Consider the following 57,064-nt stretch of genomic DNA (forward strand, 5'->3'; position numbering starts at 1 on the left):
GTCACGGTCGGGAAGCTGGTCGAGCGCACTCGGCTGCGTGCGTACGAGATCGGTCATGAGGCGACTGTAAGTCTGATCGATGATCGATCAAAGCTCTCCTGGGGAAAAAGTGCTCCGTAAGCCGAAATTGGCATTCCGTGCCGCGAAACTAGGCACGCGGTGCACAGCCCAGGACATGCTCCTTGACCAGTTCGCCCACCCTCGGATCCCGCCGCCTGAAGGCGTCCACCACCGCCTGGTGCTCCTCGGCGTACGACTCCTGGACGGTGCCCAGCCAGCGGATCGACAGCGTCGTCCAGATCTCGATGCCCAGCGACTCCCAGGTGTGCAGCAGCACGCTGTTGCCCGACGCCCGCACCAGCTCCCGGTGGAACGCCACGGTGTGCCGGACCTGCGCCTCCCCGTCGGCCTTGCGGTCCGCCTCGTACAGCGCCCGCACCTCGGGCTCCAGCCGGGAGGTGTCCTCGGCCAGCACGGGCGCCGCCAGCTCCGCCGCGATCTGCTCGAGCCCGGCCCGTACCGGATAGATCTCCTCGAGGTCGGCGGCGGTCAGATTGCGCACCCGGACGCCCTTGTTGGGCGCCGATTCGATCAGCCGCAGCGACTCCAGCTCCCGCAGCGCCTCCCGTACGGGCGTCTGGCTGACCTCAAGCTCCGTGGCGATCCTGCGCTCCACGATCCGCTCGCCCGGCTTCCAGCGGCCGCTGACGATGCCCTCCACGATGTGTTCGCGGATCTGCTCGCGCAACGAGTGGACGACGGGCGGGGCCATGGGGAGCTCCTTAGAACCAGCGGTGAACAGCTGCCATTATCCCGGTACCGGGTAAAGAAAACCGCGCCCCGCACGGACTTCCCGTGCGGGGCGCGGCAGTGCCTCGTAAGGCTCAGAGACCGAGGTCCACCTCGAACTCGCCGGCCTCCAGGATCTCCTTGACGGCCGTCAGGTAGCGGGCCGCGTCGGCACCGTCCACCAGGCGGTGGTCGTAGGAGAGCGCCACGTACGTCATGTCGCGCACCGCGATGGTCTCGCCCAGCTCCGGGTGGTTGATGACCACCGGGCGCTTGACGGTCGCGCCGATGCCCAGGATGGCGACCTGGTTCGGCGGCACGATGATCGTGTCGAACAGCGCACCGCGCGAACCGGTGTTGCTGATCGTGAAGGTGGCGCCGGACACCTCATCCGGGGTGATCTTGTTGGAGCGGACCTTGCCCGCCAGCTCCGCCGTCTTCTTGGCCAGACCGGCGATGTTGAGGTCGCCCGCGTTCTTGATGACCGGGGTCATCAGGCCCTTCTCGGCGTCCACCGCGATACCGACGTTCTCCACGTCGAAGTACGTGATGGTGTTGTCGTCCTCGTTGATCCGGGCGTTGATGGCCGGGTGGGCCTTCAGCGCCTGGACGGCGGCCTTCACGAAGAACGGCATCGGCGAGAGCTTGACGCCCTCACGCTGCGCGAACGACTCCTTGGCCTGGGCGCGCAGCCGCATGACCCGGGTGACGTCCACCTCGATCACGCTGGTCAGCTGGGCCTGGCTGTGCAGGGCCTTCATCATGTTGTCGCCGATGACCTTGCGCATCCGCGGCATCTTGATGGTCTGGCCGCGCAGCGGGGACACCGCCTGCGGGGCGGCCGCCTTCGGCGCGGCGGCGGCCGGGGCCTGGGCCTGGGCGGCGGCCTTGGCGGCCTCCGCCGCGGCGATGACGTCCTGCTTGCGGATGCGGCCGCCGACGCCGGTGCCCTTGACGGTGGACAGGTCCACGTTGTTCTCGGCGGCCAGCTTGCGCACCAGCGGGGTGACGTAGGCGCCCTCGGCCTCGGGGGCCGTGGGTGCCGGGATCGTGGGTGCCGCGGCCGGAGCCGGGGCGGGCGCCGGAACGGCCGGGGCCGGCTCGGGGGCGACCGGCGCCGGGGTGACGGCCTGCGGCGCGGGGGCGCTCGGGGCCTGCGGGGCCGGGGCGGGCGCCGGGGCCTCCTGGACCGGCTCGGGAGCCGGAGCCGGGGCTGCCGGGGCGGGCGCGGCGGCCGGAGCGGCACCGGCCACGCCGATCACGGCCAGCTTGGCGCCGACCTCGGCGGTCTCGTCCTCGCCGACCAGGATCTCCAGCAGGGTGCCCGCGGCCGGGGCCGGGATCTCGGTGTCGACCTTGTCGGTGGAGACCTCGAGCAGCGGCTCATCGGCCTCGACGGACTCGCCGACCTCCTTGAGCCAGCGGGTCACGGTGCCCTCGGTCACCGACTCGCCCAGCGCGGGCAGGACCACATCGGTGCCCTCGGCGCCACCGGCCGGACCGGCGGCGGCAGGGGCGGGGGCGGGAGCCTCGGCGACGGGCGCCGGGGCGGGCTCGGGCTGGGCCGCCGGAGCGGGCTCGGCCGCGGGGGCGGGGGCAGCGGCCGGGGCCGCGCCGCCGTCGTCGATGACGGCCAGCTCGGCGCCGACCTCGACCGTCTCGTCCTCGGCCACCTTGATGGACGTCAGCACACCGGCCGAGGGGGCCGGGATCTCGGTGTCGACCTTGTCGGTCGACACCTCGAGCAGGGGCTCATCGGCCTCGACGCGTTCACCTTCGGCCTTGAGCCAGCGGGTGACGGTGCCCTCGGTCACGCTCTCGCCGAGCGCCGGCAGGGTTACGGAAACCGCCATGGTGTTCGGTTGCTCCTTAACGATCTTTGCGGATGGTTCGCGCTCGGGATGATCAGTCGTGGGAGTGCAGCGGCTTGCCGGCCAGGGCCAGGTGGGCCTCGCCGAGCGCCTCGTTCTGGGTCGGGTGGGCGTGGACAAGCTGCGCGACCTCGGCGGGCAGCGCCTCCCAGTTGTAGATCAGCTGAGCTTCGCCGACCTGCTCGCCCATCCGGTCACCGACCATGTGGACGCCGACGACGGCACCGTCCCGTACCTGCACGAGCTTGATCTCGCCCGCGGTCTTGAGGATCTTGCTCTTGCCGTTGCCCGCGAGGTTGTACTTCAGGGCGACGACCTTGTCCGCGCCGTACAGCTCCTTGGCCTTGGCCTCGGTGATGCCCACGGAGGCGACCTCGGGGTGGCAGTAGGTCACCCGCGGCACACCGTCGTAGTCGATCGGCACCGGGTTCTGACCGGCCAGCCGCTCCGCCACCAGCATGCCCTCGGCGAAGCCGACGTGGGCCAGCTGGAGGGTGGGGACCAGGTCGCCCACGGCGGAGATGGTCTCAACGTTGGTTCGCATGTACTCGTCGACGAGGACATAGCCGCGGTCCATGGCGACCCCGGCCTCCTCGTAGCCCAGGCCCTGCGAGACCGGGCCCCGGCCGACGGCCACCAGCAGCAGCTCGGCCTCGAAGGTCTTGCCGTTCTCCAGCGAGACCTTGACGCCGTCGGCGGTGTACTCGACACCGGAGAAGCGGGAGCCGAGGGAGAAGTTGATGCCGCGCTTGCGGAAGGCGCGCTCCAGCAGCTTGGAGCTGTTCTCGTCCTCGACCGGGACGAGGTGGGGAAGCGCCTCGACGATGGTGATGTCGGCCCCGAAGGACTTCCACGCGGAGGCGAACTCGACGCCGATGACGCCGCCGCCCAGCACGACCGCGGACTTCGGCACGCGGTCCAGCACCAGGGCGTGGTCGGAGGAGATGACGCGGTTGCCGTCGATCTCCAGGCCGGGGAGGGACTTGGGCACCGAACCGGTGGCCAGCAGGATGTGGCGGCCGGTGTAGCGCTCGCCGTTCACATCGACCGAGGTCGGGGAGGACAGCCGGCCCTCGCCCGTCACATAGGTGACCTTACGGGAGGCGATCAGCCCCTGGAGACCCTTGTACAGGCCCGAGACCACGCCGTCCTTGTACTTGTGCACACCCTCGATGTCGATGCCCTCGAAGGTGGTCTTCACGCCGAATTCCGAGCCCTCACGGGCCTGGTCGGCGAGCTCACCCGCGTGCAGCAGCGCCTTGGTGGGGATGCAGCCGCGGTGCAGACAGGTGCCGCCCAGCTTGTCCTTCTCGATCAGGGCGACGTCCAGACCCAGCTGCGCCGCGCGCAGGGCAGCGGCGTAACCGCCGCTACCGCCTCCGAGGATCACTAGGTCGAAAACGGTGCTGGCGTCGTTCGCCACGTCACGTCCTCCATGCATGGTGCGCCGGGACCGGCCTTCGGTTGCCGGGCGGCGGCGTGTGTTCGGCCGCTTCTTGCGTCGGCCCTGGTGTCGGGGGCCCTGTCCTGCCGGGACAACATCTTCGCACTTGTTGGGAGGAGGCGGGACGCGGGGCCGCTGTGTGAGAAATCTCCACGGCCCAGTTCAGGGGTTACTCCTGCGTATCCGGAACGCGAAGCCCCGTCGATTTCGTTGAGGGCGAAATCGACGGGACTTTCGGCCTATGGCCCACCGGGTCGGCGGCGGGTACGTGGCGGGGCCGGGCGGTCGCGATGCGTTGCCGCACCGCGCCGCCGTGTTCCGGCCCCGGCTCAGCCGAGACCGCCGTCGGCGGCGCGCTCGGCCAGCCGCACCAGGGTGCGGACCGCGGCGCCAGTGCCGCCCTTGGGGGTGTAGCCGAACGGGCCGGACTCGTTGAAGGCCGGGCCCGCGATGTCCAGGTGGCCCCAGGTGATCCCGTCCGCAACGAACTCCTTCAGGAAGATGCCGGCCACCAGACCGCCACCCATGCGCTCACCCATGTTCGCCAGATCGGCGACCGGGGAGTCGATGCCCTTGCGAAGGTGCGAAGGCAGCGGCATCGGCCAGGACTGCTCACCGGCCTCCTCCGCGATCTCGTGGAGCGTGCCGCGGAACGCCTCGTCGTTCGTCATGATCCCGAACGTGCGGTTGCCCAGCGCGAGGACCATCGCACCGGTCAGCGTCGCCACGTCCACGATCGCGTCCGGCTTCTCCTCACCGGCGCGGGTGATCGCGTCGGCGAGCACCAGCCGGCCCTCGGCGTCGGTGTTCAGCACCTCGACGGTCTTGCCGCCGTACATCGACAGCACATCGCCGGGGCGGGTGGCCGAACCCGAGGGCATGTTCTCGGCCAGCGCCAGCCAGCCCGTCAGATTGACCCGCAGGCCCAGCTTGGCGGCGGCGACCACCGTGGCGAACACGGCGGCGGCACCGCTCATGTCGCACTTCATCGTCTCGTTGTGACCGGCCGGCTTGAGGGAGATACCGCCCGAGTCGTAGGTGATGCCCTTGCCGACCAGGGCGAGCGTCTTCTCGGCCTTGGGGTGGGTGTACGCGATCCGGACCAGCCGCGGCGGGGCGTCCGAGCCCTGGCCCACGCCGAGGATGCCGCCGTAACCGCCCTTCGTGAGCGCCTTCTCGTCCAGCACCTCGGTCTTGAGGCCGTGCTCCTTGGCGGCCGCGACCGCCTCGGCGGCGAAGGCGGCCGGGGTGAGGAGGTTGGACGGGGTGTTGATCAGGTCGCGGGCGCGGTTGATCTCCGCGACGAGAGCGGTGGCGCGCTCGGTGGCCGCCTTGTACGCCTTGTCGCGCGGTTTGCCGCCGACGAGGGCGACCTCGGCGAGCGGGCCGTTGTCCTTCTTGTCGCCCTTGCCGCCGTTCTTGTCCTTGGACTTGGCGTCCTTGGCGTTGCCGTTGGTCTTGTCGTACGTGTACGCCCCGAGCAGCGCGCCCTCGGCCACGGCGGCGGCGCCCGCCGCGTCCTCGACCGGCAGCGCGAAGGCGCCCTTCTTCGAACCGGACAGCGCGCGGGCGGCCACCCCCGCGGCCCGGCGCAGCGTCTCGGCGTCATAGCCGCCGCCCTTGGCCGGGACCTCGCCCAGCCCGACCGCCAGCACGACCGGGGCCTTGAGGCCGGACGCGGCGGGCAGCTTGGTCACCTCGCCGTCGGCGCCGGTCGCGCCGAGCGTCTCCAGAACGGCGGCCAGCTTCCCGCCGAACGCCTTGTCCACGGCCTCGGCGCCGACGGCGACAACGGGGCCCTTGGCCCCCTTCGCCACGCCGACGACGACGGCGTCCGCGCGCAGTGCCGCGGCGGACGAGGTGCTGAGAGTCAGAGCAGTCACAGTGGTCGGGTCCCTCTTCCGATAGTTCGTCGGCCGATATGGGTTGTAGGCCGCGCCCCTCCGCATCGTATGCCTAGGCCCCTTTTGAGGCTCCGAGCGCCTCCGGGACGCCTTTGCCCCGCGCCCCGGCCACCGCTGGGAGGTACGGGGTGCTTTTGACCGTGGTCACTCATGAATGGGGCCCACGGGGTAGCCTTCCGCGCGATGGACACCACGCCGGAGTCGCCGCAGCCGCAGTCGCAGTCGTCCGCACGGCCGCCGGGGGCCGGGCCGGAGGCCCCGGAAAACTCGGGACCCGCTGAGCCCGCCGCGCCCGCCGAGGCCGTCGAGTCCGCTGGGCCTGCCGCGCTCGTCGAGTCCGCCGAGTCCGGCGAGCCTGCCGCGCCTGCCGTGTCCGGCGAGTCCGCTGGGCCTGCCGGGCCTGCCGGGCCCGCTGCGCCCGCTGGGCCTGCCGCGCCCGCCGAGGCCGTCGAGCCCGCTGGCCCTGCCGCGCCCGCCGGGCCTGCCGCGCCTGCCGCGCCCGCCGAGTCCGGCGAGCCTGCCGAGCCCGCGGAGCCCGCGGAGTCCGCCGCGCCCGCCGAGTCCGGCGAGCCTGCCGCGCCTGCCGTGCCCGGCGAGTCCGCCACGCCCTCCGAACGCGCTGAGCCCGCCGCGCCCTCCGAGCCCTCGAAGGATTCGGAGGGCTCAGCGGGCTCGGAGGACTCAACGGGCCCCGGCCGCCCGGAGCCTCCGCCCCGCCCTGCCTACGATCCGCCGCCCGCGCATGCTCCGCGTGCCCCCTGGGCCGACGGGATCCGCTTCGCCTTCGGCACGCTCACGGTGCTGCCCATACGCGGCACACGCTGGGACCGGGAGGCGGCGCACGCGGGGATGCTGTGCGCTCCGCTGGCCGGGCTGACCGTGGGGCTGTGCGCGGCGGCGGTGGGCGGGGTGTTGCTGTTCCTCGGCGGTGGGGCGCTGCTGGCGGCCGTCGCCACCGCCGCGATACCCGCCGTACTGACCCGCGGCCTCCACCTCGACGGGCTCGCCGACACCGCGGACGGGCTCGGCAGCGGCAAACCCGCCGAGGACGCGCTGCGCATCATGAAGCGGTCGGACATCGGGCCGTTCGGCGTGATCGCGCTGCTGTTCGTCCTGCTCGGCCAAGTGGCGGCCCTGGCCCAGCTCTACGGACAGGGCTGGGCGCACGGCGCGGCCGGGGCGGCCGTGGCCGGTGTCACCGCGCGCTGCGCCCTGACGCTCGCCGCCCGCGTGGGCGTTCCGGCGGCGCGGCCGGAGGGGCTGGGCGCGGCGGTCGCGGGCGCCGTGCCGTGGCGTTCCGCGGGTGTCGTGGCGGCGGTGACGGTGGTGGGCTGTGCGGTGGTGGCCGTCCCCTTCGGCCCGTACGCCGTCGTCCTGCACGCCTTCGCCGCCCTGGCCGCGCTGGCGGCCGCCGAACTCCTCCTGCACCACTGCCGCCGCCGTCTCGGCGGGGTGACCGGCGACGTCTTCGGCGCGCTCGCGGAGACGGCCGCCACGGCCGCCTTGGTGGTCCTGACCTTCGGCTAGGGCCCTGGGCCCTTAGCCGCCGCTCTCGTTGCCCCCGTTGTCCTCGTCGCGCTCCGGGAGCTCGGCGTGCAGGGCCGCGGCCGCCTGTACCAGTGGCAGGGCGAGCAGCGCGCCCGTGCCCTCGCCGACCGTGACGCCCTGGTCGAGCAGCGGGGTGAGGGCGATGCGGTCCAGCGCCTTCTCCTGCCCCGGTTCGCCGCTGGCCTGACCGGCCAGCCACCAGTCCGGGGCCCGGAACGCCACCCGCTGGGCGACCAGCGCACAGGCCGCCGAGACCACGCCGTCCAGGATCACGGGGGTGCGGCGCACCGCGCTCTGCAACAGGAAGCCGGTGATCGCGGCGAGATCAGCACCGCCGACGGTGGCCAGCAGTTGGAGCTGATCGCCCAGCACCGGGCGGGCCCGGCGCAGCCCGTCACGGATCGCGGCGCATTTACGCATCCAGGCGAGGTCGTCGATGGCGGCCCCGCCACGGCCGGTGACCACGGAGGCGTCCGTACCGCACAGCGCGGCGATCAGCGTCGCGGCCGCGGTGGTGCCGCCGACGCTGAGGTCACCGAGGACGAGGAGGTCCGTACCGGAGTCCGCCTCCTCGTCGGCGATGGCCATCCCGGTACGGAAGGCCCGCTCGGCCTCGTCCAGGGTGAGCGCGTCCTCGACGTCCAGCCGGCCGGACGCTCGGCGTACGCGGTGGCGGGTGACGTCCTCCGGGAACTCCTCGGGGTCGCAGTCCAGCGCCATGTCGATGACGCGGACGGGCGTGCCGAGACGGGCGGCGAGGATGGCGGCCGGGCTTTCACCGTCGAGCACGGCGCGGACCAGACGGTGGGTGCTCCTGGCGGGGCGGGCGGAGACGCCGAGGTCGGAGACGCCGTGGTCGCCCGCGAAGAGGATGGCCCGGGGCTGCTCGATGGGCTTGACCGGCACCCGCTGCTGCGCGGCGGCCAGCCACTCACCCAGCTCGTCCAGCCGCCCGAGCGCACCAGGCGGCAACGCGAGCCGCTCACGGCGCTCCTCGGCGTCACGCCGGATGCCCCCGTCGGGGCGCTCGATCAGGTCGACGAAGTCATCGAGATTGAGAGCACTCACCTGCCGAACCCTACCGGTGGTCCCCGACGCGCTGCGCGGCTCGGTCGAGCACGGCTTCCGTCCAGCGCCTCCGGCGCGATTGAGCAGCGGGGCAGGGGGCGACGGGCGCGGAGGCGTTGCCGCCCGCCGGGCCGGTGGGGCGGGTCCCGCTGACGGCTCCGGCGCGCGGGGCGGGGCCAGTTGCCGGGCTGCCAGCGGGATGGGGCGGGGCGGTCGGCCGTGTGCGGCTCGGGTCCGCCGAACCGGGCCACTGGCCGCGATGGGCTGCGCGGGGCCGTGACGGGTTGCGCGGCTTGGTCGAGCGCGGCTTTCGTCTCGCGCCTTCGGCGCATTTGAGCAGCGGGGCAGGGGGCGGTGGGCGCGGGACTACCGCCGGCCACCGGGCTGGCGGGGTACGCGTCGGTGGCGGCATCCCCCATGGGCGGCCGAGGTCTCACCCGGACTGCGGGTCCGTTGGCCTTGGGTGGCCCGAGCCCGAGTCCCGGGTCTTGTGGGGGTTGTTCGGTTCGGTTGTCTGCGTCGCCGTCTCGCGCCTTCGGCGCAATTGAGCAGCGGGGCAGGGGGTGGCGGGCGAGGCCAGGTTGCCGGGTGCCGGGTTGGTGGGGGCTTGCGGCCGTGGCGGCTTCTCGCATCGGTGGCCGAGGGCCATCCGGACTGCGGGTCGGTGGGGCCCAAGTCGGCCTCTCCGGGTACCCCTGCAAAAAACGTTTGATCTGAAGCAACTAATTTGTCAAAGGTTTTCGCGGGGGGTACCCAAACCCCTGCGATTCGGCGGTCCGGCGGCCCAGGACCCATGGCCCGCAGTCCGGTTGGGCCTTGGCCACCGATGAGGGATGCCGCCACCGGCGCAAACCCGCGCCGCCCCGGTACCCGGCGGTGGTGCCGCGCCCGCCACCTCCCTGCTCCGCTGCTCAATTGCGCCGAAGGCGCGAGACGAAGGCCGCACCTGACCGAGCCGAGTAGCCCCGCGCGGCAAGGGACCCACAGGCCCGCAGTCCGGGTGGGGCCTTGGCTGTCGATGGGGGTTGCCGTCACCGGCGTAAGCCACCGTCAGCCCGGCGCTCGGCGGCGGTGCCGCGCCCACCACCCCCGCCCCCCATGCTCAATTGCGCCGAAGGCGCGAGATGGCGATGCACCCGACCGAGCTGAGTAGTCCCGCGCGGCGGGGGACCGACGGGCCCGCAGTCCGGTTGGGCCTTGGCCGCCGATGAGGGATGCCGCCACCGGCGCAAACCCCCGCCGCCCCGGCGCTCGGCGGCGGTGCCGCGCCCGTCACCTCCCTGCTCCGCTGCTCAATTGCGCCGAAGGCGCGAGACGAAAGCCGCACTCAGCCGAGCCGAGCAGCCCCGCGCGGCCCCGCCCCGGCCCCGGGCCAGCCCGGTTCGGGGCCAGCCCGGTTCGGGGCCGGGGCCCGGCTGGGCCGAACCGGGCCCAGCTCAGCCCCAACCCAGATCAGCCGCGTAGCGGCATCGGCTGACCCGCCACCACCAACAACACTTGCTCACACTCATCCGCGAACCCCGCGTTCAACCGCCCCAGTTCATCGCGGAAGCGACGACCGGCGGCGGTCGCGGGAACGACACCCGCGCCGACCTCGTTGCTCACCGCCACCACCGTGCGGCTCGTGGCGCGGACCGCCGCGACGAGGGCGGACACCCGCTCGTGGAGGGCGTGTTCGCCGCTGTGTGCCCACTTCTCGTCGTCCCAGGCGCTCACGGAGTCCATCGCGTCGGTGAGCCACAGCGCCAGGCAGTCGATGAGCAGCGGTGGGCCGTCCTCGGCGAGCAGCGGTGCCAGATCGCAGGTCTCGGTGGTGCGCCAGGAGCCGGGGCGGCGTTCGCGGTGGGCGGCGACGCGGGCGGCCCACTCGGGGTCGCCCGCGCGCGTGCCGCCCGTTGCGACGTACAGGACGTCGGGGAACGCGGCCAGCCGCCGTTCCGCCTCGAGGGACTTACCGGACCTGGCCCCGCCCAGCACCAGCGTGCGGCGCGGCAGATCCGGCACCGCGTGATATTCGCCGACGATCAGCGTCCGGCCGTCCGGCACCGCCCGCGCCCCCGCCGTGGCCAGCCGCCGGTGCAGCTCCCGGCCGGGCGGGACGGTGTGGTCGAGATGGACGGCCAGGACATCGGTGGTGGCGCCCACGGCGCCCGACGCGCGCAGGGCGGCCAGGGCGTCGGGGCGGCCCAGTACGTCGAGCAGCACCATGTCGTACGGCTCGGCCGGATCGGGGAGTCCGGCCGCGCCGCCGCCCGGCGGGAGGTACAGCAGCCGGGTGCCGTCGGGGCCGGTGACCTCGTAGCCGGTACCGGGGGAGTCCAGCGCGACCGCCCGCACCCGATGGCCGCTGATCAGGGACAGCGTGCGGCCGTCCGGCACCCGCCCCGGCGCCGGCAGCCCGGCCGGGAACTCGACGGCCGGACCGGCGTGCGGATGGGAGAGCAGCACCTGCCGGACGCCGACCAGCGAATACCCGGCCCGCGCGGCGGCGAACGCGGCCCCCGGGGTGAGATCGATCAGCAGCGCCCCATCGATCAGCAGCGAGGTGGCGGCCCGCGCCTCCTCACCGACGGCGGCGGCACAGGAGGCGCAGGGGCAGCCATGGCGCGGCAGCCCGTCGGGGGCCCCGGTGCCCAGAAGAGTGAGTTCCACGCCCCGATCGTCTCGCGTCCGTTCCCACGGGTCGCGCGGGGCCACCCCGTACGGAGTGATCAGTCACCTAGGCTGCGGGCAGACATCACCTGTGGACCGGCGGGTATCACCTGTGGGCCGGCGGGATGGAGGAGGCTGGAATGGCGTGGACATGGCGGTTCGAGAAGTCCGACGGGACGGAGACGAAGCCCGCGGTGCAGCCGGAGGAGTTCCCGACCCAGGGGGACGCGGAGTCGTGGATCGGTGAGGAGTGGCGGGAGCTCCTCGAAGGAGGCGCGGAACAGGTGACGCTGTTCGAGGACGGTACGAAGATCTACGGTCCGATGAGTCTGCAAGCCGAATAGACAAAGCGCCCAAGAGACACGCACGCCGCGTAGCACATACGCGGTGAGCGGGGCACCCGCCCGGTGGGGCCTACGAACGAGATGAGTCGGCATGCGCCCGGGGGGCGCCCGCTCAGCCGAACACGCCGGGCACTGCCGCACAGGGCGCGCGCCGAGCCGGGCGCGTGCCCCGTGCGGCGATATGGGCCGGGCGCGTGCCCCCATACGGCGCCATGGGCCGGGCGCGCGCCCGGCTCGACGCGATGGGTCGGTGGGCGGGTGGGCCGGTGGGCCTCCCACCTCAGATCTGCGCTGCTCGCGCATGCCGGGCCGTACGGGGCGGCCCGTCACGGGGCGGCGGTCCGCACCAGCCAGTACGGGCGGCGGTCCGCACCGGCCAGTACGGGCGGCGCTCCCCACCGGTCCGTCGAGGGCGGCGGTCCCACCGCCACCCCGCCACCGGATCAGCCACGCACCCCCGCGTCAGCCACGCACCCCACACATATGCAGCAGCGCCGCCACCGCGCGATACGGATCCGTGCGCCCCGCCCGCTCCTCGGCCGCCAGCAGCCGCTCCCACTCCGGGGAGCCGGGCGGCTCGGCGTCGTTCGGGGCGAGATCGGTGAAGACCCGCACGCCGTACCAGGCGCGCAGCGGCGCGCCGATCGCGGTCAGGGTCTCGGTCAACTGCTCGCGCCGGTCGGCGCGCACCGGCAGCCCGATCCGGTTGATGTACGAGGGGGAGTCGAAGGCGGTCAGCGCCGTGTCCCAGTCCCCGGCCAGCCCCGCCCGCATCGCCAGCGCGTCACCGTTGCGCACCAGCAGCGACAGCAGTCCCCCGGGGGCCAGCACCCGGGCCAGCCCGGCGAGCAGCGGATCCGGTTCGGGCATGTACATCAGCACCCCGTGGCACAGCACCACATCGAAGGTGCCCGGCAGGAAGTGCGCCCCGGTCTCCCGGCCGTCGCCCTCGAGCAGCCGTACGCGTCGCCGGATGCCCTCGGGCTCGTCGGCGAGCGCGGTGCGTGCCGCCTCCAGCATGGTGGGGTCGGACTCCAGTCCGGTCACCTCATGGCCCGCGCGGGCCAGCCGCAGGGACTGGGTGCCCTGGCCGACGCCCACGTCGAGCACCCGCAGCCGCCGCCCCACGGGGAAGCGTGCGGTGATCTGCTCAGCGAGCTGGTGGGCGACCAGCGCCTGCCGGACGGTGTTCCGCAGCCCCCCGAGGCCGCTCAGCCAGTTACCCGCCCCGCCGGCGAACCGGGACGAGCCGGCAGAGCCGGAGACTCCGGAAGGATCAGAAGAACCGGAGGATTCGCCGCTCAGGGCCGCTCTCCGCGCTTGACCTGCGGCTTGGGCAGCCGCAGCCGGCGCATCTGGAGGGTGCGCATCAGCGCGTACGGCATGGCGCCGCGCAGATTCTCGTCGGGGAACCGCTTCCGCAGCTGCCGCTTGAGCTGGAAGCCGAGAACGATGGAGTTGATCACGATCAGGACGATGACCACCATCCACAGCAGCAGCACATAGCTCTGCATGGCGCCGGCCCGGATCATGCTCAGCACGAGGATGACCACCGCGAGCGGCAGGAAGTACTCGGCGACGGAGAACCGCGAGTCCACGAAGTCACGGGCGAAGCGCCGCACGGGACCCTTGTCGCGGGCAGGCAGATACCGCTCGTCACCGCCGGCCAGCGCCTCGCGCTGACGGGCCAGATCGGCGCGGCGGGCCTCGCGCGCACGCTTCGTGGCGTCCTTACGGTTGGCCGGCGTCTTCGCCAGGCTGCGGCGCTGGGACTGGGCCTCACTCCGCTTGGGAGTGGGGCGGCCCTTGGGCGCCTGCGGGTCACGGGTCTGCTGCGGCTGGTCCGCGGTCACCTTGGCGGTAGCGGCCTGCTCATCCTTGGAACGGCTTCGGAACACAAGGCCCAAGGGTACGGGGTGCGGGGTGTGCGCCCCAGCCTCAGGGGGAACGATCGGGCAACGGAGTCCCGCCCTAATCGGGACACAGGGGGCGCACTCCTCCTTGCGCCGGAGGCTCCTACCCCCCTGATCGTCCTGGAGGAGGAGCGCGAGCGGGCTCGAACAGTGCGGTAATGGAAGCAGGCCCCGTAGGCTGGGTCTGTTGGAGTGCCGGAGTCATACGTCCGTCAGAAGGGGGCGCGCGAGGCCCATGAGCGGTGTCATGAAGCGTATGGGGATGATCTTCCGCGCGAAGGCCAACAAGGCCCTGGACCGGGCCGAGGACCCGCGCGAGACCCTTGACTACTCGTACCAGAAGCAGCTCGAGCTGCTCCAGAAGGTGCGCCGCGGCGTCGCCGACGTGGCGACTTCGCGTAAGCGCCTGGAGCTCCAGCTCAACCAGTTGCAGGGCCAGTCCACCAAGCTGGAGGACCAGGGCCGCAAGGCGCTCGCGCTCGGCCGGGAGGACCTGGCCCGCGAGGCGCTGTCCCGCCGCGCCGCGCTACAGCAGCAGGTCACCGACCTGGAGACGCAGCACCAGACGCTCCAGGGCGAGGAGGAGAAGCTGACCCTGGCCGCCCAGCGGCTCCAGGCGAAGGTCGACGCCTTCCGCACGCGCAAGGAGACCATCAAGGCCACCTACACCGCGGCCCAGGCGCAGACCCGGATCGGCGAGGCGTTCTCCGGCATCTCCGAGGAGATGGGCGATGTCGGCATGGCGATCCAGCGTGCCGAGGACAAGACGGCGCAGCTCCAGGCCCGCGCGGGTGCGATCGACGAGCTGCTGGCCTCCGGCGCCCTGGACGACCAGTCCGGGATGGCCACCAAGGACGACATCGCGGCCGAGCTCGACCGGATCTCCGGCGGCACGGACGTGGAGCTGGAGCTTCAGCGGATGAAGGCCGAGCTGGCCGGCGGCAGCCCGCAGCAGGCGATCGAGGGCGGCAAGGCGGACGAGGGCCAGCAGTCCCAGACCCAGCACAAGTTCGACAAGCAGTAGTTTCCCGCGCCCCCGCCTGGGCGAGGTCTCCAAGGAGGTCGTCATGATCGTACGGATCATGGGGGAGGGCCAGGTGCGGGTGGCCGAGAGCCATCTGCCCGGACTGAACAGGCTGGACGACGAGCTGCTCGCCGAGATCGAGGGCGGCGATCACGAGGGCTTCCGGAAGACCTTGGGCGCGCTGCTGGACGCGGTGCGCTCGGCCGGTGAGCCCTTGCCCGACGACGTGCTCCAGCCGTCCGGTCTGATCCTCCCCGCCGCCGACGCGACCCTCGAGGAAGTCAAGGCGATGCTCAAGGACGACGGCCTCATTCCGGGCTAGTGCGGCGCGCCCCCGGACCACACTTCAGCACAGGCCGTGCCTCCCTTCACCGGCCGGGTCCGGGCCGCCCAGGAAGTCGGGCGGCCCGCCGCGGCCCTTACCGTTGGATCCCGTGACTCCCCTCGCCGTCGGGCCGGGTCTGGCCCGTCCGCACCGCTGGCTGTGCGCTCACCCCCGTGCCCTGGACATCCTGGTGGCGATGGGGGTCCTGGCGCTGATCCTGATCGGCGCGGTGGCCGGCCCGCGCATGCGCAACCAGCCGCTGGGCCCCTTCTTCGTACTGCTGGCCGTGCTCGTCGCCGCCTCGCTGGTGTTCCGCCGCGATCGGCCGCGCTGGGTGCTGGCCTTCAACGTCGTCCTCACCCTCGTCGAGATCGTCACCAATGACGTGGGTCCGCCGCGCACCTCGATCGTGTTCGGGGTCGTGGTGGCGCTCTACACCGTGGCGGCCCGCACCGACCGCCCCACCACCTGGCGGCTCGGCGCCGCCACGGCCGTGCTGCTCACCGGGGCCGGGATGCTCTTTGCGCTCAACCCCTGGTATTCGCAGGAGAATTGGGGCCTCTTCGCCTGGACCGGGCTGGCTGCTTGCGCGGGCGACGCGGTGCGCAGCCGGCGCGCCTATATCGCCGCCATCGAGGAGCGGGCGGTCCGCGCCGAGCGGACCCGTGAGGAGGAGGCGCGCCGCCGGGTCGCCGAGGAGCGGCTGCGGATCGCCCGTGAGCTGCACGATGTCGTGGCGCATCACATCGCGCTGGTCAACGTTCAGGCCGGGGTCGCCTCCCATGTCATGGACAACCGCCCGGACCAGGCCAAGGAGGCGCTCGCGCACGTACGGCAGGCGAGCCGCTCGGCGCTGGACGAGCTGCGCGCCACGGTCGGCCTGCTGCGGCAGTACGGCGATCCCGCGGCCCCCACCGAACCGGCCCCCGGCCTCGCCGTCCTGGACCAGCTCGTGGACGGCTTCGTACGGGCCGGGATGCGGGTCAAGGTCCGGGCGGAGGCACGGGAGGCGCTGGACCCGCTGCCGGGCTCGGTGGACCTCACGGCCTACCGGGTCGTCCAGGAGGCGCTGACCAATGCGCACAAGCACGCCGGGCCTGGGGCCACGGCCGAGGTCCGCATCGCACGCGTCTGGGGCGCCTTGGAGGTCACGGTCGAGGACGACGGAGCGGGGACACGGACCGAGGGGCCGGAGAAGGCGCCGGACGGCAGGGGCGCGTCCGGGGAGCCCCGGGCGGGCGGCGCGGAGCCCGGGGAGGAGACCGGCGGCGGACACGGACTGCTGGGGATGCGCGAGCGGGTGACCGCGCTGCGCGGCAGCTGCGAGGCGGGACCCCTGCCCGAGGGCGGATTCCGGGTGCGGGTGAGACTTCCTCTACAGCCAGGCAGGGGAAGGGACTCATGACGATCAAGGTGCTGCTGGCGGACGATCAGGCGTTGCTGCGCAGCGCGTTCCGCGTCCTGGTGGACTCCGAGCCGGACATGGAGGTGGTGGGGGAGGCGTCCGACGGCGCGCAGGCGGTGGAGATCGCCCGGGCGAAGGGCGCCGACGTGGTCCTGATGGACATCCGGATGCCCGGTACGGACGGGCTGGCCGCCACTCGCATGATCACCGAGGATCCGCGGCTCCAGGATGTCCGGGTGGTCATGCTGACGACCTTCGAGGTCGACGAGTACGTGGTGGACTCGCTGCGGGCGGGGGCCAGCGGCTTCCTCGGCAAGGGCGCGGAGCCCGAAGAGCTGCTCGCGGCGATCCGTATCGCGGCGGCGGGCGAGGCGCTGCTGTCCCCGGCCGCGACCAAGGGGCTGATCGCCCGCTTCCTGGCCCAGGGCGACGGGGGCGACGACGACAGCGCCTATGACTCCGCACGGCTGGAGGCACTCACGGTGCGCGAGCGCGAGGTCCTGGTCCAGGTGGGGGGCGGGCTGTCCAACGATGAGATCGCCACCCGGCTGGAGGTCAGCCCGCTCACGGTCAAGACGCATGTCAACCGCGCGATGGCCAAGCTGAACGCCCGCGACCGCGCCCAGCTGGTGGTGATCGCCTACGAGACGGGGCTGGTCCGCGCGGGCCACTGATCGCCGCGCGGGCGGAGCCGCGACGGCCGTCGGCAAGGCGTCGGACGCGGGCAAGCACTGATCGCCGCGCGGGTGGAGCCGCGGGCGCGCGTCCGCCGTCGCGGCGGCAGGGATCCTGCCGCCGCGACGGCGGGACGTGGCATGGCACTGACCGGCCGTGGCGACCGCGCCGCGGCCCGATGACCGCCCCATCGCCAGACGCTGCCTACGGCAGCATGAGCATCCGCTCCAGGGCCAGCTTGGCGAAGTGCTCCGTCTCCTCGTCGACCTGGATGCGGTTGACCACCTTGCCGTCCACCAGCGACTCCAGCGCCCAGACCAGATGCGGCAGATCGATCCGGTTCATGGTCGAGCAGAAGCAGACCGTCTTGTCGAGGAAGACGATCTCCTTGCCCTGGTCGGCGAAACGATTGGCCAGGCGCCGTACGAGGTTCAGCTCCGTGCCGACGGCCCACTTCGAACCGGCGGGCGCGGCCTCCAGCGCCTTGATGATGTACTCGGTCGAGCCCACGTAGTCCGCCGCCGCCACGACCTCGTGCTTGCACTCGGGGTGCACCAGCACCTTCACATCCGGTATCCGCTCGCGCACATCGTTGACCGAGTCCAGCGAGAAGCGGCCGTGCACCGAGCAGTGGCCGCGCCACAGGATCATCGTCGCGGCGCGCAGCTGCTCGGGGGTGAGCCCGCCGTTCGGCTTGTGCGGGTTGTAGACGACGCAGTCCTCCAGGGACATCCCCAGGTCGCGGACGGCCGTATTGCGCCCCAGATGCTGATCGGGCAGGAACAGCACCTTCCGGCCCTGCTGGAACGCCCACTCCAGTGCCCGCTGGGCATTGGAGGAGGTGCAGATCGTGCCGCCGTGCTTACCGGTGAACGCCTTGATGTCGGCGGAGGAGTTCATGTACGAGACCGGCACCGTCACATCGGCCACGCCCGCCTCGGTCAGCACCTCCCAGCACTCGGCGACCTGCTCGGCCGTGGCCATGTCGGCCATCGAGCAGCCGGCCGCCAGATCGGGGAGGACGACCTGCTGGGCGTCGCCGGTGAGGATGTCGGCGGACTCGGCCATGAAGTGCACACCGCAGAAGACGATGTACTCGGCGTCCGGCCGGGCGGCCGCGTCACGGGCCAGCTTGAAGCTGTCCCCGGTGACATCAGCGAACTCGATGACCTCGTCGCGCTGGTAGTGGTGGCCGAGGACGAAGACCTTGTCCCCGAGCTTCTCCTTGGCCGCGCGGGCACGCGCCACCAGATCCGGGTCGGAGGGCGCCGGCAGGTCTCCCGGGCACTCCACGCCGCGCTCGCTCCGGGGGTCGGCCTCCCGGCCGAGAAGCAGCAGAGCGAGCGGGGTCGGCTGCACGTCGAGGGGCTGGGCGGTGGTCACGTCACGCACCCTTCTTTCTTCGCTGGGAACCCTAATCGTCAGAATGACGCTATCTATCATAGCGGCTTCACGTCACTTTGACGATGGGCATTGTGTCGATGTGACGCATTCCGGTGTGTGGCCCCGTATGCGAGCATGAAGGGCAACAGGGATAAGTGCTGGGGCCCGGAATGAATCCGGGACGCCGTTGGTTTGTGCCGAGGGCAAGCAGTCCGTACGACCCGGGAGAGAAGCAGATGACCGTTCAGGACGAGACCACCGCGAGCGAGGGCATCATCCTGTCCGACGCCGCCGCGTCGAAGGTCAAGAGCCTGCTGGAGCAGGAGGGCCGCGACGACCTCGCGCTGCGTGTCGCCGTCCAGCCCGGCGGCTGCTCCGGCCTGCGCTACCAGCTCTTCTTCGACGAGCGCTCGCTCGACGGCGACGTCGTCAAGGACTTCGGCGGTGTGAAGGTCGTGACCGACCGGATGAGCGCCCCGTACCTGGGCGGTGCCTCGATCGACTTCGTCGACACCATCGAGAAGCAGGGCTTCACCATCGACAACCCGAACGCCACGGGCTCCTGCGCCTGCGGTGACTCCTTCAGCTGAGCCCCGGCGCCGTCGCGGCGGGAAACAGCGAAACGTGAAGGGGGCGGGCCCACCGGGCCCGCCCCCTTCCGCATGCCCCGGACGGCTGTCCCGGGCGTTGTTCCGAGCGGTCCGCTCACTTCCGCAGCGGCACCGTCTCACCGGTGGAACCGTCCACGACCTTCCGGCCGTCCAGCGGCTCCTTCAGCGTCACCTTCCGGTCCAGCTGCTTGGCGATAAGGATGCAGGCCCGCCCCGGATGGGTCGGCTTGCTCTTCAGCTCCAGCGTCACCCGCTCGGAGGTCTCCTTCGCGGAGACCGAGTAGGTGTTGCAGACACCGCCCCAGAAGCGCACCGTCAGGGTTTTGCCGTCCACGGTGTACGAGGTGATGTCATCCGGCTTGGAGGTCCCCTTGCCCGGCGGGGCCGACGGGGAGTGGCCCGGCTGCTCGGCCTTCTTGATGTACTCCGGCTTCACCGCGGGGTAGGGGAGGGTGACCGCCACGCGGTTGGTCCCGGTCGGCCTGGTCTCGAAGATCCACGATGGCACCAGCGCCCGCCGGCCGTCCACCATGTGCGAGGCGAGGCCGAACGTCACCTTCCGCACCGTCACCTTGTCCGGGGTGCCGTCGCCCTTGGCCGTCCTCGCGTTGAGCCGTTGCAGCGCCTGCTCCGCGCCGATCAGCGGATAGGTGTCGTCCTCCTTGGGCTTGGACAGCGTGCCGCTGCCGCCCACCAGCTGGCCGTCCGAGCCGACCTGGAGATTGGTCCCCCAGCCGTAGGTGGGCAGATCGCCCACCTTCGGGTCCGCGTTCACCATCCGCACGGCGCCGTACAGGCCGCTCGCGTCCAGCTTCGCGTCCGACAGCCCGAGCGCCTTCAGCACCGGCTCGGCGGCGCGCTCGGCCTTCGCCTCGGACACCGCCTTGTCGCGGCCCTCGGCGGCGCCGTTGTCGCCGCGCCGGTCGCCCTCGCGGTAGGACGGGCAGCTCTTGTCGGCCTCGTCCGTACCGTCGCCCTTGTCGGTGCGGGCGGCCCGGGCCGCGCGGTCGGAGTGTTTTCCGTCCGGCTTCTTCCCGTCCGGGTGGACGCAGGACGTGTCGCCCGGCGCCCCATAGCGCGAGTACGACCAGCTGCCCGGTCCGGTCCGGCTGACCCGCAGCGTGGGGCCGCCCGCGTCCGGGGCGCCCCCGACCTTCCAGTACCCGTGGTCGGCGCGGGGGCTGCCGGAGACGTCCAGGGCCTTCGCCAGCCGCGCCACATCGGCCTCGGTGACCTTCGGGTCGGTCAGATACACCGGCGCCTCATCGGGCCCGTCCGGCAGTTCGCCGGTCACCACATAGCGCCCGCCATGCGGATCGGGCTCACCGGGCGCGATGCCGTTGTCCCCTCCTCGCTCTCCGCCTCCGCTCGGGGAGGCGTAGGCGTCCAGTGCGAGGGACTTCGGCGATCCGTCCTTGCCGGGCGCGCCCGTGCCCCGGGTGCCGCCGTCCGCCGCGGTGGACGCCCAGTAGGCGCCGCCACTACCGGCGACCAGCACCGCGGCCGCCACCGAAACGACGGCCAGCGGCGAGCGCCGGCGCGATCGGGGAGTGTCGTCGTCGGGGGTCTGCGGGGTGTCGGTGTCCTCGGTGCTCACCGTTTCGCTCCTTCGGCTCCGCTCACGTTCTACGGTCCCATCCCTCGCGAGGAGATGCCGATGAGACGGAGCCGGGGCGCGGCCGGTTCCTTCAGTTGCCGTAGTCCGACATCCCGGCCAGCAGATCGGCCGATGCCGCGGGCACGCTGATCCCCCGGATGCGGGAGGCGGCGACCGGGGAAACGGGGCTGGTGGGAGGCGATACGGTGGCCGACGTCCAGTGCGGCGCCATCCGCGCACCGTCGCCGCGCAGCCCCTCCAGATACTCGGGCTCGATGGCCCCGGTGGCGGGAAGGGCGGGGGTGAGGTGCTGCTGGGGCATGGGGGGCCTCCTGGTCCATGGGGTCGCCGACGCGTACCCCGTGCCCACGCACCGTATTCAGCGGGTGTCGGCGAAAAAAGCCCTACTATCGGGTAGTTTCTTCCGTTCCTATGGGCAGGGCCGAACAGATAGCGTGAAGCGTCCGACTCTCTCCGCCCCGCAGGAGCGACTCTCGTGCGTATTGCCGTAACCGGCTCCATCGCCACCGACCATCTGATGTCCTTCCCCGGCCGCTTCGCCGATCAGCTGGTCGCCGATCAGCTCCATACGGTCTCCCTCTCCTTCCTGGTCGACACCCTCGACGTCCGCCGTGGCGGCGTCGGCCCCAACATCTGTTTCGGCATGGGTGTGTTGGGCCTGACCCCGATCCTGGTCGGCGCGGCCGGCGAGGACTTCGCCGACTACCGCGCCTGGCTGGACCGGCACGGTGTGGACACCGCGTCCGTGCGGATCTCCGAGGTCCAGCACACCGCGCGCTTCGTCTGCACCACCGACGCCGACCACAACCAGATCGCGTCCTTCTACACGGGCGCCATGAGCGAGGCCCGGCAGATCGAAATCCAGCCGGTCGCCGAGCGCGTCGGCGGTCTCGACCTCGTGCTGATCAGCGCCGACGACCCGGAGGCCATGGTCCGCCACACCGAGGAGTGCCGCTCGCGCGGCATCCCCTTCGCCGCCGACCCCTCCCAGCAGCTCGCCCGCATGGACGGCGAGGACATCCGGATGCTGATCGGCGGTGCGGAGTACCTCTTCACCAATGAGTACGAGGCCGCGCTGATCGAGACCAAGACCGGCTGGACCGCGGACCAGATCCTCGCCAAGGTCGGCACCCGCGTCACCACGCTGGGCGCGCAGGGCGTGCGGATCGACCGCGAGGGCGAGGAGCCCATCGTCGTCGGATGCCCGGAGGAGGAGCAGAAGGCCGACCCGACCGGCGTCGGCGACGCCTTCCGCGCGGGCTTCCTGACCGGACTGTCCTGGAAGCTCCCGCTCGAGCGGGCCGCCCAGGTGGGCTGCATGCTGGCGACGCTGGTCATCGAGACCGTCGGCACCCAGGAGTACGAGCTGCGCCGCGGCCACTTCATGGAGCGCTTCGCCAAGGCGTACGGCCATGAGGCGGCGGGCGAGATCGCGGCCCACCTGCCCTGAGCCGTAGGGCGCCCAGGGGGCCGTCGCCCCCTGGGCCCCGCCGGTCTCCCAGCGCATCGGCCAAAGCCGGCCGCGGTTTGGCGGCGCCCCGAAGGGGCGCGCCTGTGTCGATCTGCGGCTCCGCCGCGTGGCCCGCCGCAGGCGTCACGCCCCGCCGGACACCCCTAGGCGCGGCGGCGCACCCGATAGGCCACGCCGCGGTCGGCCGGCCGCTCGCCCTCGTAGGTCTGGCCCCGCATCTCGCACCAGGCCGGGATGTCCAGCCGGGCGGCCTCGTCGTCGGACAGCACCGTCACCACACCGCCCACCGGGACCTCGCCGATCACCTTGGCCAGCTCGATCACCGGGATCGGGCACCGCTTGCCGAGCGAGTCGACCACCAGCTCCGGCTCCGGCTCCGGCTCCGGTTCGGGGTCCGGATCCGGTCCGAGCGCGGCTTCGGCCGGTTTCGGCGCGCCCAGGTGCTCCCGTACGTCGGCCACCACCCCCGGCAGCACCTCCAGGAACCGGTCCACCTCCGCCTCGGCCGTACCGCGCGGCAGCGAGACCCGGACATTGCCCTCGGACAGCACCCCCATGGCCCGCAGCACATGGCTCGGGGTCAGCGTGGACGAGGTGCAGGAGGAGCCGGACGAGACCGAGAACTCGGCGCGGTCCAGCTCATGGAGGAGCGCCTCTCCGTCGACATAGAGACAGGAGAAGGTGACCAGATGCGGCAGCCGCCGTTCCGGATCGCCGACCACCTCGACCTCCGGCACCAGCTCCGGCACCCGCGCCCGGATCCGGTCCACCAGCCCCCGCAGCCGCTCCGCCTCGGCGGCGGCCTCCGCCCGGACGGCCCGCAGCGAAGCCGCCGCGGCGACGATGGCGGGGAGGTTCTCGAACCCGGGGGAGCGGCCCGACTCCCGCTCATCGGCGGGCTGGACCGTACGGAAGCGCACCCCCTTGCGCACCGCGAGCAGCCCCACCCCCGCAGGGCCGCCCCATTTATGGGCACTTGCGGTGAGAAGTGACCAATTGCCCTCCGTGGGGCCCCAGCCGAGCGACTGCGCCGCGTCCACCAGCAGCGGTACGCCCGCCGCCGCGCACTCCTCGGCCGCCTCGGCCACCGGCTGGAGGGTGCCGACCTCATGGTTGGCGGATTGCAGACAGGCCAGCGCCACCCCGTCCGGGGCCTCCCGCAGGGCCGCCGCGTACGCACCGGGCGCGATCCGTCCCGTACGGTCCACCGGGACCTCGGTGACCGTGCCGCCGTCCGCCTCGTGCGCGCCCGCCGTGTGCAGCACCGAGGAGTGCTCAACGGCGGAGACGATCAGACGGCGACCGGCGCGCCGCCGTCCCGCGAGCGCCCCCGCGATGCCCTCGTGCACGGCGCGCGTCCCCGAAGGGGTGAAGACGAGCTCGTCCGGGCGGCATCCGACGGCCTCGGCGGCCGCCTCCCGCGCGGCGTCCAGCAGCAGCCGGGCGCGCCGCCCCTCCCGGTAGAGGCGTGCGGGGTCGGCCCACCCCTCGTCGAGTGCGGCGAGGAGTGCCTGCCGGGCGACGGGGTGCAGAGGAGCGGACGAGGCCGCGTCGAAGTAGGGCACATAGGGAACGCTAGTCGCCGCGACTGACGAACGGACGGGCACGACCGCGCGGGGTCCGCGCGAGGTCCGCGCGGGGCCGCATCAGGCCCGGCGCCGAGGTCGCGCCGGGACCGGGATCGGGTCCGCGCCGGGACCGGGAGCCGGGTCACGCTCGGCCGGAGCCGGAGCCGGAGCCGGAGCCGGAGCCGGAGCCGGAGCCGCGCCGGGATCGGAAGCGGGGCCGCACCAGAGCCGGGACCGCAGCCGGGTCGCAGGGCCTGAACCAGGCCCGGAGCCGAGGTCATGGCGGGGCCCGAACCAGGGCCCGAACCAGGGCCCGAACCAGGGCCGGAGCCGGGGTGGCGGCGGCCCGGAAAAGCCTGCCGGATCCCGGTATTCCACCCCTTCGTGGAGGGCCCCGGCGCGTTGGGCACCCTCCCCGCGCGACGCCAAATGGCGTCCAGTAGGGTTTGGTCCGCATAAACATCCAAACCCCTGCCCGCACCGGGCCGGCGACCGACCAGACAGACGGCCGCGGCCGACCGCGCGGGCGAGACTCTCGGGAAGGCGCTACGTGAGTCCCAACGGCTCCGACCGCTCGTCGCGGCGCCCGGTGCGGCGGAAGCTGCTGCAGGCGCTGGCCGCGGGCTTGGTCCTGGCGACCGCCACCGGTTGCACATCAAAGGACTTCCCCCGCCTCGGAATGCCTACCCCCGTCACGGAGGAGGCGCCGCGGATCCTCTCCCTGTGGCAGGGCTCGTGGGCGGCGGCGCTCGCCACGGGCGTCCTGGTCTGGGGCCTGATCATCTGGGCGGTCATCTTCCACCGTCGCAGCAGGACCAAGATCGAGGTTCCCGCGCAGACCCGGTACAACATGCCGATCGAGGCGCTGTACACCGTGGTCCCGATCATCATCGTCTCGGTGCTGTTCTACTTCACCGCACGCGATGAGAACGCGCTCCTCAAGACCTCCAAGAAGCCCGACCACGTGATCAACGTGGTGGGCTACCAATGGAGCTGGGGCTTCAACTACATGGAGAACGTGGACGGGTCCACGGCCTCTCCGAAGCAGGAAGCCAAGGAGATCTCCGCGATCCCCAAGCGGATGCTGAGCGCGGTCCCCAAGGGCGCCGAGGGCGTCTACGAGGCCGGCACCCCCGGTGAGCGGAACCCGCAGACCGGCAACCCGGGCCCGACCCTGTGGCTGCCGAAGGGCGAGTCGGTCCAGTTCATCCTGACGTCCCGCGATGTCATCCACTCGTTCTGGGTGGTCCCCTTCCTGATGAAGATGGACGTCATCCCGGGTCACACCAACCGCTTCGAGGTCACCCCGAACCGCGAGGGCACCTTCATGGGCAAGTGCGCCGAGCTGTGCGGCGTCGACCACTCCCGGATGCTCTTCAACGTCAAGGTCGTGTCGCCGGAGCGCTACCAGCAGCACCTCAAGGACCTGGCGAAGAAGGGCCAGACCGGCTACATCCCGGCGGGCATTGAGCAGACGGACGCCGCCAAGAACGCGGAGACCAAGATCCAGTGAGCATCCTCAACGAACCCCAGGGTGCCGGCACCACGGCCCCGCAAGAGCCGGAAGCGCCGGTACGGCGGAAGCAGCCGGGCAATGTCGTCGTCAAGTGGCTGACCACCACGGACCACAAGACGATCGGCACGCTCTACCTCGTCACGTCGTTCGCGTTCTTCTGCATCGGCGGTCTGATGGCGCTCTTGATGCGCGCCGAGCTGGCCCGTCCGGGTACGCAGATCATGTCGAACGAGCAGTTCAACCAGGCGTTCACCATGCATGGCACGATCATGCTGCTGATGTTCGCCACCCCGCTGTTCGCGGGCTTCACGAACTGGATCATGCCGCTTCAGATCGGTGCGCCCGATGTGGCGTTCCCGCGGCTGAACATGTTCGCGTACTGGCTGTACCTCTTCGGCTCGCTGATCGCGGTGGGCGGGTTCCTGACCCCGCAGGGCGCGGCCGACTTCGGCTGGTTCGCCTACTCCCCGCTGTCGGACGCGGTGCGTTCGCCGGGTGTGGGCGCGGATATGTGGATCATGGGTCTGGCCCTCTCCGGCTTCGGCACGATCCTCGGTGCGGTCAACTTCATCACCACGATCATCTGCATGCGCGCTCCCGGCATGACGATGTTCCGCATGCCGATCTTCACCTGGAACGTGCTGCTGACCGCGGTGCTGGTCCTGCTCGCCTTCCCGGTGCTGGCCGCCGCGCTGTTCGCCCTGGAGGCGGACCGTAAATTCGGGGCGCATGTCTTCGACGCGGCCAATGGCGGAGCGCTGCTCTGGCAACACCTCTTCTGGTTCTTCGGCCATCCAGAGGTGTACATCATCGCGCTGCCGTTCTTCGGCATCATTTCCGAGGTCATTCCGGTCTTCTCCCGGAAGCCGATGTTCGGTTACATCTCCCTGATCGCCGCGACCATTTCGATCGCCGGTCTCTCGGTGACGGTGTGGGCCCACCACATGTATGTCACCGGCGGAGTGCTGTTGCCGTTCTTCTCGTTCATGACGTTCCTCATCGCGGTGCCGACCGGTATCAAGTTCTTCAACTGGATCGGCACGATGTGGAAGGGGTCGCTCAGCTTCGAGACCCCGATGCTCTGGGCGATCGGCTTCCTGATCACCTTCACCTTCGGTGGTCTGACCGGTGTGATCCTGGCGTCGCCGCCGATGGACTTCCACGTCTCCGACTCGTACTTCGTGGTGGCCCACTTCCACTACGTGGTCTTCGGCACCGTGGTCTTCGCGATGTTCGCCGGATTCCACTTCTGGTGGCCGAAGATGACCGGCAAGATGCTGGACGAGCGGCTCGGAAAGATCACCTTCTGGACGCTGTTCGTGGGCTTCCACGGCACGTTCCTGGTGCAGCACTGGCTGGGCGCCGAGGGCATGCCCCGCCGGTACGCCGACTATCTGGCGGCCGACGGCATCACCACGCTGAACACCATCTCGACCATCAGCTCCTTCCTGCTGGGCCTGTCGATCCTGCCGTTCCTCTACAACGTCTGGAAGACCGCCAAGTACGGCAAGAAGGTCGAGGTCGACGACCCCTGGGGCTACGGCCGTTCGCTGGAGTGGGCGACCTCCTGCCCGCCCCCGCGGCACAACTTCCTCACCATGCCGCGGATCCGCTCCGAATCCCCGGCCTTCGATCTGCACCACCCGGAGATCGCGGCGCTCGACCAGCTCCAGAACTACGGTGCGCCCGAAGATGACAAGGCCCTCGCGGGTGGTAAGGAGGCCGGCAAGTGAAGGTCCAAGGCCGGATGTTCATCTGGCTGGCCGTCTTCATCCTCGCCATGGCGATCGTCTATGGCGTGTGGTCGAAGGAGCCGGCCGGTACCACCGCGCTCTTCCTGGCCTTCGGGCTGAGCATCATGATCGGCTACTACCTGGCCTTCACGGCCCGCCGGGTGGATGTCGGTGCGCAGGACAACAAGGAGGCGGATGTCGCGGACGACGCCGGCGAGCTGGGATTCTTCTCCCCGCACAGCTGGCAGCCGCTCTCCCTGGCCGTCGGTGGCGCCATGGCCTTCCTGGGCGTGGTCTTCGGCTGGTGGCTGCTCTTCTTCTCGGCCCCGATCATCATGATCGGTCTCTTCGGCTGGGTCTTCGAGTACTACCGCGGCGAGAACGCCAACCAGTAGCCGGCCCGCGACCGGCCGACCCCAGCGGGGTCCGGACACCTCCCCAGGTGTTCCGGGCCCCGCTCGGCGTTGTGCCGCGCTGGTGGGCCCGCCGGTTCACTCCGCTGCCTCACTCCGCGCGCCGTTCCCGGACACCGTTCTTACGTTGGGTTCATGAGCCACACATTTCGATCACCGCGAAGCCGGGCGGCGCTGACCTGCGCCCTGCTGGTGGCGCCGCTGATAGCGGGTCTGAGCGGATGCGGGGGATCCCCCGACCCCCTGTCCGCCAAGCCGTACGACGCCGCCGACCAGATCTCGTTCAGCGGCGACGGCGACGGCCGCAAGGCCGACCCGGACAAGCCGCTCGAAGTGACGGCTAAGGGCGACGACAGCCGGATCACGGATGTCACGGCCACCGACGCCGCGGGCCGCTACGTCCGGGGTGAGCTGGCCGACGACGGCAAGCACTGGCGCAGCACCGTGCCACTGGCCGCGGGAGCCCACTACACGCTGAAGGTGTCCACGGAGGACTCCAACGGCGCTCCGGGCCGCCGCACCGTCGACTTCACCACCAGCTCCGCCCGTCGGCTGCTGAAGGTCGCCTTCGGCCCCAAGGCGGGGGAGTACGGGGTGGGGCAGCCCGTCACGGCCAAGCTGAGCCGGCCCGTCAAGGACCCCAAGGCCCGCGCCGTGATCGAGCGCGCCCTGAAGGTGGACTCACGGCCCGCGGTGGAGGGTGTCTGGCACTGGGTGGACAGCCGCACCCTGCACTACCGCCCGCAGGAGTACTGGCCCGCCCACGCCACCATCACGGTGCACTCCAACCTCAAGGGCATCAGGATCGGCGGTGGGCTCTACGGCGGCGAGGCCAAGTCGCTGCGGCTGACCACCGGCGACCGACTGGAGGCCCTCACCGACTCCGGCACCCACCAGATGACGGTGAAACGCAACGGAGTGCCGATCCGGACCATCCCGATCACTACCGGTATGCCCGGATTCGACACCCGGAACGGCATCAAGGTGGTCCTGGCCAAGGAGTCCGCCGTACGGATGACAGGCGCCAGCATCGGGCTCGGCGCGGGCTCCTACGACCTGATGGTCTACTGGGCCGCCCGGGTCACCAAGAGCGGTGAATACGTCCATGCCGCGCCCTGGTCCACCGGTTCACAGGGCGCCGCCAACGTCAGCCACGGCTGCACGGGTATGAGCACGGCGAACGCCGAGTGGTTCTTCAACACCGTGCGCCTGGGTGACATCGTCCAGGTGGTGAACAGCAACGGAGAGGACATGGCGCCGTTCGGCAACGGCTACGGCGACTGGAACATGGCCTGGGCGGACTGGCGCAAGGGCAGCGCCGTCGCGGCCGGCCAGCCCGACGCCACCCCCGCCGACTCCGCCCGGCTGCGTCCTCAGGTCTGAGCAGTGGAGAGGAAGGACGGTGAGGTCAGGCGTCCACCGAGAGCCGCTTGCGGAGCAACCCGGCCAGCGCGTCCGCCAGGGCCAGCGGGTCCACCGGATGCGTGACCGCGGCCTCCGCACGGCTCCAGGTGGCCAGCCAGGCGTCCTGCGGGCGGCCGATGAGCAGCAGCACCGGCGGACACCGGAAGATCTCGTCCTTGATCTGCCGGCAGACGCCCATCCCGCCCGCGGGCGCCGACTCACCGTCCAGCACACAGGCGTCGATACCGCCGTCCTCCAGCGCCGAGAGAACGGCCGGGAGGGTGGCGCACTCCACGAACTCCACCGGCGGCACATCGGCGGCGGGCCGCCGCCCGGCCGCCAGGCGCACCTGTTCGCGGGTGCTCGCGTCATCGCTGTAGACCAGCACCGTTGCGATCGGGCGCATCATGACCTCCGGACGAAGTAAGTGATCTGCCGGGCTCCTGGGGCGGATGCTACTCCCGTACAGCCGTCCGGAGGAGGGGGCGTACGGATCTCTCCCTCCTTCGAGGGACTGTCCGCAAGAGCCCCGACGAGCAGGGTCGATGTCCTTGACGCGGCCCTTGACACTCCGAACGGGACCCCCGGGAGTGAGGGCTGGATAAGCGACCGACATAATGTCGGTCGTGGCGACAGCAACAGCAGTAGAAACCGGGCACGCGCACCCGTCGGTCAACCGGCCGAACCTCACCAGCGTCGGAACCATCATCTGGCTGAGTTCCGAGCTGATGTTCTTCGCGGCCCTCTTCGCGATGTACTTCACCCTGCGATCGGTGACCGGAGCCGAGCACTGGAAGGAAATGGCGTCCTCGCTGAACTTCCCGTTCTCGGCGACGAACACGACGATCCTGGTGCTCTCCTCCCTCACCTGCCAGCTCGGCGTCTTCGCCGCCGAGCGTGGCGATGTGAAGAAGCTGCGCTCCTGGTTCGTGATCACCTTCATCATGGGCGCGATCTTCATCGGCGGTCAGATCTTCGAATACACCGAGCTGGTCAAGAAGGACGGGCTTTCGCTCTCCTCCGACCCGTACGGATCGGTGTTCTACCTGACCACCGGCTTCCACGGACTGCATGTGACGGGCGGCCTGATCGCCTTCCTGCTGGTCCTGGGCAGGACGTACGCGGCCAAGAGGTTCACCCACCAGCAGGCGACGGCGGCCATCGTCGTGTCCTACTACTGGCACTTCGTCGATGTCGTCTGGATCGGCCTCTTCGCCACGATCTACATGATCAAGTAAGCCGGTCACCGCACCGGAACCACGTCCTTAACAGCATCGACGCAGAAGATCCTGACACCGGGGTAATCCGTGAAAAAGCTCTCCGCACGACGGCGCCATCCGCTGGCTGCGCTCGTCGTCCTACTCTTCGCGCTGGCGGTCACTGGGGGGCTGTACGCCGCGTTTTCGCCGAGCGAGGCGAAGGCCGACGACAGCTCCGCCCAGTCCCTCGCCATCGAGGAGGGCAAGAAGCTCTACGCCGTCGGCTGCGCCACCTGCCATGGCACGGGCGGTCAGGGGACCTCTGACGGCCCGAGCCTGGTCGGCGTCGGCTCCGCCGCCGTGGACTTCCAGGTCGGCACCGGTCGTATGCCCGCGCAGCAGCCGGGCGCCCAGGTGCCGAAGAAGAAGAAGATCTACTCAGACGCCGAGATCGAGCAGCTCGCCGCCTACATCGCCTCGCTCGGTGCGGGTCCGGTGACGCCCACCAAGAGCCAGTACAGCCCGGACGGCGCGGATGTGGCGAAGGGCGGGGAGCTCTTCCGTACGAACTGCGCGCAGTGCCACAACTTCGGCGGCAAGGGCGGTGCCCTGACCAACGGCAAGTACGCACCGGCCCTCGACGGAGTCAGCCCCAAGCATCTCTACGAGGCCATGCAGACCGGCCCGCAGAACATGCCCTCCTTCCCCGACACCGTGATGCCGGAGAAGAACAAGCAGGACATCATCGCGTACCTCGACACGGTCAACAGCGACAAGAGCAAGAGCCCCGGCGGTCTCGAGCTCGGCGGGCTCGGCCCGGTGAGTGAGGGTCTGTTCGGCTGGATCTTCGGTATGGGCGCGATGATCGTCCTCACCATCTGGGTCGCAGCCCGGACCGCAAAGGCCAAGAAGTCATGAGTAGCCACGAGATTTCAGAAGCAGAAGAGAAGCTGCCGGAGGCACGGGGGGCCGAGAGCGCCGTCAGGCCGGTCGACGACCCGTTCGCCGACCCGGGGCTGCCCCCGCACGAGCACCGCAAGCAGGACATCGACGAGCGCGCCGCGAAGCGCTCCGAGCGCACCGTCGCCCTGCTCTTCACGGTCTCGATGGTGGCCACGATCGCCTTCATCGCCGCGTATGTGGCGATCCCGGTCGACAGGTACATCTACGTCTTCCCGATCGGGCACATCAGCGCGCTCAACTTCGCGCTCGGAGTGACGCTCGGCATCGCGCTGTTCACCATCGGCGCGGGCGCGGTCCACTGGGCCCGCACCCTGATGTCCGATGAGGAGATCGCCGACGAGCGGCACCCCATCGAGGCCGACCCCGAGGTGAAGTCGAAGGTCCTCGAGGAGTTCAGCACCGGCGCCAAGGAGTCGGGCTTCGGGCGGCGCAAGCTGGCCCGCAACACCCTCTTCGGCGCGCTCGCGCTGGTGCCGCTCTCCGGCATCGTGCTGCTGCGGGACCTCGGTCCGCTGCCCGGCACCAAGCTGCGGCACACCAAGTGGGCCAAGGGCAAGCGGCTGATGAACTACAACACCATGCAGCCGCTGCGCCCCGAGGACATCTCCGTCGGCTCGCTCACCTTCGCCATGCCCGAGGGCATGAGCGAGGACCAGCACGACTTCCAGACGGAGATCGCCAAGGCGGCCCTGATGCTGGTCCGGCTCCAGCCGGAGAACATCAAGGACAAGCGCGAACTGGACTGGTCGCACGAGGGCATCGTCGCGTTCTCCAAGATCTGCACCCACGTCGGCTGCCCGATCAACCTCTATGAGCAGCAGACGCACCACGTCCTGTGCCCCTGCCACCAGTCGACCTTCGATCTCTCCGACGGTGGCCGAGTGATCTTCGGTCCGGCCGGTCACGCACTGCCGCAGCTGCGGATCAGGGCCAATGACCAGGGGTACCTCGAAGCCATGGGCGACTTCCCGGAGCCCGTCGGTCCTGCTTACTGGGAGCGCGGATGAGTACTGCAAGCGACAGCGGCGCGCAGCGCCGCGGCAAAGCGCCCGCGGGGGAGCGTGTCGCGGACTGGGCCGACGGCCGGCTGGGGGTCTACAGCCTGGCCAAGGCCAATATGCGCAAGATCTTTCCGGACCACTGGTCCTTCATGCTGGGCGAGGTCTGCCTCTACAGCTTCATCGTCATCATCCTCACGGGTGTGTATCTGACGCTGTTCTTCCACCCCAGCATGGAAGAGGTCACGTACCACGGGCCGTACGTCCCGATGCAGGGCGTCAAGATGTCCGAGGCGTTCGCCTCGACGCTGGACATCAGCTTCGAGGTGCGTGGCGGTCTGCTGATCCGGCAGATCCACCACTGGGCCGCGCTGGTCTTCCTCTGCGGCATGTTCACGCACATGATGCGCGTGTTCTTCACCGGCGCCTTCCGCAAGCCGCGTGAGATCAACTGGCTGTTCGGCTTCCTGCTGTTCTTCCTCGGCATGATGACCGGCTTCACCGGCTACTCGCTCCCGGACGACCTGCTCTCCGGTACCGGTCTGCGGTTCATCGAGGGTGTGTTCCTGTCGATCCCGGTGGTCGGCACCTACATCTCGATGTTCGTCTTCGGCGGCGAGTTCCCCGGAATGGACCTCATCCCGAGGCTCTACCCGGTCCATGTCCTGCTGCTGCCGGGCATCATGCTCGGCCTGCTGGTGGCGCACCTGATCCTGGTCTTCTACCACAAGCACACGCAGTACCCCGGCGCCGGAAAGACCGAGAAGAACGTCGTGGGCATGCCCCTGCTGCCGGTCTACATGGCCAAGGCGGGCGGCTTCTTCTTCCTGGTCTTCGGTGTGATCGCGGTCCTCTCCGCGGTGGCGACCATCAACCCCGTCTGGACCATCGGTCCCTACCGTCCTGACCAGGTGTCCACCGGCGCCCAGCCCGACTGGTACATGGGCTTCGCCGAGGGTCTGGTCCGGGTGATGCCGGGCTGGGAGATCACCGCCTGGGGTCATACGCTCGTCCTGGGCGTGTTCATCCCGATCGTGCTCTTCCCGCTGGTCCTCTTCGCGATCGGGCTCTACCCGTTCATCGAGTCCTGGATCACCGGCGACAAGCGTGAGCACCACATCCTGGACCGCCCGCGCAACGCCCCGACCCGTACGGCCTTCGGCGTCGCCTGGCTGACGGCGTACTTCATCATGCTGGTCGGTGGCGGTAACGACCTGTGGGCCACCCACTTCCAGCTGTCGATCAACGCGATCACCTGGTTCGTGCGGATCGGCTTCTTCGTCGGCCCGGTGGTGGCGTTCATCGCCACCAAGCGGATCTGCCTCGGCCTCCAGCGGCGCGACAAGGACAAGGTGCTGCACGGCCGGGAGACCGGCATCATCAAGCGGCTGCCGCACGGTGAGTTCATCGAGGTCCACGAGCCGCTCTCGCAGGAGCAGCTGCACACGCTCACCCAGCACGACCAGCCCGAGCCCTACGAGATCGGCCCCGCGGTCGACGAGAACGGGGTCAAGCAGAAGATAAAGCCTTCTCAGAAGCTCCGTTCGAAGCTCTCCAAGGGCTACTACGGCGAGGACAACGTCATTCCGAAGCCGACCCGCGAGGAGTACCACGAGATCACCAGCGGCCACGGCCACCACTGATCTCCCGGAGCCCCTCCAGCGACCGGTTTCTTCATACAGCTACGCCACAGACCAGGGCCCCGGCCCGGACCGCACGGTCCGGCCGGGGCCCCGGCCGTGCTGCCGATAGGCTTGCCGACGGGCCGCTGAAGTGCGCGGACCCCTTCCCTGCCCACCCCACGGATCCAGGAGCGGACCATGGACGTTGTGACCACCGCCGGAGGCGACAGCACCGCGACGGCCCGCACCTGGCCGGACGTACTGAGCACGCTGATCGCCGGCCGTGACCTCGACGTGGACGACACCGCCTGGGCCATGGACCGGATCATGCGGGGCGAGGCCACCGACGCCCAGATCGCCGGATTCGCGATCGCGCTGCGCGCCAAGGGCGAGACGGTCTCCGAGGTGGCCGGTCTGGTGCGGGCCATGTACGAGCACGCCAGGGTGATCGAGGTGCCCGGGGCGACCGTGGACATCGTCGGCACCGGCGGCGACCGCGCCAGGACCGTCAATATCTCCACCATGTCCGCGCTGGTCGTGGCCGGTACCGGCGCGCGGGTCGTCAAGCACGGCAACCGCGCCGCGTCCTCCGCCAGCGGCGCCTCCGATGTGCTGGAGAAGCTGGGCGTCAATCTGGACATCGGCCCAGAGCGGGTGGTCGAGGTCGCGGAGGAGGCGGGGATCACCTTCTGCTTCGCGGTGAAGTTCCATCCGTCGCTGCGGCATGTCGCCTCGGCCCGCCGTGAGCTGGGCGTCGCCACCCCGTTCAACCTGCTCGGCCCGCTGACCAACCCGGCGCGGGTGAAGTGCCAGGCCACCGGGGTCGCCGACGCCCGGATGGCGCCCATCATCGCCGGTGTGCTGGCCGAGCGGGGCTCCTCCGCGCTGGTCGTCCGCGGCGACGACGGGCTGGACGAGCTCACCGTGACCACGACCTCCCAGGTGTGGGAGGTCCGGGGCGGCGCCGTGCGCCAGGAGACCTTCGACCCCCGGGACGCGGGCGTCGCACTGGCCCCCATCGAGGCCCTGCGCGGTGCTGACGCCTCGTACAACGCCGATGTGGCCCGCAGGCTGCTGGCGGGCGAGAAGGGCCCGGTCCGGGACGCGGTGCTGCTGAACTCGGCGGCGGCGCTGGTGGCGCTCGAGCCGGAGCCGGGCGACAAGCCTCTGGCGGACCGGATCGCGGCGGGCGCCGCGCGGGCCGCCGAGTCGATCGACTCGGGCGCGGCGCGCGACGTCCTGGAGCGGTGGGTACGGGCCACCCACGCCTGAGCGCTCCGCCGTCGGTCACGGTGCCCATGTTCTGTCCGGGATACGGACAGGGCATGGGCACCGCCGTAGGACATGGCATACTCCTGCCCAGGTCACGAGCGACAGCGACTACGGCCCCGGCCCGCTGTCCGGCAACCCTCCGTCCGTGGCGGGGTGCCCCGGGTGATGACCAGGCCGCCAGGCAGCGAGGCCGGCGGCAAGCGCGGACCCCTCGCACTAGGGGTCCTGGTGGTCGAGGGAGCTCTTCCGTGATGCAGCGAATGCGCTAGGGCCGGACGGCCCGTTTCTCTCCTGCTCCGCGCGGTGTCCGCCGTGCGTCGAGCGTCCTCTCCGCGCCCCGACGGCCGGCTCGTCGCCGTCCCCGTGCGCGGCACGCATTCCTTCGACCCTTACGGGAGACTTCGCCATGTCCGTGCGCCCTTCTGCCCTCGCCTCCGCCTCCGCCTCCGCCGATTCCTCCGTCGCCGCCTGTGAGCCGCTGCCCGTGCTGGGCAGCGACGTTCTGGTGCCCCTGGTCACCGGGGGCGAGGTGACCTACGCGGCGCTCGACTACGCCGCCAGCGCCCCCGCGCTGCGCCGGGTCTGGGACGACATCGCCGCCTACGCGCCCTACTACGGCAGCGTGCACCGCGGGGCGGGCTATCTCTCGCAGCTGTCCACCGACCTCTTCGAGAACAGCCGTAAGGACGTCGCCGCCTTCCTCGGCTGCCGCGAGGACGACCAGGTCGTCTTCACCCGCTCCACCACCGACTCGCTCAACCTCCTGGCCGCCGTGGCGCCGCGGGGCACCGAGGTCTACGTCTTCGAGACCGAGCACCATGCCTCGCTGCTGCCGTGGGAGCAGCGGGCGGACCTCACCGTCCGCTACCTCAGCGCCCCGCGCTCCCCGCGGCAGGCGGTGGAGACGCTGGAGCGGGCGCTCGCGGGGCGCTCCGGGGGCCCGGCGCTGGTCTGTGTGACCGGCGCGTCCAATGTGACCGGTGAGCTGTGGCCGGTGCGGGAGCTGGCCGCGGCCGCGCACGCGCATGGCGCCCGTATCGTCCTGGACGCCGCGCAGCTGGCCCCGCACCACCCCGTGGACATCGCGGAGGCGGACGTCGACTGGGTGGCCTTCTCCGGGCACAAGCTGTACGCGCCCTTCGGGGCCGGTGTGCTGGCCGGGCGGGCGGACTGGCTGCGGGAGGCCCGGCCGTATCTGGCGGGCGGCGGCGCCAGCCGTAAGGTGGCCCGCAGGGACGACGGCGGTGTCGACGTCGAGTGGCACACCACCGCCGCCCGGCACGAGGCGGGCTCGCCGAACGTGATCGGGGTCTACGCGATCGCCTCGGCGTGCAAGGCGCTGACCGAGGCCGGTTTCGAGGGGCTGGTCGCCCGTGAGCGGCAGCTGATCGAGAAGGTGCGGGCGGGGCTGGCCGAGGTGCCCGAGGTGCGGGTGCTCTCGCTGTTCGGCGACGACGCGCCCCGGGTCGGGGTGCTGTCGTTCGTGGTGGAGGGCTGGAACAGCTCCCACTTCGCGGCGGCGCTCTCCGCGGAGTACGGCATCGGCGTACGCGACGGGCTCTTCTGCGCGCATCCGCTGGTCCGCACCCTGCTGGACAGCGAGCCCGACGAGCCGGGCGAGTGCGGTGCGCCCGAGGCCGCGCCGGGGGAGCGGGCGCTGAACGCGATCCGGGTCAGCTTCGGGGCGGGCACCCCGGACGAGCATGTGGAGCGGTTCGTCGGCGCCGTGAAGGAGCTGGTGCGCGACGGGGCCCGGTGGAGCTACCGCACCGAGGACGGCCGCTGCGTCCCGGACCGCGGCTGAGGATTCCGGACCTGTGGCCCGAGCGTTCGGGCGCGGCCGGGCCCTACGGGGTCTACGGCGCGGCTCCGCCGCGTGGCAGGGGCTTCGCCCTCAGCCCCCGGGGTCCGGGGCGGAGCCCCGGTTCCCCTAGCCGTCCAGACCGATCGCGAACGCGGCCTCCAGGTCGTGCTGCGAGTACGTACGGAAGGCGATGTGGGTCTCGGTCGAGGCCACCCCCGGCACCTTGCTGATCTCGCCCGTGATGATGTCCGCGAGGTCGTCGTGCCGGGCCACCCGCACCATCGCGATCAGATCGTGCGCGCCGGTGACCGAGTAGACCTCGCTCACACCGCCGATCGCGGCGATCTTCTCGGCGGTCTCCGGAATCTGGTCCACGTTGGTCTTGATGAGCACGATCGAAGTGATCACGGCTGACTTTCTCCCTCACTGGCCCGGGCTGCGCCGCCCACTCTAGCCGTCCGCCCGAATCGGGCCCACGCGAAGAGAAACCCGAGGGTGAAGCCCACGAGATGGGCGAGATAGGCCACGCCCGGGCGGTCGTCGGCCTGCCGGGCGGCCAGCCACTGGAGGGCCACCCAGAAGATCAGCACCGCCCAGGCGGGGAAGCGCAGCGGGAGGAAGAGCAGAAACGGGAAGAGGCTGGTCACCCGGGCCCGGGGAAACAGCCACAGAAACGCGCCGAGCACCCCGGAGATGGCCCCGGAGGCGCCCACCAGGCTCTGGGCCGAGTCGGCGTGCGCGGCGGCGTAGCCGAGCAGCGCCAGATAGCCGGTGGCGAGGTAGAAGGCGGCGAACTGGAGGCGTCCCATCCGCTCCTCGGTCATCGCCCCGAAGACGTAGAGAAACAGCATGTTGCCGAGCAGATGCAGCCAGTTGCCGTGCACGAACAGCGCGGTCAGCGGGGCGAGCGGCTGGTCCGGGGCGCCGCTCCACAGCGCGCTCGGCACCACGCCCCAGCGCTCGAAGTACGTGGACTGGGCCTCCACCAGCCGCCCGCCCGAGCCATAGCCGGGGTTGAGCCCCGAGGCCGGTCCGAGGACGAAGATCAGGCAGCAGCTGACGATCAGGCCGTACGTCATCCACGGGCGGCCGGGCCCCGCCATCCAGGGGCGGCCGGGCCCCGACGACGTCTCGATCATGGTCAGATCATTCCGTACCGGACGCAACCTCCACAGAGCGCCTCGCCGCGCTCCCCGTGGCCGCGGGCGGGAGACGGGCCCCGGCGCGGGCCAGGGCTCAGGCCGTAGGGTTACAGGACGCCGCCGACGAGCCGAGAAGCGAGGACCGCACCATGGCCGTGCCCCTGCCGACCGCCCAGACCCGCTGGCGTTGCACGCTCTGCGGCAATCTCACCCGGTTCGATGTGACCCGCGCGACCAGAGCCGTGGAGTATGTGCATCTCGACCTGGCCGGGGAACCCAGAGTCGAGGAACGCGAGGTGCTCGGTGAGAGCATTGAGTCAGTGCGCTGCCGCTGGTGCAACGCGGTCGATCAGATCGAGCTCGTGGATCGCCCGAGCGCCGGCCAGAGCGCCTGAGAACGGAGCGGTGACAGGTGGTGGAGCGGACCGGTGACCCCGGGGCGGCCGGTGACGCCGAGGGCGTCACCGAGGCGCTGGACCGCCCCCTGCCGGAAGGGGTGCGACGGCGTGTGGTGGCGCTGGTCGCGGACGCCTTCGGCGGTCTGACGGTCACCGAGCTGCCCACCCAGCTGCGGCAGTACGCCCGTTTCACCCCGACCCGGCGCGCCAAGTTCGCGGGCAACGCGATGGCCGCCGCGGTGGAGAGCGACCCCGTCTTCCGGCAGCGGATCGCGGGACGGCTGCGGGAGGCCCAGCGGGAGCTGGCCGAGGCGATCGAGGGCGGGTCGCCGCCCGCGGCGGCCGATCCGGTGGATGTCGCGGCGGTGGCGTATGTGCTGCGCCCGGCGGGCTGGGTCAAGCTGGTCGAGGCGGCGGGCGAGGAGGCCCAGCGGGCCTCCGCCGAGCGGGCCGGCGAGGAGGCGGCGCGCGAGCTCCAGCGGCTGCGCGACGAACTCGCCGAGGCCAAGGCGGCCATCCGGCACGAGACGGAGCGGACGCGCGCCGAGCTGGAGACGGCCCGCAAGGAGAACGACGTGCTCCAGCGCAAGCTGCGCAGCGCGCAGAGCGATGTGAAGCGTGGCGCGGCCGCGCTGCGCAAGCTCGAGGCCGAGCTGGAGTCCGTACGGTCGGAGGCGGCCGCGAGCCAGGCCACCGCGGACACCGAGGCGCGGCGGCTGCGAGCCCGGCTCGGGGAGGCGGAGTCGGCGCTGGAGGCCAGCCGGCGGGCGGTGCGCGAGGGGCGCAGCGTGGAGGACATGCGGCTGCGACTGCTGCTGGACACGGTGCTGGACGCGGCGCAGGGGCTGCGGCGCGAACTGGCCCTGCCGCCCGCGTCGATGCGCCCGGCGGACACGGTGGACGCCGTGGAGCCGGGGAAGATGACGCCGAAGGACATAGCGACCAGGGCGCTGTCGGAGATGGACCCGGCGCTGCTGGACCAGCTGCTCGCGCTGCCGCAGGCCCATCTGGTGGTGGACGGCTACAACGTCACCAAGACCGGCTACCCCACGATGCCGTTGGAGAAGCAGCGGCTGCGGCTGCTGGGCGGTCTCGCGGTGCTCGCGGCCCAGACGGGCGCGGAGATGACATGTGTCTTCGACGGGGCGGAGCTGGCCGCGCCGGTGCTGCTCGCGCCGCCGCGCGGGGTGCGGGTGCTGTTCAGCAAGCCGGGGGTGACGGCGGACGAGTTGATCCGGCAGCTGGTGCGGGCCGAGCCGCCGGGCCGGCCGGTGGTGGTGGTGTCCACCGACCGAGAGGTGGCCGACGGGGTGGCACGCGCCGGAGCGCGTCCCGTGGCATCCGCGTTGCTGCTGAAGCGACTTGCCCGCACCTGAACCACGGGTGGCGCCGTATCCGGGTTGTGCGTGCATCCCGCGTATCCCGCTATCCCGCTATCCCGCTATCCCGCGTATCCCGTGTATCCCCTGTATCCCGGTTCCGGGCTTCCGTGCCCGAATGACTTCAGAAGTCTGACCCGAACCACTTCCGGCATCAGCGGAGCGTCGATCGGTCATCACTGCCCGTGTGATGTTTGTAAAAGATGCGCTTGCGGAGCGACTTTTTTGCCGTCGGGATTTGAACGGATCACGGCGGGGTCACTATGGTCAGCTCGAACCTTCGCGCGGTTGATCACCCATCCGGGGTGACAGCGGAGGTACCGCCGAGTCCGCGCCCTGTCGCGGAGCCGGGGTTTCGCAACCCCACAACTCCCGGTAGGCGGCTGGAGGAAGAAGGAGCTCGCCTTCGTGGCGTCCCACCGTCGACCCAAGCAGCCGAGCCGCACTCGGGTAACCGTTCTCACCGCGACCGCGGCCGCCGCCGTCGCGCTCACCTCCCAGGCCGCCCAGGCCGCTCCGAAGCAGGACAAGAAGGACGTCAAGGAGCAGGTCGACAAGCTCTACGAAGAGGCGGAGCAGGCGACCGAGAAGTACAACGGCGCCAAGGAGAAGCAGGAGAAGCTGGAGAAGCAGGTCGGCGACCTCCAGGACAAGGTGGCGCGCGGTCAGGAGGACCTGAACAAGCTGCGCGACGGCCTGGGTGCGATGGCCACCGCCCAGTACCGCTCCGGTGGGATCGACCCCTCGGTACAGCTGCTCCTCTCCTCCGACCCGGACACCTACCTCGAGAAGGCGTCCACCCTCAACCAGTTGAGCGGCAAGCAGGCCGAGTCCCTGCGGAAGATCGCCGACAAGCAGCGCACCCTCAAGCAGCAGCGCGAAGAGGCGTCCACCAAGCTCCAGGACCTCGCCGACACCCGTAAGGCGCTCGGCAAGAAGAAGGACGAGATCCAGGGCAAGCTGTCCAAGGCCCGGAACCTCCTCAACACCCTGACCGCCAAGGAGCGCGCCAAGCTGGCGGCCCAGGACGCGGAGCGCGCCAACCGCTCCAACCAGCGCGTCGACCTGGGCAACGAGGTGCCCGAGTCGGGCCGTGCCGCCGCCGCGCTCGCGGCCGCCAAGACGAAGATCGGCCTCCCCTACGTCTGGGGCGCGACCGGTCCGTCCTCCTTCGACTGCTCCGGACTCACCGGCTGGGCCTACCAGCAGGCCGGGGTGCAGCTGCCGCGCATCTCCCAGGACCAGGCGAACGCCGGCAGCCGCATAGGCCGCGGTGAGCTCAAGCCGGGCGACCTGGTGCTCTTCTACGGCGACCTGCACCACATAGGTCTCTACGCGGGCAACGGCCAGGTGCTGCACGCGCCCAAGCCGGGTGCCGGTGTGCGCTACGAGTCGATGGACAACATGCCGTTCCAGTTCGGCGTCCGGGTCTGATCCGGAGCCGGAAAACGGGTCTCAAACCGCCCCAAGGGCCATCCTTTCGGGCGAATCTCCAGCGCACTCGCTGATCCCCCGCCCCGCCGGTGACCTGCGTCAGTCGGCGGGGCGTCAGTCATGTCCGCACCCTCGGCCGTTGGATCGCGGGTAGCCCCACGGCTACTGTCTGCCCGCAGTTCTCGCCCGACACTGCGGAAGGGAGTGCGGCTTCCCATGGCGTCCTGTCGCCGCGTCGCGAAACCCGGGTCCGGCCGGGTCACCGTATGGACCGCCGCCTCGGCGGCCGCGGTGGCCTCCGTCGCCGCGCTGTCCGCCGTGCCCGCCGGTGCCGAACCGCATGACCCGGCGGGCCATCCGTCCGCCCGGTCCGTCGGCGACCGCATCACCACGCTCTACACCCAGGCGGAGCGGGCCACCGAGCGCTACAACGCGGCCGAGACGCGCTCCCGGGCCCTGCGCCGCCAGGTCGACCGGGTCCAGGACCGGGTCGCCCGCGGCCAGGGGCGGGTCAACCGGATGCGGGCGGCGCTCGGCGCGCTCGCGGGCGGGCAGTACCGCACCGGCGGGATCGACCCGGCGCTCGCCCTGCTGCTCTCCGGGGACCCGGACCACTACCTCGACCGGGCCGCCACGCTGGAGCGGATCAGCAACCGCCAGGCGGCCCAGCTGCGAGTGCTCCAGAGCGCACAGCGCACCCTGCGGCAGGAGCGCGCGGAGGCCGCGGCCAAGCTGGTGAGGCTGGAGCACAGCCGTCGGGCCGTGGCCCGCCACAAGCGGGCGGTCCAGCGCCGGTTGGCCACGGCGCGGCGGCTGGTGAACGCGCTGCCGCCGGGGGAGTGGGAGACCTATGCGCGGCGCGCCTCGCGGGCGGGCGGACGGGAGGCCGATGCCCTCGCGGGGCTGCCGCCCGGCGCCCTCCCCGGCCGCGGTTCCGGGACCGGCCCCGGTACCGGCCCCGGTTTCGGCTCAGACGAGCTCTCAGGCGGCCTGAACGGCGGGCCGGACGCCGCGCCCTCCTCGGGGTGGGCCTCCGCGGCGTTCGGCGCGGCACGGGCGGCCGTGGGGCAGCCGTACGCATGGGGCCAGGCCGGTCCCACCGCCTTCGACTGCTCCGGGCTGATGCAATGGGCCTACGCCCGCGCCGGGGTGGCCATTCCGCGCACCTCACAGGCCCAGGCGCACGCCGGGCAGCCGGTGCCGCTGTCCCAGGCCCGCCCCGGCGATCTGGTGGTCTACCGCTCCGACGCCAGCCATGTGGCCATGTACGCGGGCAACGGACAGGTGATCCACGCCCCCTACCCCGGGGCGCGGGTCCGCTACGACCCCGTCGGCATGTTGCCGATCTCTTCCATCACACGCGTCTGAAGCCGGCGCGCGGACTCGTACGATCTAAGACGTGGCGGGTCGTTGGAGGTCGGGCGGATGGCGGGCGTTGTTGTGCCTGCCGCTGGTGGGCGCGTTCTCGCTGACCGCGCTGAGCGGCTGCGGCCCGGCTCCCGCCCCCGACGACCCCGAGGGGCGCGACGGCCGGGCCGTGCAGCGCATGCTGGACCAGCGGGCCGCGGCGGTCCGGGAGCGGGACACGGACGCCTTCCTGGCCACCGTGGACCGCGGCGCCACCCGCTACCTGGCCGAGCAGCGCCGGGTGTTCCGGCAGATGGCCGCCGTACCGCTGCGCTCCTGGAGCTACCGCCTGGTGCGCACCGGCGGCTTCCGGACCGCGCCGGTCGGCGGCCGCAGCCTCGCCGCGCAGGTCGAACTCCGGTACCGGCTCAGGGGATACGACACCGCGCTGGTCGTCTCCGCCCAGTACCTGACCCTCGCCCGGCGCGACGGGCGGTGGTACGTCGCCTCCGACGACGGGGTGGTGAACGGCAAGCGCGGTATGGAGCAGCTCTGGGACCAGGGCACGGTCGACGTCGTCCGCGGCGCCCACAGCCTCGTCCTCGGCGTCGGCCAGGACCGGCGGGTGCTGCGCGCGCTCGCCGGCATCGCGGACCGGGCGGTGCCCGTCCTGGGCCAGGTCTGGCCCCATGAGTGGGCCGGACGCGTCGTGGTCGAGGTGCCCGCCTCCCTGGGCCGGATGGCGGCCCTGCTCGGCGCCTCGGCGGACGGCTACCGCGGGATCGCCGCCGTCACCACGGGCGAGGTCGGCGGCGCCGGTGACGAGGCGCCCGCCGACCGTGTGATCGTCAACCCCGAGGCGTACCAGGTCCTCGGCGACTTCGGCCGACGCGTCGTGATCACCCATGAGACGGCCCATGTCGCCACCCGCACCGCCACCAGCGCCTCCACCCCGCTCTGGCTCTCCGAGGGCTTCGCCGACTGGGTGGGCTATCGCACCCCCGGCCGAACCCCCCGCCATATCGCCCCCGAACTCACCGACACCGTCGCCGCGGGGCGGCTGCCCGCCGCGCTCCCGCGCGACGACGACTTCCGCTTCGGCAGCGACCCCGACCGGCTCTCCCGCGCCTATGAGCAGGGCTGGCTCGCCTGCCGTCTGATCGCGGACCGGTGGGGCGAGCGGAAGCTGGTCGACTTCTACCGCGCGGTGGGCCGGGCGCCCGAGCGCTCGGGGGCGGTGGAGTCCGCGCTGCGGAAGGTGCTGGGCGTGAGCCTGGCGGAGTTCACGGCGCTGTGGCGGAAGTACGTGGCGGCCGAGCTGGCCTGAGCGCCGCCCGGGGCGCGGGGCCGGGCGCGAGCGGGTGCGCCACCGCACCCGGTACTGTCGGCCACGATGGACAAGACGCTGCTCGTGACCAACGACTTTCCGCCCCGCCCCGGCGGCATCCAGGCGTTTTTGCACAACATCGCGCTGCGCCTGGACCCGGACCGGATCGTCGTCTACGCCTCCACCTGGAAGCGCGGCCGGGAGGGCGCCGAGGCCACCGCCCGCTTCGACGCCGAGCAGCCGTATCCGGTCGTCCGGGACCGGACGACGATGCTTCTGCCCACCCCGCGCGTCACCCGTCGCGCGGCCGCGCTGCTGCGCGAGCACGGCTGCACCGCGGTGTGGTTCGGAGCCGCCGCGCCGCTCGGGCTGATGGCCCCCGCGCTGCGCGCCGCGGGGGCGCGGCGGCTGGTGGCCACGACGCATGGCCACGAGGCCGCCTGGGCGCAGCTGCCCGCCTCCAGGGGGCTGCTGCGGCGGATCGGCGGGGCCACGGACACCCTCACCTATCTCGGTGAGTACACCCGCTCCCGGATCGCCGCCGCGCTCGACCCCGAGGACGCCGCCCGGATGGTCCAACTCCCGCCCGGTGTGGACGAGAAGACCTTCCACCCCGGCTCCGGCGGCGACGAGATCCGGGCCCGGCTGGGCCTCGCCGGGCGGCCCGTCGTGGTCTGCGTCTCCCGGCTGGTGCCGCGCAAGGGGCAGGACACGCTGATCCAGGCCATGCCACGGATCCTGAAGCGGGTCCCGGACGCGGTGCTGCTGATCGTCGGCGGCGGGCCGTACGCGAAGGATCTGCGGCGGCTCGCGGAGACCACGGGCGTGGCCGAGTCGGTGCGGTTCACCGGCCCCGTCCCCTGGGAGGAGCTGCCCGCCCACTACGGCGCGGGTGACGTCTTCGCCATGCCCTGCCGCACCCGCCGCGGCGGGCTGGACGTCGAGGGCCTCGGCATCGTCTATCTGGAGGCGTCCGCCACCGGTCTGCCGGTCGTCGCCGGGGACTCGGGCGGGGCGCCGGACGCGGTGCTGGACGGGGAGACCGGCTGGGTCGTACGGGGCGGCTCCGCCGAGCAGAGCGCCGAGCGCGTCGTGACCCTGCTGGAGGACGCCGAGCTGCGCCACCGCATGGGCGAGCGGGGGCGCGCCTGGGTGGAGGAGCGCTGGCGCTGGGATCTGCTGGCCGACCGGCTGAAGTCGCTGCTGTGACGACGGCCCGGGGCGTGCCCCGGGCCGTCGTGAGCCTTGATGGACGGTCGTCCCGCCGCCGTCAGCCGCGGTAGAGGGCCTCGATCTCCGCCGCGAAGTCCTTCGCCACCACGTTCCGCTTCAGCTTCAGCGAGGGCGTCACATGCCCGGAGTCCTCGGTGAACTGCGCCGCCAGCACCCGGAACTTGCGCACCGACTCCGCCTTGGACACCGCCGCGTTGCCGTCGTCCACCGCCCGCTGGATCTCGGCCAGCAGCTCCGGGTCCTCCAGCAGCTCGTCCACCGTCACACCCTCGGGCTTGCCGTGCTCGGCCGCCCAGCGCGGCAGGAACTCCTCGTCCACGGTGACCAGCGCGCCCACGAAGGGACGGCCGTCGCCGACGACCATGCACTCGGCGACCAGGGCATGGGCGCGGATCCGGTCCTCGATCACCGCCGGGGCGACGTTCTTGCCGCCCGCGGTGATGATGATCTCCTTCTTCCGGCCGGTGATGGTGAGATAGCCGTCCTCGTCGAGCGTGCCAACGTCCCCGGTGTGGAACCAGCCGTCCGACAGCGCCTCTGCCGTGGCCGCCTCGTTGTTCCAGTACTCGGTGAAGAGGTGCTCACCGTGGAGCAGCACCTCGCCGTCGTCGGCGATGCGCACCACCGTGCCCGGCATCGGCTGCCCGACCGAGCCGATCTTCTGCCGGTCCCAGGGGTTGAAGGTGGTCGCCGCGCAGGACTCGGTCAGGCCGTACCCCTCGAGCACCGTGAAGCCGATGCCCCGGTAGAAGTGGCCCAGCCGCTCGCCCAGCGGCGCCCCGCCGGAGATGGCGTGGGTGGCCCGGCCGCCCAGCACGGCCCGCAGCTTGCTGTAGACCAGCCGGTCGAAGACCTTGTGCTTGAACCGGAGCCCGAGGGACGGCCCGCCGGGGGCGTCCAGCGCCTTGCTGTACTCGATGGCGGTCTCGGCCGCCTTGTCGAAGATCTTGCCCTTGCCCTCGGAGCGGGCCTTCGCCCGCGCCGAGTTGTAGACCTTCTCGAAGACGCGCGGCACGCCCAGCACCAAGGTGGGCCGGAAGGCGGCGAGTTCGTCGGTCAGGGACTTCACATCCGGCACATGGCCGAGCTTGATGGGCGCCAGCACCGCCGCGATCTCCACCAGGCGGCCGAAGACATGCGCCTCGGGGAGGAAGAGCAGCACCGACGACTCACCGGTGTTGAAGATCGGTTTGAGCCGCGCCACCGCGTTGCCGCATTCGGCGAAGAAGCTGCGGTGCGAGAGCACACAGCCCTTGGGACGGCCGGTGGTGCCCGAGGTGTAGACGATGGTGGCGGGGGAGTCGGCGGTGGCGATCGAGGAGCGCTCGTCCACCTTCTCGTCGGCCACGTCCGCGCCCAGCTTGCGCAGCGTGCCGATGGCGTCGCCCTCGATCCGCCAGACGTGCTTCAGACCGGGCAGGGTGTCCCGGACCGCCTCGACGGCGGCCTCATGGGTGCCGGTCTCGACCAGGGCCGCCACCGCGCCGGAATCGCTGAGGATCCACTGGATCTGCTCCGGTGAACTCGTCTCGTACACCGGCACGGTGACCCCGCCCGCGCTCCAGATGGCGAAGTCCAGCAGGGTCCACTCGTAGCGGGTCCGGGACATCAGGCCGACCCGGTCGCCCGGCTCCACCCCGGCCGCGATCAGACCCTTCGCGGCGGCGCGGACCTCGGCCAGGAACGCGGTCGCGGTCACGTCCTCCCAACAGTCGTCGACCTTGCGGCCGACCACGGCGACATCGGGATGCTGTGCGGCATTGCGGCGGATGAGATCCGTCAGATTGCCGTCGGCCGGAACCTCGTACAGGGCCGGAAGGCTGAACTCGCGCAAGACTGCTGCTCCTCATGGGGCGCCGGCGCCGCTACAGGGCATGGGGGGTGATGGACGGCCCGGACGTTACCCATCGGTACGCTTCCGGGATAGGGGTTCCAGCCCAGATGTTTGATGCGTCACACACCGCCTTCACGCTGTCCGCAGACTAGTCGACGGAAGCCGCGTCCGCTGAGGAACCGCAGGTGGACGCGGGGCGGTGCAGGCAGAACACCTTACGGGCGCGGGCCCTTACGTCTTAGGGTGACACGCATGCGAGTCCACGTGGTGAGTGACGTGCATGGCAACAGTGAGGACCTCGAGAAGGCCGGTGACGGTGCCGACGCCCTGATCTGCCTCGGCGACCTCGTCCTCTTCCTCGACTACGCCGATCACTCACGTGGCATCTTCCCCGACCTTTTCGGGGAGGAGAACGCCGACCGGCTGGTCGAGCTGCGCACCGCCCGCCGCTTCGAGGAGGCCCGGGAGCTCGGCAACCGGCTGTGGGCGGGGCTCGACCGCAACGCGGCCATAGAGTCCGCGGTCCGCCGCCAGTACGCCGAGCTCTTCGCCGCGTTCCCCACCCCGACATACGCCACCTACGGGAATGTCGACATGCCGTCGCTGTGGCCGGAATACGCCCAGTCCGGCACCACCGTCCTCGACGGTGAGCGCGTCGAGATCGGCGGGCTGGTCTTCGGTTTCGTGGGCGGCGGGCTGCGCACCCCGATGCGCACCCCCTACGAGATCGACGACGAGACCTATGCGGCGAAGATCGCGGCCCTCGGCGCGGTCGACGTGATCTGCACCCATATCCCCCCTGAGGTGCCCGACCTCTGCTACGACACCGTCGCCCGCCGCTTCGAGCGCGGCAGCGCGGCCCTGCTGGAGGCGATCCACATCGTCCGTCCCAAGTACGCCCTCTTCGGCCATGTCCATCAGCCGCTCGCCCGCCGTATGCGGATCGGCGCCACCGAGTGCGTCAATGTCGGACACTTCGCATCCTCCGGCACCCCCTGGACCCTGGAGTGGTGACCGGCGCGCGGTAGCCTGCACCGGCAGGGATCCCATGCGGCGGACCGGTACGGAGGAGCCACGGCGATGGCGGAACACACCAGCTCGAGCATCACGATCGAGGCGGCCCCGGCCGACGTGATGGAGGTGATCGCCGACTTCGACCGTTACCCGGAGTGGTCCGGTGAGGTGAAGGAGGCCGACATCCTCACCAAGGACGCCCAGGGGCGGGCCGAGCAGGTGCGGATGCTGCTCGACGCCGGAGCGATCAAGGACGACTACACCCTCCAGTACAGCTGGACCGGAGCCGACCAGGTCAACTGGTCCCTGGTCAAGTCCCAGATGCTGCGCACCCTCGACGGCTCCTACCGGCTGTCGGCGCGCGACGGCGGCAAGAGCACCGAGGTGACGTACCAGCTCACGGTCGACGTCAAGATCCCCATGCTGGGCATGATCAAGCGCAAGGCCGAGAAGGTCATCATCGACCGCGCGCTCGCGGGCCTGAAGAAGCGCGTCGAGGGCGCCTGACCCGCGCGGGCCACCCCGGGCCCCGACGGTGCCCGGGGCGGTAGGTGGCGCGGGGTACGCTCCGGCCAGGGCGGATCGTCCGGCCCATGCCACGCATCTGACGCATCACCCTGCCGGAGGCTCCTTTCATGCGTACGGTCCTCGTCACCGGTACCGGCGGCGCGGGCCGCACCACCGTGGCCGCCGCGACCGCCCTCGCCGCCGCCCGTGAGGGGCAGCGGACGCTGCTGCTGACCGCCGACCCGGACGGCACCCCGGAGGCGCTGCTCGGCATCGGCGCGCTGCGGTCCGCCCCCGGGCGGTCGGCTGACCGGCTGCCGTGGTCCGTACCGGTCGAGCTCGCCCCGGGGCTGTGGGCCGCGCGGGTCGTCGCGGACGAGTGGTTCCGCGGTGAGCTGACCGCCCTTCAAGATCGCGGCCATGGTCTGATCGACATGCTCGGCGCCACCCCGCTGGACGGCGAGGAGCTGACCGCGCTCCCCGGGGTGGAGGCCATCGCGCTGCTGCGCGCCCTGCGCGCCGCCCAGACCGCCCCGCCCGGCACCGGCTGGGACGTCCTCGTCGTCGATCTGCCGCCCGCGCCGGACACCGTGGCGCTGCTCGCGCTGCCCGAGCAACTGCGGCGCTATCTGCGGCGGCTGCTGCCCGCGGAGCGGCAGGCGGCCCGTGCGCTGCGGCCGATGCTCGCCCAGCTGGCGGGGGTGCCGATGCCCGCGCAGAAGCTGTACGAGACGGCCGAGCGCTGGGAGCGGGAGCTGGCCGCCGTCCAGGGGGTGATCGAGTCCGAGGCCACGACGGTACGGCTGGTCGTGGAGCCAGGACCGCTCGCCGACCGGGCGCTGCGCACCGCCCGTGCCGGTCTCGCCCTGCACGGCTGCCGGGTGGAGGCGGTGATCGCCAACCGGCTGCTGCCCACCGGCACCTCCGACCCGTGGCTCGCCGCGCTCTCCGGCCAGCAGCAGGACGCGCTCAAGGAGCTGTACGAACAGTGGGCCCCCGCCGTTCCGGTCCGTGAGCTGCCGCATCTGGGCCGCGATCCGCACGGCCTCGGCGACCCGCGGCCCGTGGACGCGCCGCCCGGCGACGACGCCCGGCGCGCCCCGGCCGGGCTGGCCGCGCTCGCCGGGGCCGTCGGGGCCCCCGGGGCGCGGCCCGACCGGCCCGCCCCCGACCCCTGGACCGTCGAGGACCGGCTGGCCGAGGACGGAGTGCTGCTGTGGCGGCTGCCGCTGCCCGGCGCCGACCGCGACGGCCTCGGGCTGGTGCGCAGGGGCGACGAACTGATCGTCACCGTCGGCCCGTTCCACCGGGTGCTGCCGCTGCCGTCCGCGCTGCGCCGCTGTACGGTCTCCGGCGCCGGGCTGCGCGACGGATGGCTCCAGGTCCGCTTCACCCCCGACCCCGACCTGTGGCCGAAGAGGCTCTGAACCGGGCCGCGACCCTGGCCGGTCCCCGGCCCCGACCCCGGCCGGTCCCCGGCCCCGACCCGGGCCGGTCTCTGGCCGCGACCCGGGCCGGAGTTCGGCCCGTCCCGGGCCCCGGCTCCGGCCGGACTCCGCTCGGACTCCGGCCGGTCTCCGGCTCTGACCCGGCCTCCTCCTTCCGGTAACGTCGGTCACAAGCCCGGATGAACGTCACCGGGCAGCCAGCATCCCCGCCGCAGGAGTTCGCCATGAGCGATGCCACCGAGCGCCCCCCGGAGCCCCCGGTCACCGAAGTGCCGGTCACCGAGATAGACCCCGACGCCTGGGAGCGTGCCTGTGCCGAGGACCTCGCCGCCGAGCGGGCCAGGCGGCGGGCCCGGCAGGCCGCCGAGGAGCCGGGGAGCGTGGCCGAGGAGTTCCTCAAGCTGGCCGACGCGCTCGCCGACAAGGTGGCCCAGGCGCCCATCGCCGGGGCGGCTGTTCAGGGCGCCGTACAACAATTGATCGAACAGGCGAAGGCCGCCGTGGAACCGGTCATAGAGCGCAATCCAGATGTTTTCGAACACCTCGCAAGTGCCGGAACCGAACTGCTCGCCGCCTATCGTGCCGCCGTGACCGGCCAGGAGCGGCGCTGGACCCAGGGCTCCGAGAGCGGTACGAAGGGCGGAGGCGAAGAATCCGAGAGTTCGAGTAGTGAACACATCGACCTCGACTGAGCGCCACCTCCGGTACCGTTAGCCTCGGCGGGGTTCGACCAAATAACTGAGGGACTCATGGGACTCACCATCGGCGTCGACATCGGCGGCACGAAGATCGCGGCCGGCGTGGTCGACGAAGAGGGCTCGATTCTCGAGACGAGCCAGGTATCGACCCCGCAGACTCCCGAGGGAGTCGTCGACGCCATCGCGGACGCGGTGCGCATCGTCAGCGAGGGGCACGACATCGAGGCCGTCGGCATCGGCGCGGCCGGGTACGTGGACGACAAGCGCGCCACGGTGCTCTTCGCGCCCAACATCAACTGGCGGCACGAGGCGCTCAAGGACAAGGTCGAACAGCGCGTCGGCCTGCCCGTCGTGGTGGAGAACGACGCCAACGCCGCCGCCTGGGGCGAGTACCGCTTCGGCGCCGGAGTCGGCCATGACGACGTCGTGTGCATCACGCTGGGCACCGGCCTCGGCGGTGGCATCATCATCGGCGGCAGGCTGCACCGCGGCCGCTTCGGCGTCGCGGCCGAGTTCGGCCACATAAGGGTCGTCCCGGACGGTCTGCTGTGCGGCTGTGGCAGCCAGGGCTGCTGGGAGCAGTACGCCTCCGGCCGTGCGCTGGTCCGCTACGCACAGCAGCGCGCCGCCGCCACCCCGGAGAACGCCACGCTGCTCCTCGGCCTCGGTGACGGCACCGCCGAGGGCATCGAGGGCAAGCACATCAGCGACGCCGCCCGCCAGGGCGACCCCGTCGCCATCGACTCCTTCCGTGAGCTGGCCCGCTGGGCCGGGGCCGGACTCGCCGACCTCGCCTCGCTCTTCGACCCCTCGGCGTTCATCGTCGGCGGCGGGGTCTCCGACGAGGGCGATCTCGTCCTGGAGCCGATCCGCAAGTCCTTCCGGCGCTGGCTGGTGGGCAATCAGTGGCGTCCGCACGCCCAGGTGCTGGCCGCCCAGCTCGGTGGCAAGGCCGGGCTCGTCGGCGCCGCCGACCTGGCCCGCCAGGGCTGAGACGCGAGGGGGGAACGTCATCGTGCCGCTCGCGGACCTGCCCGGATCCACCACCGGCCCGGACGCGGCGGTGGTGCGGGTGCTCAGCTACAACATCCGTTCCCTGCGCGACGACCGCGAAGCGCTGGCCCGGGTGATCCGGGCCTGCGCCCCCGACGTCGTCTGCGTCCAGGAGGCGCCGCGCTTCTTCCGCTGGCGCAAGGCCGCCGCCTGGCTGGCCCGGGAGACCGGCCTCGTCTACACCACGGGCGGGGCCACCGCCGCCGGCCCGATGATCCTCACCTCGCTGCGCGCCCATGTGGAGCACGCCGAGGACACCCTGCTGCCCCGCGTCCCCGGGCTGCACCGGCGCGGCTTCGCCACCGCCGTGCTGCGCTTCGGCGGCGGCCACCGCGACACCGGCGGTCCGGTGGGCGGCGACGGCGTCCGGCTCGGAGTGGTCAGCTGCCATCTGAGCCTCGCGGAGGCCGAGCGCTACGAACAGGCCGGGATGCTGCTGGACCACGTGACCGGGCTGGACGTCCCGTACGCCATCGCGGCCGGTGACATCAACGACCGGCCCGACGGCCGCGCCTTCCGCCGGATCGCGGGGAAGCTGCGGGACGGCTGGGCCACCGAGCCCTGGGGGAGCGAGGCCACCTCGACCCCCGAGGATCCGCGTCGGCGCATCGACGCCCTCTTCGCCTCCGAGGGCGTCGAGATCATCGGCTGTGGGGTCCCGGCCGGGCTGCCGGGCGTCACCGACGCCGACCTCCGGGCGGCCACGGACCACCTTCCGGTCCTGGCCGCGCTCAGGCTGCCCCGCGTATCCCAGGTCTGAGCCCGCTCTGGGTGGGATTCGGACGCCCGTCCGGGCCGGACCCGGAGCCGGGGTGCCCGGCTCCGGAGCGCCGCGGTCGAACGACGGCGAGGGTCGGACGGCGAGGCTCAGACGACGGCGCCGCGCCCCGGGTCCTCGTCCTCGTCCTCGTCGTCGTCCTTCATCCGCAGCACCAGCGTGACGAAGCCGCCCAGGAAACCCCCGACGCCCAGCGTCGCGATCCACCAGACCATCTCCACCTGGAACAGCACCACACCGAGCAGCAGCAGCGGCCCGCCCAGCACGCCCAGCCAGGCGAAGCGGGAGGTGGTGTCGGACTCGGGGAGCGGAGGCGGCTCGGGCGGGACGAAATGGCCCTCGTCGGTCTCGTCGAAGTCGTCCTCGGACGGCTCGTCGGGCTCCCAGTCGCGGGGGCCCACACCGGGGGCGTAGACGATGAAGCCGCCCACCGGCTTGTCGGTCTTGTCGGTCTTGGTCAGCCCGCCCGTGGCCGCGTCGCCGGCGGCGTCGCCGTCACCGGATCCCTCGGCGTCGGTGGTGTCGTCGTCGGCCGCGGACCGGCGGTCCCGCTCCTCGTCGAGGTTCTCGACGGCGGGCCACCGCTCGGCGCCCGGCGGGTCCTGCGGCTCCTCTCCGTACGCGGCGACGATCGCGGCGAAGGCGGCGTCGTCGTCCCGCCGCGCGTCCGCCTCGTTCTCATTCGAATCGCGCTCAGCCACTGGCCGCCGCCCCCTCCTTCCCGCTGCCCTTCCCGAGGCCGGTCCGGGTGTCTTCACCCATACCCGCCGTCAGCCGGGTGATGAACGTGTCCGTCTCCTCGAAGATGAAGTCGGCGTCGTGGTCCAGGGTCGCCACGTGGTAGCTGCGCTCCAGCAGCCGCTCGGTGACGTCCCGCGAGGACACCTGACTCAGGATGCGCTCGGAGTCGGCCGGCGGCACCACATGGTCCTGGGGGCTGTGCATCACCAGCAGCGGCTGGGTCACCTGCGGCAGTTCGGCGTCGACCACCCGGTAGAAGCGGCGCATCGAGTGCACGGCGTGCAGCGGCATCCGGTCGTAGCCGGACTCCCGCGCCCCCGGCTTGGCGATATCGCTCACGATGCCCTTCACCGACGGCACCAGATGACGCAGCACCGGAAGGGCCACGGCCAGCGGATCGTGGATCCGGTTGGCCGGATTCACGACGGCGACGCCGCTGATGGCCGCGCCATGCTGGGCGGCCAGCCGCAGCGCGAGCGCCCCGCCCATCGACAGACCGCAGACGAACACCCGCGCGCACTCCCGGGACAGCCTGCGCAACTCGCGGTCCACCTCGGCGTACCAGTCCTGCCAGCCGGTGACGGCGAGATCCTGCCAGCGCGTGCCATGGCCGGGAAGCAGCGGCAGTGAGACGGTCAGACCACGGGCCGCGAGATGGTCGGCCCAGGGCCGCACGGACTGCGGGGAGCCGGTGAAGCCGTGACAGACGAGGACGCCGATCTCTCCGCCGTCGTGGCGGAACGGCTCGGCTCCGGGCAGGAGCGGCACCACGGATCTCCGTTCACTGGGGAAGCGGGCATCGAGGTCCTCAGCGTACGCGGCGCGCCGCATACGGGGTAGGCAGGTTAAGGTCTCCTCGTCGGATACAGGAGGTCCCGGTTGTTCTACGGCGCAATGAAGCTGTCGGTGGGTGGCGCGTTGAAGCTCACCTTCCGGCCCTGGGTCGAGGGCTTGGAACATGTCCCCGCCGAGGGTCCGGCGATCCTCGCGAGCAACCACCTCTCCTTCTCCGACTCCTTCTTCCTGCCCGCGGTGCTCGACCGCAAGGTCACCTTCATCGCCAAGCAGGAGTACTTCACCACCCCCGGGCTCAAGGGGCGGCTCACGGCGGCCTTCTTCAAGGGCGTCGGACAGCTCCCGGTGGACCGCTCGGGCTCGCGCGGCGCCGGTGAGGCCGCCATCAAGGCGGGCATCGAGGTGATCAAGCGGGGTGAGCTCTTCGGCATCTACCCCGAGGGCACCCGCTCGCCCGACGGACGGCTCTACCGGGGCAAGCCGGGCGGTCTGGCGAGGGTCGCGCTCGCCACCGGTGCGCCGGTGATCCCCGTGGCGATGATCGACACCGAGAAGATCCAGCCCCCCGGCCAGGTCATGCCGAAGCTGATGCGGCCCGGCATCCGGATCGGCAAGCCGCTGGACTTCAGCCGCTACCACGGCATGGACGGCGACCGCTTCATCCTGCGCTCGGTGACCGACGAGGTCATGTACGAGATCATGAAGCTCTCCGGCCAGGAGTACGTGGACATCTACGCGACCGCCGCCAAGCGGCAGATCGCGGACGCGGAGGCGGCCAGGAAGCAGGCCGAGAAGGAGAAGGACAAGCACAAGTCCGGCGCCTAGCCGCGCCGGCACCGGGGGTGGGGGACATTGGCGGAGCGGTCCAGAGGTGAGCGCGCCGGGGGCGAGCGCGTGGTGCGGATGTCCGTCGAGCAGCCGCTGTGGCAGGCGCTGACCGCCTACCGGGTGCTCACCCTGCTCTATGCGCTCGGCCTGTGCGTCTACTCCTTCGACGACTACGACCATCCGGCCGGCGCCGTCGTCTACATGGCGGTGCTGACGCTGTGGACGGCCCTCACCTTCCGGATGGTCTCCTCGGCCGAGCGCTGCACCCGGCGGTTCCTCGTCGGCGACCTCGGCATCGCGGTGACCGGCATTCTGCTCACCCCGCTCGTGGACAACCACGACCGGATCGCCGAGGGCACACCCACCCTGCCTTCCATATGGACGATGGGCGCGGTCCTGGGCTTCGCGATCAAGGGCGGCTGGCGCTGGGGCGCCTCGGCCTCCACCGTGGTCTGCGCCGCCAATGTGATCGAACGCGGCGAGTTCGCCCAGGACACCATCCATATGCTGTCGCTGGTGTGGGTGGCGAGCGTGGGCATCGGCTATGTGGTCGAGGTGGCCCGCGCCAGTGAGCGCACCCTCGCGCGGGCGCTGCGCATCGAGGCGGCGACCCGGGAGCGGGAGCGGCTGGCCCGCGACATCCACGACAGCGTGCTCCAGGTGCTCGCCATGGTGCAGCGGCGCGGCGCCGCGATCGGCGGCGAGGCGGCCGAACTGGGCCGGATGGCGGGGGAGCAGGAGATCGCGCTGCGCACGCTGGTCTCCACCGGTCTGGTGGCCCCGTCGCGCGGTGCGGACGGGGTGGACGCCGTACCCGACCCGGACGGCCTCCCGGACGCGGTGGGACCGTCGGCCGAGCCCAGTGTGCCGGGCCCCGAGCGCTCCGACGGCGGGCCCTGCGATCTGCGGGCCCTGCTGGCGCCGCACGCCGGTTCCCGGGTCACCTTTTCCGAGCCGGGCGCCCCGGTGGTCCTCCCGGCGGGCGTCGCCGGGGAGTTGGCCGCCGCCGTCGGCGCCGCCCTGGACAACGTACGGGTCCACGCCGGGCAGGACGCGCACGCCTGGATCCTGCTGGAGGACGAGCCGGACGCGGTGATGGTGACCGTACGGGACGACGGCCCCGGCATCCCCGAGGGGCGGCTGGCGGACGCGGAGGCGGAGGGCCGCCTGGGGGTGGCCCTGTCGATCCGGGGGCGGCTGCGCGACCTCGGCGGCACCGCCGCGTGGATCTCGGCGCCGGGGCAGGGCACCGAGGTGGAGCTGACGGTCCCCAAGGCGTCGGCGAGGAAGGCGAAGACGAAGGGGGAAGCGGCGCGATGAACGCGAAGGGGGAAGCGGCGCGATGAACGCGAAGGGGGGAGCGGCACGATGACCGCTCAGCACGACGGCCGCCCGGTGACGGTGATGGTGGTTGACGACCACCCGATGTGGCGTGACGCGGTGGCCCGGGACCTGGCCGAGGCCGGGTTCGACGTGGTGGCCACGGCCGGGGACGGACCGCAGGCGGTTCGCCGGGCCAAGGCCGCCGGGCCCGATGTCCTGGTGCTCGACCTCAACCTGCCGGGGCTGGCGGGGGTCGAGGTGTGCAAGGAGGTCCTGGCCGACCGCCCCGAGCTGCGGGTGCTGGTGCTCTCCGCGAGCGGTGAGCACGCGGACGTCCTGGAGGCGGTCAAGTCCGGCGCCACCGGCTATCTGCTGAAGTCGGCCAGCACCGAGGAACTCCTGGACGCGGTGCGCCGCACGGCGGCCGGCGACCCGGTGTTCACCCCCGGCCTCGCGGGCCTGGTGCTCGGCGAGTACCGGCGGCTCGCGGGCGAGCCCACCCCCACCGCAGCCGACCAGCCCGCCGCCCCGCAGCTCACGGAGCGTGAGACGGAGGTGCTGCGGCTGGTGGCCAAGGGGCTTTCGTACAAGCAGATCGCCGAGCGGCTGGTCATCTCGCACCGCACGGTGCAGAACCACGTCCAGAACACCCTCGGCAAGCTCCAGCTGCACAACAGGGTGGAGCTGGTCCGCTATGCGATCGAGCGCGGCCTGGACGACGCCTGACGCCGTCCGGCCGAGGCCGGTGACGCCCAGTCACCCCTCGTACGGGTGAAGTTCAAAACCAACTCCCTTGGTACGCACGGGAATCGAGTGACGCCCCATCCCGTGTGACCTGGATCACCGTTAGCGTGGCTTTCCGTACCGGGCCCAATCACGGGATTCCACGGGAGAAGGGAAGAAACGATGCGGGTCGGAGTGCTGACCGGCGGCGGTGACTGCCCCGGGCTCAACGCGGTCATCCGCGCCGTCGTGCGCAAGGGCGTACAGGAATACGGCTATGACTTCATCGGCTTCCGAGACGGCTGGCGAGGCCCTCTCGAGAACGACACCGTTCCCCTCGACATCCGCGCGGTGCGCGGCATCCTGCCGCGCGGCGGCACCATTCTCGGTTCCTCCCGCACCAACCCCCTCAAAAGTGAGGACGGCATCCGCAGGGTCAAGGAGACCCTGGTCAAACAGGAGGTCGACGCGCTGATCGCGATCGGCGGCGAGGACACCCTCGGCGTCGCCGCCCGGCTCTCCGGC

Annotated in this window: 53 protein-coding genes and 1 riboswitch (2 of these 54 only partly in view); of the genes, 34 read left to right on the plus strand and 19 right to left on the minus strand. The window is 71.6% G+C overall.

Translation table 11 applies throughout. From position 1 onward, the window contains the following. The 5 genes from aceE to AB0E24_RS18075 all read right to left on the minus strand — a co-directional run. A protein-coding gene (gene aceE, locus AB0E24_RS18055) for a pyruvate dehydrogenase (acetyl-transferring), homodimeric type (protein ID WP_069869307.1) crosses the window boundary here: on the minus strand, positions 1-57 show its start. The gene continues 2,619 nt to the left of window position 1, outside the view; 57 of the gene's 2,676 nt are visible here — the first part of the coding sequence; its start codon is at positions 55-57; its stop codon lies beyond the left edge, outside the window. A 91-nt stretch (positions 58-148) separates the two neighbouring features. Further along, positions 149-772: a GntR family transcriptional regulator gene (locus AB0E24_RS18060; RefSeq protein ID WP_069869308.1), complete on the minus strand. Its 624-nt coding sequence runs from the start codon at positions 770-772 to the stop codon at positions 149-151. Between the two features lie 112 nt (positions 773-884). Continuing rightward, entirely contained in the window at positions 885-2,642 is a 1,758-nt protein-coding gene (gene sucB, locus AB0E24_RS18065; RefSeq protein ID WP_359378135.1) for a 2-oxoglutarate dehydrogenase, E2 component, dihydrolipoamide succinyltransferase, read from the minus strand. 52 nt (positions 2,643-2,694) lie between these two features. Further along, positions 2,695-4,083 (minus strand): dihydrolipoyl dehydrogenase, encoded by a 1,389-nt coding sequence (gene lpdA, locus AB0E24_RS18070; protein WP_079257319.1) that lies wholly within the window; start codon positions 4,081-4,083, stop codon positions 2,695-2,697. A 350-nt stretch (positions 4,084-4,433) separates the two neighbouring features. Further along, complete coding sequence (locus AB0E24_RS18075; protein WP_093705799.1) at positions 4,434-5,987, minus strand: leucyl aminopeptidase; 1,554 nt, start codon at positions 5,985-5,987, stop codon at positions 4,434-4,436. 792 nt (positions 5,988-6,779) lie between these two features. Here AB0E24_RS18075 and AB0E24_RS18080 point away from each other — a divergent pair. Next, entirely contained in the window at positions 6,780-7,535 is a 756-nt protein-coding gene (locus AB0E24_RS18080) for an adenosylcobinamide-GDP ribazoletransferase (RefSeq protein WP_359378481.1), read from the plus strand. Positions 7,536-7,547: 12 nt separating this feature from the next. Here AB0E24_RS18080 and cobT read toward each other — a convergent pair whose 3' ends face one another. Together cobT and AB0E24_RS18090 are read right to left on the minus strand one after the other, a co-directional pair. Further along, positions 7,548-8,624 carry a nicotinate-nucleotide--dimethylbenzimidazole phosphoribosyltransferase gene (gene cobT, locus AB0E24_RS18085; protein WP_359378139.1) on the minus strand — a complete coding sequence of 359 codons (1,077 nt, stop codon included), beginning with the start codon at positions 8,622-8,624 and terminating at the stop codon, positions 7,548-7,550. 1,452 nt (positions 8,625-10,076) lie between these two features. Further along, positions 10,077-11,276 (minus strand): bifunctional adenosylcobinamide kinase/adenosylcobinamide-phosphate guanylyltransferase, encoded by a 1,200-nt coding sequence (locus tag AB0E24_RS18090; protein ID WP_359378142.1) that lies wholly within the window; start codon positions 11,274-11,276, stop codon positions 10,077-10,079. A gap of 140 nt (positions 11,277-11,416) precedes the next feature. Between AB0E24_RS18090 and AB0E24_RS18095 the strand changes: the two genes are divergently transcribed. Continuing rightward, the gene (locus tag AB0E24_RS18095; RefSeq protein ID WP_069869314.1) at positions 11,417-11,620 is read left to right on the plus strand and encodes a hypothetical protein; all 204 of its coding nucleotides are present in this window, start codon (positions 11,417-11,419) and stop codon (positions 11,618-11,620) included. 462 nt (positions 11,621-12,082) lie between these two features. Here AB0E24_RS18095 and AB0E24_RS18100 read toward each other — a convergent pair whose 3' ends face one another. Both AB0E24_RS18100 and AB0E24_RS18105 read right to left on the minus strand, forming a co-directional pair. Further along, complete coding sequence (locus tag AB0E24_RS18100) at positions 12,083-12,835, minus strand: class I SAM-dependent methyltransferase (protein ID WP_435865298.1); 753 nt, start codon at positions 12,833-12,835, stop codon at positions 12,083-12,085. A gap of 86 nt (positions 12,836-12,921) precedes the next feature. Further along, the gene (locus AB0E24_RS18105) at positions 12,922-13,518 is read right to left on the minus strand and encodes a DUF3043 domain-containing protein (RefSeq protein ID WP_069869398.1); all 597 of its coding nucleotides are present in this window, start codon (positions 13,516-13,518) and stop codon (positions 12,922-12,924) included. A 262-nt stretch (positions 13,519-13,780) separates the two neighbouring features. Between AB0E24_RS18105 and AB0E24_RS18110 the strand changes: the two genes are divergently transcribed. From AB0E24_RS18110 to AB0E24_RS18125, 4 genes are all read left to right on the plus strand, one after another. Next, entirely contained in the window at positions 13,781-14,557 is a 777-nt protein-coding gene (locus AB0E24_RS18110) for a PspA/IM30 family protein (RefSeq protein ID WP_069869399.1), read from the plus strand. Positions 14,558-14,600: 43 nt separating this feature from the next. Next, a complete protein-coding gene (gene pspAA / locus AB0E24_RS18115) occupies positions 14,601-14,879 on the plus strand; it encodes a PspA-associated protein PspAA (RefSeq protein ID WP_093706563.1) in 279 nt (92 codons plus the stop codon). A 103-nt stretch (positions 14,880-14,982) separates the two neighbouring features. Next, entirely contained in the window at positions 14,983-16,287 is a 1,305-nt protein-coding gene (locus AB0E24_RS18120) for a sensor histidine kinase (protein WP_359378147.1), read from the plus strand. Then, the gene (locus tag AB0E24_RS18125) at positions 16,284-16,961 is read left to right on the plus strand and encodes a response regulator transcription factor (RefSeq protein ID WP_069869316.1); all 678 of its coding nucleotides are present in this window, start codon (positions 16,284-16,286) and stop codon (positions 16,959-16,961) included. The genes AB0E24_RS18120 and AB0E24_RS18125 overlap by 4 nt, the downstream gene beginning before the upstream one ends. Positions 16,962-17,166: 205 nt before the next feature. Here the strand turns inward: AB0E24_RS18125 and nadA are convergent, their stop codons facing one another. Beyond that, positions 17,167-18,354, minus strand: a complete 1,188-nt coding sequence (nadA, locus tag AB0E24_RS18130; RefSeq protein WP_069869317.1) for a quinolinate synthase NadA — start codon at positions 18,352-18,354, stop codon at positions 17,167-17,169. Positions 18,355-18,581: 227 nt separating this feature from the next. On the opposite strand from nadA, the gene AB0E24_RS18135 reads away from it, so the two are divergent. Then, the gene (locus AB0E24_RS18135) at positions 18,582-18,935 is read left to right on the plus strand and encodes a HesB/IscA family protein (RefSeq protein WP_020871998.1); all 354 of its coding nucleotides are present in this window, start codon (positions 18,582-18,584) and stop codon (positions 18,933-18,935) included. 115 nt (positions 18,936-19,050) lie between these two features. On the opposite strand, the gene AB0E24_RS18140 is transcribed toward AB0E24_RS18135, so the two are convergent. Beyond that, positions 19,051-20,553, minus strand: a complete 1,503-nt coding sequence (locus tag AB0E24_RS18140) for a hypothetical protein (RefSeq protein ID WP_359378153.1) — start codon at positions 20,551-20,553, stop codon at positions 19,051-19,053. A gap of 91 nt (positions 20,554-20,644) precedes the next feature. Continuing rightward, positions 20,645-20,875, minus strand: coding sequence for a hypothetical protein (locus AB0E24_RS18145; protein WP_069869319.1), 231 nt, complete (start codon positions 20,873-20,875; stop codon positions 20,645-20,647). Positions 20,876-21,049: 174 nt separating this feature from the next. Here AB0E24_RS18145 and AB0E24_RS18150 point away from each other — a divergent pair, with 174 nt between their 5' ends. Beyond that, positions 21,050-22,024 (plus strand): carbohydrate kinase family protein, encoded by a 975-nt coding sequence (locus tag AB0E24_RS18150; protein WP_093706254.1) that lies wholly within the window; start codon positions 21,050-21,052, stop codon positions 22,022-22,024. Between the two features lie 164 nt (positions 22,025-22,188). Here AB0E24_RS18150 and AB0E24_RS18155 read toward each other — a convergent pair whose 3' ends face one another. After that, the gene (locus AB0E24_RS18155) at positions 22,189-23,610 is read right to left on the minus strand and encodes a cysteine desulfurase/sulfurtransferase TusA family protein (RefSeq protein ID WP_359378157.1); all 1,422 of its coding nucleotides are present in this window, start codon (positions 23,608-23,610) and stop codon (positions 22,189-22,191) included. A 553-nt stretch (positions 23,611-24,163) separates the two neighbouring features. Between AB0E24_RS18155 and ctaC the strand changes: the two genes are divergently transcribed. From ctaC to AB0E24_RS18175, 4 genes are all read left to right on the plus strand, one after another. After that, positions 24,164-25,126 carry an aa3-type cytochrome oxidase subunit II gene (gene ctaC, locus AB0E24_RS18160; protein ID WP_069869322.1) on the plus strand — a complete coding sequence of 321 codons (963 nt, stop codon included), beginning with the start codon at positions 24,164-24,166 and terminating at the stop codon, positions 25,124-25,126. Further along, a complete protein-coding gene (gene ctaD, locus AB0E24_RS18165) occupies positions 25,123-26,862 on the plus strand; it encodes an aa3-type cytochrome oxidase subunit I (RefSeq protein WP_069869323.1) in 1,740 nt (579 codons plus the stop codon). Before ctaC ends, ctaD begins: the two co-directional genes overlap by 4 nt. After that, positions 26,859-27,257 carry a cytochrome c oxidase subunit 4 gene (locus AB0E24_RS18170; RefSeq protein WP_099013467.1) on the plus strand — a complete coding sequence of 133 codons (399 nt, stop codon included), beginning with the start codon at positions 26,859-26,861 and terminating at the stop codon, positions 27,255-27,257. The genes ctaD and AB0E24_RS18170 overlap by 4 nt, the downstream gene beginning before the upstream one ends. A 153-nt stretch (positions 27,258-27,410) precedes the next feature. Further along, entirely contained in the window at positions 27,411-28,658 is a 1,248-nt protein-coding gene (locus AB0E24_RS18175) for a L,D-transpeptidase (protein WP_359378162.1), read from the plus strand. Positions 28,659-28,683: 25 nt separating this feature from the next. Here the strand turns inward: AB0E24_RS18175 and AB0E24_RS18180 are convergent, their stop codons facing one another. Then, positions 28,684-29,085, minus strand: coding sequence for a hypothetical protein (locus AB0E24_RS18180; RefSeq protein WP_069869326.1), 402 nt, complete (start codon positions 29,083-29,085; stop codon positions 28,684-28,686). A 211-nt stretch (positions 29,086-29,296) separates the two neighbouring features. Here AB0E24_RS18180 and ctaE point away from each other — a divergent pair, with 211 nt between their 5' ends. The 6 genes from ctaE (at position 29,297) to AB0E24_RS18210 (ending at position 36,537) form a co-directional block, all read left to right on the plus strand. After that, a complete protein-coding gene (gene ctaE / locus AB0E24_RS18185; RefSeq protein ID WP_069869327.1) occupies positions 29,297-29,917 on the plus strand; it encodes an aa3-type cytochrome oxidase subunit III in 621 nt (206 codons plus the stop codon). A 69-nt stretch (positions 29,918-29,986) separates the two neighbouring features. Further along, on the plus strand, positions 29,987-30,796 hold the full coding sequence (gene qcrC / locus AB0E24_RS18190; protein ID WP_069869328.1) for a cytochrome bc1 complex diheme cytochrome c subunit: 810 nt from the start codon (positions 29,987-29,989) through the stop codon (positions 30,794-30,796). Further along, on the plus strand, positions 30,793-31,848 hold the full coding sequence (qcrA, locus tag AB0E24_RS18195; RefSeq protein ID WP_079257310.1) for a cytochrome bc1 complex Rieske iron-sulfur subunit: 1,056 nt from the start codon (positions 30,793-30,795) through the stop codon (positions 31,846-31,848). Before qcrC ends, qcrA begins: the two co-directional genes overlap by 4 nt. Beyond that, on the plus strand, positions 31,845-33,482 hold the full coding sequence (gene qcrB, locus AB0E24_RS18200; protein ID WP_069869330.1) for a cytochrome bc1 complex cytochrome b subunit: 1,638 nt from the start codon (positions 31,845-31,847) through the stop codon (positions 33,480-33,482). The genes qcrA and qcrB overlap by 4 nt, the downstream gene beginning before the upstream one ends. 177 nt (positions 33,483-33,659) lie before the next feature. Further along, positions 33,660-34,733, plus strand: coding sequence for an anthranilate phosphoribosyltransferase (gene trpD / locus AB0E24_RS18205; RefSeq protein WP_069869331.1), 1,074 nt, complete (start codon positions 33,660-33,662; stop codon positions 34,731-34,733). Between the two features lie 90 nt (positions 34,734-34,823). Further along, a riboswitch (SAM riboswitch) is annotated at positions 34,824-34,942 on the plus strand. A 197-nt stretch (positions 34,943-35,139) separates the two neighbouring features. Beyond that, positions 35,140-36,537, plus strand: coding sequence for an aminotransferase class V-fold PLP-dependent enzyme (locus tag AB0E24_RS18210; RefSeq protein WP_359378170.1), 1,398 nt, complete (start codon positions 35,140-35,142; stop codon positions 36,535-36,537). A gap of 126 nt (positions 36,538-36,663) precedes the next feature. Here AB0E24_RS18210 and AB0E24_RS18215 read toward each other — a convergent pair whose 3' ends face one another. Further along, on the minus strand, positions 36,664-36,945 hold the full coding sequence (locus AB0E24_RS18215; RefSeq protein WP_093702459.1) for an Lrp/AsnC ligand binding domain-containing protein: 282 nt from the start codon (positions 36,943-36,945) through the stop codon (positions 36,664-36,666). Continuing rightward, on the minus strand, positions 36,942-37,676 hold the full coding sequence (locus tag AB0E24_RS18220) for a rhomboid family intramembrane serine protease (RefSeq protein ID WP_359378174.1): 735 nt from the start codon (positions 37,674-37,676) through the stop codon (positions 36,942-36,944). Before AB0E24_RS18220 ends, AB0E24_RS18215 begins: the two co-directional genes overlap by 4 nt. Positions 37,677-37,828: 152 nt before the next feature. On the opposite strand from AB0E24_RS18220, the gene AB0E24_RS18225 reads away from it, so the two are divergent. From AB0E24_RS18225 to AB0E24_RS18250, 6 genes are all read left to right on the plus strand, one after another. Beyond that, positions 37,829-38,074 (plus strand): hypothetical protein, encoded by a 246-nt coding sequence (locus tag AB0E24_RS18225; RefSeq protein ID WP_069869335.1) that lies wholly within the window; start codon positions 37,829-37,831, stop codon positions 38,072-38,074. Between the two features lie 17 nt (positions 38,075-38,091). After that, positions 38,092-39,453 (plus strand): NYN domain-containing protein, encoded by a 1,362-nt coding sequence (locus AB0E24_RS18230; RefSeq protein WP_079257306.1) that lies wholly within the window; start codon positions 38,092-38,094, stop codon positions 39,451-39,453. Positions 39,454-39,864: 411 nt separating this feature from the next. Then, complete coding sequence (locus tag AB0E24_RS18235) at positions 39,865-40,890, plus strand: C40 family peptidase (RefSeq protein WP_069869337.1); 1,026 nt, start codon at positions 39,865-39,867, stop codon at positions 40,888-40,890. A gap of 216 nt (positions 40,891-41,106) precedes the next feature. Next, complete coding sequence (locus tag AB0E24_RS18240; RefSeq protein ID WP_102934333.1) at positions 41,107-42,258, plus strand: C40 family peptidase; 1,152 nt, start codon at positions 41,107-41,109, stop codon at positions 42,256-42,258. 31 nt (positions 42,259-42,289) lie between these two features. Next, positions 42,290-43,564 (plus strand): hypothetical protein, encoded by a 1,275-nt coding sequence (locus AB0E24_RS18245; protein ID WP_435865294.1) that lies wholly within the window; start codon positions 42,290-42,292, stop codon positions 43,562-43,564. A gap of 66 nt (positions 43,565-43,630) precedes the next feature. Next, positions 43,631-44,773 carry a glycosyltransferase family 4 protein gene (locus AB0E24_RS18250; protein WP_102934331.1) on the plus strand — a complete coding sequence of 381 codons (1,143 nt, stop codon included), beginning with the start codon at positions 43,631-43,633 and terminating at the stop codon, positions 44,771-44,773. 61 nt (positions 44,774-44,834) lie between these two features. On the opposite strand, the gene AB0E24_RS18255 is transcribed toward AB0E24_RS18250, so the two are convergent. Then, complete coding sequence (locus AB0E24_RS18255) at positions 44,835-46,631, minus strand: AMP-dependent synthetase/ligase (RefSeq protein WP_359378179.1); 1,797 nt, start codon at positions 46,629-46,631, stop codon at positions 44,835-44,837. Positions 46,632-46,883: 252 nt separating this feature from the next. Between AB0E24_RS18255 and AB0E24_RS18260 the strand changes: the two genes are divergently transcribed. From AB0E24_RS18260 to AB0E24_RS18285, 6 genes are all read left to right on the plus strand, one after another. Beyond that, positions 46,884-47,645 (plus strand): metallophosphoesterase family protein, encoded by a 762-nt coding sequence (locus AB0E24_RS18260; RefSeq protein ID WP_359378183.1) that lies wholly within the window; start codon positions 46,884-46,886, stop codon positions 47,643-47,645. A gap of 66 nt (positions 47,646-47,711) precedes the next feature. Next, complete coding sequence (locus AB0E24_RS18265; RefSeq protein ID WP_020872024.1) at positions 47,712-48,152, plus strand: SRPBCC family protein; 441 nt, start codon at positions 47,712-47,714, stop codon at positions 48,150-48,152. A gap of 128 nt (positions 48,153-48,280) precedes the next feature. Next, entirely contained in the window at positions 48,281-49,579 is a 1,299-nt protein-coding gene (locus tag AB0E24_RS18270; protein WP_069869344.1) for an ArsA family ATPase, read from the plus strand. A gap of 245 nt (positions 49,580-49,824) precedes the next feature. Continuing rightward, entirely contained in the window at positions 49,825-50,292 is a 468-nt protein-coding gene (locus tag AB0E24_RS18275; protein WP_069869345.1) for a DUF5304 family protein, read from the plus strand. 57 nt (positions 50,293-50,349) lie between these two features. Beyond that, the gene (locus tag AB0E24_RS18280) at positions 50,350-51,291 is read left to right on the plus strand and encodes an ROK family glucokinase (RefSeq protein WP_069869346.1); all 942 of its coding nucleotides are present in this window, start codon (positions 50,350-50,352) and stop codon (positions 51,289-51,291) included. Positions 51,292-51,313: 22 nt separating this feature from the next. Then, on the plus strand, positions 51,314-52,111 hold the full coding sequence (locus AB0E24_RS18285; protein WP_069869347.1) for an endonuclease/exonuclease/phosphatase family protein: 798 nt from the start codon (positions 51,314-51,316) through the stop codon (positions 52,109-52,111). A gap of 107 nt (positions 52,112-52,218) precedes the next feature. On the opposite strand, the gene AB0E24_RS18290 is transcribed toward AB0E24_RS18285, so the two are convergent. Continuing rightward, complete coding sequence (locus AB0E24_RS18290; RefSeq protein WP_069869348.1) at positions 52,219-52,830, minus strand: hypothetical protein; 612 nt, start codon at positions 52,828-52,830, stop codon at positions 52,219-52,221. Further along, positions 52,823-53,638, minus strand: coding sequence for an alpha/beta hydrolase (locus AB0E24_RS18295; protein ID WP_079260414.1), 816 nt, complete (start codon positions 53,636-53,638; stop codon positions 52,823-52,825). Before AB0E24_RS18295 ends, AB0E24_RS18290 begins: the two co-directional genes overlap by 8 nt. A 126-nt stretch (positions 53,639-53,764) precedes the next feature. Between AB0E24_RS18295 and AB0E24_RS18300 the strand changes: the two genes are divergently transcribed. From AB0E24_RS18300 to AB0E24_RS18315, 4 genes are all read left to right on the plus strand, one after another. Continuing rightward, positions 53,765-54,490 carry a lysophospholipid acyltransferase family protein gene (locus AB0E24_RS18300; protein ID WP_069869349.1) on the plus strand — a complete coding sequence of 242 codons (726 nt, stop codon included), beginning with the start codon at positions 53,765-53,767 and terminating at the stop codon, positions 54,488-54,490. A 78-nt stretch (positions 54,491-54,568) separates the two neighbouring features. Then, complete coding sequence (gene macS / locus AB0E24_RS18305; RefSeq protein ID WP_435865295.1) at positions 54,569-55,813, plus strand: MacS family sensor histidine kinase; 1,245 nt, start codon at positions 54,569-54,571, stop codon at positions 55,811-55,813. Between the two features lie 48 nt (positions 55,814-55,861). Further along, the gene (locus AB0E24_RS18310) at positions 55,862-56,542 is read left to right on the plus strand and encodes a response regulator (RefSeq protein ID WP_069869350.1); all 681 of its coding nucleotides are present in this window, start codon (positions 55,862-55,864) and stop codon (positions 56,540-56,542) included. 180 nt (positions 56,543-56,722) lie between these two features. Then, a protein-coding gene (locus tag AB0E24_RS18315; RefSeq protein ID WP_069869351.1) for a 6-phosphofructokinase crosses the window boundary here: on the plus strand, positions 56,723-57,064 show its beginning. 687 nt of this gene lie beyond the right edge of the window; only the first 342 of its 1,029 coding nucleotides appear in the window; the start codon lies at positions 56,723-56,725; the stop codon falls past the right edge of the window.

This window comes from Streptomyces malaysiensis subsp. malaysiensis, assembly GCF_040653035.1.
Taxonomy (GTDB): Bacteria; Actinomycetota; Actinomycetes; order Streptomycetales; family Streptomycetaceae; genus Streptomyces; species Streptomyces malaysiensis.

Bases quoted from the DNA above. Each gene is read 5' to 3' on its own strand.
- AB0E24_RS18060 (WP_069869308.1), bottom strand. From the start codon at position 772: ATGGCCCCGCCCGTCGTCCACTCGTTGCGCGAGCAGATCCGCGAACAC.
- sucB (WP_359378135.1), bottom strand. From the start codon at position 2,642: ATGGCGGTTTCCGTAACCCTGCCGGCGCTCGGCGAGAGCGTGACCGAG.
- AB0E24_RS18095 (WP_069869314.1), top strand. From the start codon at position 11,417: ATGGCGTGGACATGGCGGTTCGAGAAGTCCGACGGGACGGAGACGAAG.
- AB0E24_RS18110 (WP_069869399.1), top strand. From the start codon at position 13,781: ATGAAGCGTATGGGGATGATCTTCCGCGCGAAGGCCAACAAGGCCCTG.
- pspAA (WP_093706563.1), top strand. From the start codon at position 14,601: ATGATCGTACGGATCATGGGGGAGGGCCAGGTGCGGGTGGCCGAGAGC.
- AB0E24_RS18125 (WP_069869316.1), top strand. From the start codon at position 16,284: ATGACGATCAAGGTGCTGCTGGCGGACGATCAGGCGTTGCTGCGCAGC.
- AB0E24_RS18135 (WP_020871998.1), top strand. From the start codon at position 18,582: ATGACCGTTCAGGACGAGACCACCGCGAGCGAGGGCATCATCCTGTCC.
- AB0E24_RS18145 (WP_069869319.1), bottom strand. From the start codon at position 20,875: ATGCCCCAGCAGCACCTCACCCCCGCCCTTCCCGCCACCGGGGCCATC.
- AB0E24_RS18175 (WP_359378162.1), top strand. From the start codon at position 27,411: ATGAGCCACACATTTCGATCACCGCGAAGCCGGGCGGCGCTGACCTGC.
- AB0E24_RS18180 (WP_069869326.1), bottom strand. From the start codon at position 29,085: ATGCGCCCGATCGCAACGGTGCTGGTCTACAGCGATGACGCGAGCACC.
- ctaE (WP_069869327.1), top strand. From the start codon at position 29,297: ATGTCGGTCGTGGCGACAGCAACAGCAGTAGAAACCGGGCACGCGCAC.
- qcrA (WP_079257310.1), top strand. From the start codon at position 30,793: ATGAGTAGCCACGAGATTTCAGAAGCAGAAGAGAAGCTGCCGGAGGCA.
- qcrB (WP_069869330.1), top strand. From the start codon at position 31,845: ATGAGTACTGCAAGCGACAGCGGCGCGCAGCGCCGCGGCAAAGCGCCC.
- trpD (WP_069869331.1), top strand. From the start codon at position 33,660: ATGGACGTTGTGACCACCGCCGGAGGCGACAGCACCGCGACGGCCCGC.
- AB0E24_RS18210 (WP_359378170.1), top strand. From the start codon at position 35,140: ATGTCCGTGCGCCCTTCTGCCCTCGCCTCCGCCTCCGCCTCCGCCGAT.
- AB0E24_RS18220 (WP_359378174.1), bottom strand. From the start codon at position 37,676: ATGATCGAGACGTCGTCGGGGCCCGGCCGCCCCTGGATGGCGGGGCCC.
- AB0E24_RS18225 (WP_069869335.1), top strand. From the start codon at position 37,829: ATGGCCGTGCCCCTGCCGACCGCCCAGACCCGCTGGCGTTGCACGCTC.
- AB0E24_RS18240 (WP_102934333.1), top strand. From the start codon at position 41,107: ATGGCGTCCTGTCGCCGCGTCGCGAAACCCGGGTCCGGCCGGGTCACC.
- AB0E24_RS18250 (WP_102934331.1), top strand. From the start codon at position 43,631: ATGGACAAGACGCTGCTCGTGACCAACGACTTTCCGCCCCGCCCCGGC.
- AB0E24_RS18260 (WP_359378183.1), top strand. From the start codon at position 46,884: ATGCGAGTCCACGTGGTGAGTGACGTGCATGGCAACAGTGAGGACCTC.
- AB0E24_RS18265 (WP_020872024.1), top strand. From the start codon at position 47,712: ATGGCGGAACACACCAGCTCGAGCATCACGATCGAGGCGGCCCCGGCC.
- AB0E24_RS18270 (WP_069869344.1), top strand. From the start codon at position 48,281: ATGCGTACGGTCCTCGTCACCGGTACCGGCGGCGCGGGCCGCACCACC.
- AB0E24_RS18275 (WP_069869345.1), top strand. From the start codon at position 49,825: ATGAGCGATGCCACCGAGCGCCCCCCGGAGCCCCCGGTCACCGAAGTG.
- AB0E24_RS18280 (WP_069869346.1), top strand. From the start codon at position 50,350: ATGGGACTCACCATCGGCGTCGACATCGGCGGCACGAAGATCGCGGCC.
- AB0E24_RS18300 (WP_069869349.1), top strand. From the start codon at position 53,765: ATGAAGCTGTCGGTGGGTGGCGCGTTGAAGCTCACCTTCCGGCCCTGG.
- macS (WP_435865295.1), top strand. From the start codon at position 54,569: ATGTCCGTCGAGCAGCCGCTGTGGCAGGCGCTGACCGCCTACCGGGTG.
- AB0E24_RS18310 (WP_069869350.1), top strand. From the start codon at position 55,862: ATGACCGCTCAGCACGACGGCCGCCCGGTGACGGTGATGGTGGTTGAC.